Annotated in this window: 43 protein-coding genes (1 of these 43 running past the window's edge); 19 read left to right on the top strand and 24 right to left on the bottom strand. The window is 39.2% G+C overall.

The features are described from left to right. Window positions 1–126, top strand: the 3' end of a protein-coding gene (locus WAA15_RS04770) for an acetyl-CoA C-acetyltransferase (protein ID WP_337041380.1). The gene continues 1074 nt to the left of window position 1, outside the view; the window shows 126 of its 1200 coding nt (coding positions 1075–1200); its start codon lies beyond the left edge, outside the window; it ends in the stop codon at window positions 124–126. Window positions 127–367: 241 nt separating this feature from the next. On the opposite strand, the gene WAA15_RS04765 is transcribed toward WAA15_RS04770, so the two are convergent. From WAA15_RS04765 to WAA15_RS04745, 5 genes are all read right to left on the bottom strand, one after another. Further along, window positions 368–1015, bottom strand: a complete 648-nt coding sequence (locus WAA15_RS04765) for a LolA family protein (RefSeq protein ID WP_337041379.1) — start codon at window positions 1013–1015, stop codon at window positions 368–370. 64 nt (window positions 1016–1079) lie between these two features. Further along, a complete protein-coding gene (locus WAA15_RS04760) occupies window positions 1080–3623 on the bottom strand; it encodes an FtsK/SpoIIIE family DNA translocase (protein WP_337041377.1) in 2544 nt (847 codons plus the stop codon). Window positions 3624–3896: 273 nt separating this feature from the next. Next, window positions 3897–4985, bottom strand: a complete 1089-nt coding sequence (locus WAA15_RS04755) for a creatininase family protein (protein ID WP_337041376.1) — start codon at window positions 4983–4985, stop codon at window positions 3897–3899. A 45-nt stretch (window positions 4986–5030) separates the two neighbouring features. Beyond that, window positions 5031–6182 carry a threonine aldolase family protein gene (locus tag WAA15_RS04750; RefSeq protein ID WP_337041374.1) on the bottom strand — a complete coding sequence of 384 codons (1152 nt, stop codon included), beginning with the start codon at window positions 6180–6182 and terminating at the stop codon, window positions 5031–5033. A gap of 200 nt (window positions 6183–6382) precedes the next feature. Then, window positions 6383–8953, bottom strand: a complete 2571-nt coding sequence (locus WAA15_RS04745; protein ID WP_337041372.1) for a tail fiber domain-containing protein — start codon at window positions 8951–8953, stop codon at window positions 6383–6385. An 846-nt stretch (window positions 8954–9799) separates the two neighbouring features. On the opposite strand from WAA15_RS04745, the gene WAA15_RS04740 reads away from it, so the two are divergent. From WAA15_RS04740 to WAA15_RS04715, 6 genes are all read left to right on the top strand, one after another. Continuing rightward, on the top strand, window positions 9800–10870 hold the full coding sequence (locus WAA15_RS04740) for a hypothetical protein (RefSeq protein ID WP_337041371.1): 1071 nt from the start codon (window positions 9800–9802) through the stop codon (window positions 10868–10870). Further along, window positions 10867–11514, top strand: a complete 648-nt coding sequence (locus tag WAA15_RS04735; RefSeq protein ID WP_337041370.1) for a hypothetical protein — start codon at window positions 10867–10869, stop codon at window positions 11512–11514. Before WAA15_RS04740 ends, WAA15_RS04735 begins: the two co-directional genes overlap by 4 nt. Continuing rightward, on the top strand, window positions 11511–13151 hold the full coding sequence (locus tag WAA15_RS04730) for a hypothetical protein (RefSeq protein ID WP_337041368.1): 1641 nt from the start codon (window positions 11511–11513) through the stop codon (window positions 13149–13151). Before WAA15_RS04735 ends, WAA15_RS04730 begins: the two co-directional genes overlap by 4 nt. Before the next feature lie 24 nt (window positions 13152–13175). Further along, window positions 13176–14171: a matrixin family metalloprotease gene (locus WAA15_RS04725; RefSeq protein WP_337041367.1), complete on the top strand. Its 996-nt coding sequence runs from the start codon at window positions 13176–13178 to the stop codon at window positions 14169–14171. 65 nt (window positions 14172–14236) lie between these two features. Further along, a complete protein-coding gene (locus WAA15_RS04720; protein ID WP_337041365.1) occupies window positions 14237–14593 on the top strand; it encodes a LytTR family DNA-binding domain-containing protein in 357 nt (118 codons plus the stop codon). Window positions 14594–14880: 287 nt separating this feature from the next. Then, entirely contained in the window at window positions 14881–15588 is a 708-nt protein-coding gene (locus tag WAA15_RS04715; RefSeq protein ID WP_337041364.1) for an outer membrane beta-barrel protein, read from the top strand. 241 nt (window positions 15589–15829) lie between these two features. Here WAA15_RS04715 and WAA15_RS04710 read toward each other — a convergent pair whose 3' ends face one another. Continuing rightward, complete coding sequence (locus WAA15_RS04710; RefSeq protein ID WP_337041363.1) at window positions 15830–16024, bottom strand: hypothetical protein; 195 nt, start codon at window positions 16022–16024, stop codon at window positions 15830–15832. A 315-nt stretch (window positions 16025–16339) separates the two neighbouring features. Here WAA15_RS04710 and WAA15_RS04705 point away from each other — a divergent pair, with 315 nt between their 5' ends. Further along, window positions 16340–16903 (top strand): RNA polymerase sigma factor, encoded by a 564-nt coding sequence (locus WAA15_RS04705; protein ID WP_337041362.1) that lies wholly within the window; start codon window positions 16340–16342, stop codon window positions 16901–16903. A 2-nt stretch (window positions 16904–16905) separates the two neighbouring features. Then, window positions 16906–17625, top strand: a complete 720-nt coding sequence (locus WAA15_RS04700; RefSeq protein ID WP_337041360.1) for a tetratricopeptide repeat protein — start codon at window positions 16906–16908, stop codon at window positions 17623–17625. Window positions 17626–17805: 180 nt separating this feature from the next. Here WAA15_RS04700 and WAA15_RS04695 read toward each other — a convergent pair whose 3' ends face one another. From WAA15_RS04695 to WAA15_RS04680, 4 genes are all read right to left on the bottom strand, one after another. Then, window positions 17806–18864, bottom strand: a complete 1059-nt coding sequence (locus WAA15_RS04695) for a PorP/SprF family type IX secretion system membrane protein (RefSeq protein WP_337041358.1) — start codon at window positions 18862–18864, stop codon at window positions 17806–17808. Next, window positions 18861–22256, bottom strand: a complete 3396-nt coding sequence (locus tag WAA15_RS04690) for a PKD domain-containing protein (protein ID WP_337041357.1) — start codon at window positions 22254–22256, stop codon at window positions 18861–18863. The genes WAA15_RS04695 and WAA15_RS04690 overlap by 4 nt, the downstream gene beginning before the upstream one ends. A 40-nt stretch (window positions 22257–22296) precedes the next feature. Beyond that, window positions 22297–24942, bottom strand: a complete 2646-nt coding sequence (locus tag WAA15_RS04685; RefSeq protein WP_337041356.1) for a CHAT domain-containing protein — start codon at window positions 24940–24942, stop codon at window positions 22297–22299. A 331-nt stretch (window positions 24943–25273) separates the two neighbouring features. Then, window positions 25274–25513, bottom strand: a complete 240-nt coding sequence (locus tag WAA15_RS04680; protein WP_337041355.1) for a hypothetical protein — start codon at window positions 25511–25513, stop codon at window positions 25274–25276. A 642-nt stretch (window positions 25514–26155) separates the two neighbouring features. Here WAA15_RS04680 and WAA15_RS04675 point away from each other — a divergent pair. Genes WAA15_RS04675 through WAA15_RS04665 form a run of 3 tightly spaced genes read left to right on the top strand, consistent with a single transcriptional unit; the run spans window position 26156 to window position 31581 of the window. After that, window positions 26156–27940: a phospholipase D-like domain-containing protein gene (locus tag WAA15_RS04675; RefSeq protein ID WP_337041354.1), complete on the top strand. Its 1785-nt coding sequence runs from the start codon at window positions 26156–26158 to the stop codon at window positions 27938–27940. A 28-nt stretch (window positions 27941–27968) separates the two neighbouring features. Beyond that, window positions 27969–30026 carry a hypothetical protein gene (locus tag WAA15_RS04670; protein WP_337041353.1) on the top strand — a complete coding sequence of 686 codons (2058 nt, stop codon included), beginning with the start codon at window positions 27969–27971 and terminating at the stop codon, window positions 30024–30026. A 7-nt stretch (window positions 30027–30033) separates the two neighbouring features. After that, window positions 30034–31581 (top strand): MBL fold metallo-hydrolase, encoded by a 1548-nt coding sequence (locus WAA15_RS04665; RefSeq protein WP_337041351.1) that lies wholly within the window; start codon window positions 30034–30036, stop codon window positions 31579–31581. 235 nt (window positions 31582–31816) lie between these two features. Here WAA15_RS04665 and WAA15_RS04660 read toward each other — a convergent pair whose 3' ends face one another. The 4 genes from WAA15_RS04660 to WAA15_RS04645 all read right to left on the bottom strand — a co-directional run bounded on the left by WAA15_RS04660 (window position 31817) and on the right by WAA15_RS04645 (window position 36580). Continuing rightward, entirely contained in the window at window positions 31817–32428 is a 612-nt protein-coding gene (locus WAA15_RS04660) for a TetR/AcrR family transcriptional regulator (RefSeq protein WP_337041350.1), read from the bottom strand. A gap of 181 nt (window positions 32429–32609) precedes the next feature. After that, the gene (locus WAA15_RS04655) at window positions 32610–33770 is read right to left on the bottom strand and encodes a Gfo/Idh/MocA family protein (RefSeq protein WP_337041349.1); all 1161 of its coding nucleotides are present in this window, start codon (window positions 33768–33770) and stop codon (window positions 32610–32612) included. A 17-nt stretch (window positions 33771–33787) separates the two neighbouring features. After that, window positions 33788–35116, bottom strand: a complete 1329-nt coding sequence (locus WAA15_RS04650; RefSeq protein WP_337042164.1) for a putative oxidoreductase C-terminal domain-containing protein — start codon at window positions 35114–35116, stop codon at window positions 33788–33790. Between the two features lie 57 nt (window positions 35117–35173). Then, window positions 35174–36580 carry a Gfo/Idh/MocA family oxidoreductase gene (locus WAA15_RS04645; protein ID WP_337041347.1) on the bottom strand — a complete coding sequence of 469 codons (1407 nt, stop codon included), beginning with the start codon at window positions 36578–36580 and terminating at the stop codon, window positions 35174–35176. A 567-nt stretch (window positions 36581–37147) separates the two neighbouring features. Here WAA15_RS04645 and WAA15_RS04640 point away from each other — a divergent pair. Together WAA15_RS04640 and WAA15_RS04635 are read left to right on the top strand one after the other, a co-directional pair. Continuing rightward, a complete protein-coding gene (locus WAA15_RS04640) occupies window positions 37148–38443 on the top strand; it encodes an APC family permease (RefSeq protein WP_337041345.1) in 1296 nt (431 codons plus the stop codon). A gap of 98 nt (window positions 38444–38541) precedes the next feature. After that, window positions 38542–40455 carry a YgiQ family radical SAM protein gene (locus tag WAA15_RS04635; RefSeq protein WP_337041344.1) on the top strand — a complete coding sequence of 638 codons (1914 nt, stop codon included), beginning with the start codon at window positions 38542–38544 and terminating at the stop codon, window positions 40453–40455. 64 nt (window positions 40456–40519) lie between these two features. Here WAA15_RS04635 and kynU read toward each other — a convergent pair whose 3' ends face one another. The 4 genes from kynU to WAA15_RS04615 form a co-directional block, all read right to left on the bottom strand. After that, window positions 40520–41794, bottom strand: a complete 1275-nt coding sequence (gene kynU / locus WAA15_RS04630) for a kynureninase (protein WP_337041343.1) — start codon at window positions 41792–41794, stop codon at window positions 40520–40522. Between the two features lie 132 nt (window positions 41795–41926). Beyond that, the gene (locus tag WAA15_RS04625) at window positions 41927–42160 is read right to left on the bottom strand and encodes a hypothetical protein (RefSeq protein ID WP_337041341.1); all 234 of its coding nucleotides are present in this window, start codon (window positions 42158–42160) and stop codon (window positions 41927–41929) included. A 154-nt stretch (window positions 42161–42314) separates the two neighbouring features. Next, complete coding sequence (locus WAA15_RS04620; protein ID WP_337041339.1) at window positions 42315–42518, bottom strand: hypothetical protein; 204 nt, start codon at window positions 42516–42518, stop codon at window positions 42315–42317. A 378-nt stretch (window positions 42519–42896) separates the two neighbouring features. Then, on the bottom strand, window positions 42897–43094 hold the full coding sequence (locus WAA15_RS04615; protein ID WP_337041337.1) for a hypothetical protein: 198 nt from the start codon (window positions 43092–43094) through the stop codon (window positions 42897–42899). Window positions 43095–43264: 170 nt separating this feature from the next. Here WAA15_RS04615 and WAA15_RS04610 point away from each other — a divergent pair, with 170 nt between their 5' ends. The 3 genes from WAA15_RS04610 (at window position 43265) to WAA15_RS04600 (ending at window position 46336) form a co-directional block, all read left to right on the top strand. Continuing rightward, a complete protein-coding gene (locus tag WAA15_RS04610) occupies window positions 43265–45001 on the top strand; it encodes a hypothetical protein (protein WP_337041335.1) in 1737 nt (578 codons plus the stop codon). Between the two features lie 92 nt (window positions 45002–45093). Further along, on the top strand, window positions 45094–45681 hold the full coding sequence (locus tag WAA15_RS04605) for a hypothetical protein (RefSeq protein ID WP_337041334.1): 588 nt from the start codon (window positions 45094–45096) through the stop codon (window positions 45679–45681). After that, complete coding sequence (locus tag WAA15_RS04600; protein ID WP_337041333.1) at window positions 45668–46336, top strand: hypothetical protein; 669 nt, start codon at window positions 45668–45670, stop codon at window positions 46334–46336. Before WAA15_RS04605 ends, WAA15_RS04600 begins: the two co-directional genes overlap by 14 nt. Here WAA15_RS04600 and WAA15_RS04595 read toward each other — a convergent pair. Next, window positions 46323–49010 carry a CHAT domain-containing protein gene (locus WAA15_RS04595; protein ID WP_337041332.1) on the bottom strand — a complete coding sequence of 896 codons (2688 nt, stop codon included), beginning with the start codon at window positions 49008–49010 and terminating at the stop codon, window positions 46323–46325. The genes WAA15_RS04600 and WAA15_RS04595 overlap by 14 nt on opposite strands. Window positions 49011–49803: 793 nt before the next feature. Here WAA15_RS04595 and WAA15_RS04590 point away from each other — a divergent pair. Together WAA15_RS04590 and WAA15_RS04585 are read left to right on the top strand one after the other, a co-directional pair. Then, a complete protein-coding gene (locus WAA15_RS04590; protein ID WP_337041331.1) occupies window positions 49804–50151 on the top strand; it encodes a LytR/AlgR family response regulator transcription factor in 348 nt (115 codons plus the stop codon). A 209-nt stretch (window positions 50152–50360) separates the two neighbouring features. Next, window positions 50361–51008: an MBL fold metallo-hydrolase gene (locus WAA15_RS04585; protein ID WP_337041330.1), complete on the top strand. Its 648-nt coding sequence runs from the start codon at window positions 50361–50363 to the stop codon at window positions 51006–51008. A gap of 1 nt (window position 51009) precedes the next feature. Here WAA15_RS04585 and WAA15_RS04580 read toward each other — a convergent pair whose 3' ends face one another. The 5 genes from WAA15_RS04580 to WAA15_RS04560 all read right to left on the bottom strand — a co-directional run bounded on the left by WAA15_RS04580 (window position 51010) and on the right by WAA15_RS04560 (window position 57480). Beyond that, window positions 51010–52176, bottom strand: a complete 1167-nt coding sequence (locus WAA15_RS04580; RefSeq protein ID WP_337041328.1) for an efflux RND transporter periplasmic adaptor subunit — start codon at window positions 52174–52176, stop codon at window positions 51010–51012. 12 nt (window positions 52177–52188) lie between these two features. Continuing rightward, window positions 52189–53421, bottom strand: a complete 1233-nt coding sequence (locus WAA15_RS04575; RefSeq protein ID WP_337041327.1) for a TolC family protein — start codon at window positions 53419–53421, stop codon at window positions 52189–52191. Further along, a complete protein-coding gene (locus tag WAA15_RS04570; RefSeq protein WP_337041326.1) occupies window positions 53418–56546 on the bottom strand; it encodes an efflux RND transporter permease subunit in 3129 nt (1042 codons plus the stop codon). The genes WAA15_RS04575 and WAA15_RS04570 overlap by 4 nt, the downstream gene beginning before the upstream one ends. Window positions 56547–56654: 108 nt before the next feature. Beyond that, window positions 56655–56999 (bottom strand): hypothetical protein, encoded by a 345-nt coding sequence (locus tag WAA15_RS04565; RefSeq protein WP_337041324.1) that lies wholly within the window; start codon window positions 56997–56999, stop codon window positions 56655–56657. Between the two features lie 97 nt (window positions 57000–57096). Further along, window positions 57097–57480: an iron chaperone gene (locus WAA15_RS04560; RefSeq protein WP_337041323.1), complete on the bottom strand. Its 384-nt coding sequence runs from the start codon at window positions 57478–57480 to the stop codon at window positions 57097–57099. Window positions 57481–57671: the final 191 nt, after the last annotated feature.

Raw genomic sequence — 57671 nt, 5'->3', positions numbered from 1 at the left:
GCTACCGGAGCAATTTTATCAACTACTATACTCGACGAAATGGAAAGGTCAGGTAAAGGTACAGGGCTGGTAACACTCTGCATTGGTGGTGGTATGGGAATAGCTACTATTTTTGAAAGAGTTTAGCCAACAATACCTTGTGGCCTTAAGAGAAAGGTTTATCCGATTTTATAAAAAAAGGTAAGTAAGAGAGGTATTGTTAGTAGTAATATTTGTAGGCGTTAGTTCAGGTAGTTGCCTGTAAAATTATAGGTCTACTTAATGTCAGTTATTGGCTAAAGTCAACAAATACAGAAGATGCCATAAAATAATACCTCCTTGCAAGGAAAACTTACAAGGAGGTATTATATAAACTAATAACAGAGATTTATCGTAAGTCTACTACTTCAACACCCGGATAACGGCTTTTATCGAAAGTAAATAGTTTGTCATCGGCAGGGGCATTGGGCATAAATTTGTCTACACGGAAAACCGTACGTTTACCGTTTTTGTCCCAGATTTTCCACGATTTTACTGATTTATCTTTTTTATCGACTTTAATCTGCACTTTCGCAATTTTACTTGATTTATCTTCCGGCGAAAGCTCTACCACTTCGTAATACTGGCTTCCTTCTTTTACCTCTTCCAGAAAAATATATTTATAGCCTTTTTTGTAGATGCTATATATTCTGGTTGGTGACAACTCTTCTTGCGTAGCGGGGTCAAATTCAGTAATATTTACCTCATTGGTTTCTTTTACATACGTATAAAGGTCTTTTCCATTAGCAAAAAGCTCCTGCCCAGCCATTTTTAAATGAAATTTGCTTCCCTTTACAGTTACGTCACCTTTATAGCTTTCTGTTAATTTAGCATTGTTCCCTTCGGTACCGTAAGTAAAAGATGCGCTGAACGATTTCATACTTTGGTATTTTTTACTCATTTCGTCCAGAATAGCAGTCGCTTTCTTGTCTTTTTGCGCAAACACTAGGCTGCTAACAAGAAACAGATTAGTGAGTATTAAAAACAGTTTTTTCATTATTCTAAATTTAAATTGGGGATATTACCTCTTTTAGACTAAAAAAATAGACCAAAGATTAATTCTAGCGCAAATTTCGTAAAATTTCTTCTAAATGGGTAATATCTTTCACTAAAACCTCGCGTGCTTTGCTGCCTTCAAATGGTCCAACAATGCCTGCACCTTCCAGTTGGTCGATGATTCTTCCGGCACGGTTATAGCCCAGTTTCATTTTACGCTGAATCAACGATGTACTTCCCTGTTGGTGGGTAACCAACAGTCGGGCGGCTTCTTCAAACATAGGGTCAAGCTCCGAAGGGTCAAAATCCAATGTTTCTCCTTCTTCTTCGCCATAAAACTCAGGCAACATATACGCCGACTCATAGGCGCGTTGGCTACCAATAAATTCGCAGATTTCTTCTACTTCGGGCGTATCTACAAACGGGCATTGTAAACGAACCATGTCTGACCCCATCGAGAGCAGCATATCACCATTACCTACTAATTGTTCAGAGCCACCTGTATCAAGAATGGTTCGCGAGTCGATTTTAGACGTTACCTTAAACGACAAACGTGCAGGGAAGTTAGCTTTAATTAAACCTGTAATTACGTTGACCGATGGCCTTTGGGTGGCTACAATCAAATGAATACCAATGGCACGGGCTAACTGTGCAAGGCGTGCAATAGGTTGTTCAACCTCTTTGCCGGCGGTCATCATCAGGTCAGCTAACTCATCAATCACCAGTACAATATATGGCAGATATTTATGCCCTTTTTCAGGATTCAAACGGCGTTGAACAAATTTGGCATTGTATTCACGAATATTTCTTACGCCTGCATCTTTCAATAAGTTATAACGGTTGTCCATTTCGATACAAAGCGAATTCAGGGTATAAATTACTTTCTTGGTATCGGTAATAATGGCTTCTTCCGAATTCGGAAGCATGGCAAGGAAATGCCTTTCAATTTTGTTATAAAGTGTTAATTCTACTTTTTTGGGGTCAACCAATACAAATTTTATCTGGGCAGGGTGTTTCTTGTATAAAAGGGAGGTTAGAATCACGTTCAAACCTACCGACTTACCCTGACCCGTAGCCCCTGCCATAAGCAAGTGAGGCATCTTGGCTAAATCGCTGATAAATACTTCGTTTGAAATGGTTTTGCCCAAAATAATAGGTAACTCAAAGGAGCTTTTCTGAAATTTCTCATTTGAAATAACCGATTTCATGGTAACCATTTCGCGGTTTTTGTTTGGTACTTCAATCCCGACGGTTCCTTTTCCGGGCATAGGGGCAATAATACGAATGCCTAAAGCTGATAAACTCAGGGCAATATCATCTTCAAGGTTTTTAATTTTTGAAATTCTGATACCTGCATCCGGCACAATTTCATAAAGCGTAACAGTAGGCCCAATGGTTGCTTTAATGCTCGAAATCCCAATCTGGAAATTTCGCATAGTTTCTACAATCTTGTTTTTGTTGGCCTCTAGCTCTTCCTCTGTTACTTTACCGCCTGCATTATTATATTCGGTCAGTAGCGTAACTGGTGGATACTGGTAATTTTCAAGGTCGAGGGTTGGGTCATACAAACCAAAGTCTTTCAGTATTTTTTCATTTACATCATCGTCGTCCAACTCTGTGTCATACTCTTCGTTTTCAGGTTCTTTATCTCGGTTATCTTCAATAATAAACGTAGGCCCACCTTTAAATGGCTCGTTAGAAATGGTATTTTTAACAGGTTCAGGTCTATCTGCTTCGGGCTGAGCCGTAGTTGTTGATACTGGCTTGGCTACGGGTTTTTCATCGAAAGGTTTAGGAACTTCAACAGGTATTTCAGGTTCTTCGGGTTTCACAAAATCGTTTCTATCCTGCTCTTTTTTTCTGAAAGGTTCTGGTTCTACAATATCATCATCCAACTGTAAGGTCTGGCGGATACGTTCTGTTGATAGGTCTTCTTTTGGTGCGCGTTGAAAATATTTTGCCAGAAACCAGTCGTCGATATTACTGTATCCGTGGAAGAAAATAACCCATGCCGCTAATACGAGCAAGATTATTAAAATACCCCCCGAGCCAATAGCATGATGCAGAAACTGATTTACGGTATAGCCAATGCCACCACAAAAAATACCTGCGGGTAGCTCGGCGAGTAATGCAAAATAACCGATGAAGATACTGGTCCAGAAAATATAAAAAATGGTAGCGAGCGTAAACCGATTCAGGCTTTGGGGTAATAAATCTCTTTTGAACACAAGCCTGTAACCAGCCCAGAAAACCACAGGTAACCACCCGAAGGCAGCAATACCAAACCACTGAAAAATAAAGTAATGAGATACATAAGCACCCATGAGGCCCATCATGTTGCGTGGCTTGCGGTCGGTCTGTTCGAGTGCGGCAGAAAACGTGCGCTGAACAATATCCTGATCGGCATCGCCCGTAATCAGGTGTGAGATAAACGAAACAAGAAGAATTACTGAAAGAATCAGTAAGAAGATACCAAACGCTAACAAGTAGCTGTCGGTGCTGATATTGAACTCAATAGGTACCTGAGTTCCGCTGCTACTCGCACCTTTCGAAGTACTACGTGGCGTATTCTTCGGCGGCTGTTTTTTGCGAAATGTATTACCGGACATCTTATGAATTATCTTGGAAAGCAATGAATTTTAAAACAAATATAGGAATATTACAACAAAAACCCGTAAAATCTGAGAAAATAAACACTTCGGCACCATAACAAAATAAATAGTTGCCAATAAGTTTTTTAAATTTATTGGCGCAGTAATTCTGTATAGTAGCCATAATTTATGACGCAAAACAGGTGTTTCTCAACGAAAAACAGATTCGTGAGTAATAAGTATAATTGGTAAGATTAACCCCTATGGCAAGAAAACGTTTTTTGCCTGAAATTATTTCAAGGTTTTGGTTACCCAGAAACGCTCACCTCTGAATTGGCACCATGCTTTGCTTACAATTCCGGCATCATTCCTGACGAATAAGATATTCATGTTCATAGAAGAAAAATAATCGGGTGCATCTTTAAATAAATGGAAGAAATTGCGTGTATCGCGCCCGTTCCAGACAAAATACAAGATATTATTTTTCTGACTGATAACGAGTTGTTTTCCAGTGGCATCTTCGTAGGTTCCTTCATAGGCGGCATATTCGGCCTGCCTGTCTTTGGCAGAGGGTAAGCTACAAGTAGCTACACTATCTATTTCTTTCATAAGCTCATGCGCAAATGAAGTCATGTTTTTTTCTCCCTTCTCCTTTGTGCCTAGTGCAGCATAACCGTTAATACCACTTTTGTTGAGGTTTCCACCTTCAATCATGATGGGAGTCATATTACCGCTTTTGCCTTTCATGCTTGAGTCGTTTACGGCTTTAGTCATATTTACGAGGTCGGGCCTAAGGCTTAGTACGTTTGATGTCTCCAGTTCATCGGCATGGCCACTATAAGCTTTGGTTCTGAAGCGTGCTTCTGCTTTATCGAACGAAGGGCGGTCATAACGGCTATAATACAACAAAATACCCTCTTCGGCCAAAGTTTTAGCGGCTGTTTCGAGCGTTGGGGTAGTGCTTACACCTACATTGATAATATAAAATCTTTTTGGCCCATAAGCCGCCAGACTCCTGACAATTTCGACAACCATATTGGTAGCAGTAGCAAAAGTAGTACTGGTTGACCCAGCATATTTCAGAAAAGCCGGATAAAACCCATAACTCACGGTGGGGGTAATAACTACGTTTTTTTCAAGTGCTACTTTTTTAGCCAACCCTTCGGCCTGAATAAAATCAGTTGAAAGGGGTAAATGAGGGCCATGCTCCTTTGAGGCCGCTCCTAAAGGAATAACCACTACTGTTTCGCTGTTCAGGATTTGCTGTGCCGTTGTCCAGCTTATATCTTCCAAAAAAATTGCTTTGTTTTTGGGGTTTCTTTTTTGAGCAAAACCAGTCAAGCAAAAACATAAACAGAAAAATAAGGCCAGTTTTTTCATGAGTTACAGTTTAGTAAGTAGTGTAATAAAAAATATAATCGGGTTTTATTTAAGGCTGTCTATAAATGCCGATGCCAACGCCGAAGCATTGGTTTGTAGTAATGACTCGTTCACTAACAGATTCATGCCGCCTGTTTCGTTGGGGCGGGCTATAATGCCCTTTTTGCCGAGGTTTTCAGAAAAAGTCTTTACCGGAGTATCTTTCACCTTTAGCTGAAAAATATTGGTTCCATTCGGAATCCGCTGAATGTCAAAGCTGTCATGAGTACCTAGTTTTTTGATGAAGTCTTCCGAAATAGCAATGGCTTTAGTGTATCGTTCCTGAAAACCTTCCAGATAATGCGTGGCAACCGCTGCAAAAGGCCATACCTGATGTAAACCGCCGCCAAACATCCGGCGGGTATGATACATAGGGACTATGAGTTCTTTAGGGCCAGCCAGTATAGCACCCGAAGGAGCATTGAAATATTTATACAGAGATACATAAACGGTGTCGAACAAAGAAGTATAAGTAGCCGGACTGATACCTGTATAGCCAGAGGCCAGAAAAAGCCGTGCGCCATCGAGGTGCATACGGATACCCTCATTTCGGGCTAGTGCCGAAATCTTTTTCATTTCTTCAAAATCGAACATTTCGCCGGTTTTTCTGCGTACCGGCGATTCAATAGATATAACGCCTACTTTTCCGGCTACTCTGCCGCTGTCCGTGCGTTTAATTACTTCATTTACCTCTTCGGCCGTAAAAGTGGCTTTATTCATTCCTAGCGGAATCAGGTTAAGGTTACTCAAGGTCTGTACGCTATCGCCCGTATCGTTATAAACGTGGCTTTCGTACTGTACAATAGCCCTATGGTTGTTGCCTGCCAATGTTCTGATAGCCAGATGATTTGCCAGCGTACCCGTAGGCATAAAAACGGCTGCTTCTTTACCAAGTATCTTCGCCATTTTGGTTTCTAGTATTTCTACACAGCCATTTAATGAAAAATTATCAGCTTTCAATGCTTCGTTTTGGGTAAGCTCGCTTAAAAGCCGAGCAAAACCAGCAGGGGATAATATGAGTCCGTCAGATACAAAATTGATATTTGTAGCATTCTCAGGCATGGTATTATCTGATGGGAAAGCCTGTGTTGAGAGGGTAGGGGCAAGTGTAAAAGCAGAAGACATCTTCAGGAAATTTCTGCGATGTAAATGGCTCATAAGGGTAGGAAGTGCTATTGAAATAAATAAGAAATTACTGACTAAAGTTAGTCATAAAAATGAAGTTTTGCCCATAAAGAACGGATTTTTCTTTAAGGAAACACAAAAGCAGAAACAGTGAGCAGGAGAATAGGAGTAGTTTCTGGCTGGGCTATATCAGTAGACTGGATGGCTCAGCCAGAAATCAGGGAAATGCTTGGTTATCGGGTAGTTTTGGTACTTTCTGAAGCAAACTGATATTGCTTTTCTAATGCAATCAGCCTTGCTTCCATGCTCAGGATTTTCTCCTGTTGTTTTTCGAGTTGAGTAATTCTGTTTTCGGCCTCGTTGAGTTTTTTTAATAAAGCCTGTGTTGCCGAAATGTTAAGGGTCGTGAGGGCTTCATAATCGACAGAACGGAAGTCGGAAACCTCTCTGCCATAGATAAATACATGCTGATTATTTACCGGAATTTCAGTATTTAAGATAGTAAAGCCATTGGCCTCAATATTTCCTACTTCAAAAACTTCCTGTTTGTTATCAAAAATAATCTTTATTCTTTCACCAGTTTTTAAATTGTGGTTGGGTAATCTGATAAAATTGTTTTGTGCTTCTGCTAACTGGTAGATGTCAGGTATACAGTCGGTTATCTGTCTTACAGCCTGCGGATAAACGGTTTCTACCTGTTGGGCAATTACTTTTTTATTTTGCCCGTTGCCTTTGCCTATTTTGTCTTTAAAGGTATAGTCGGTTATTTGAATTTTAGCCAGTGTCAGCAGGTCATTTTCGTTATTGGTAATGCCTTGAATGTTCTTGATTCTGGCATCCGAGAAGGCATTAAATTCAGTAGCAGCAATACGGTCAGAGGCATAAATTGAATAATAGTTTGTGCCTGACGAGGTTCCGGTAGAGGCACTAGCATTAATATACCCGTACGACATCGTAGCTAACTGGCTACCTGTAATAACTAATCTTGCTTTCGTGGGGTTATCGGTTCCGATGCCAACAGCACCAGAGCTTTTAACAATCATTTTCACCCCCGAATTGTCTTTTAAAAGCAAGTTTCCGCTGCCTTCAGAGTTAGAGCTGCCCGTAGAAACAAACTTCCAGTTATTGCCACCCGTAGATGTGTTATTAATGGCAAACCACGTACCCGTAGCCGACGAGCTTGTTGCCCGTAGGGTTTCGTTACCTGAAGAAACTACCTCTAGCTGAGAGGCCGGAGTATTAGTGCCAAAACCGATAGACCCAGTCTGGTTTTTGATAATCATTCGTGAAGTAGACCCTTCTTTAATTAATAAATTTCCTGAGCCGTCTGAACTGTTTTTCCCTGTTGAAACTACACCCCAAGTTGTTCCTCCTGTTGATGAGTTTTTTAACGTGAATAAAGTGCCAGAAGTGGAAGAACTGGCAGCCTCGAGGGTTTCGGTGTTTTTACTAACAATTTCGAGTTGAGAAGCCGGAGCTTGTGTACCGATACCCACCTGCCCCTGACTTTTTACAACCATGAGCGGGCTATCTTTGCCTTCTATCACAAAAGAACCATTAGTATCCTGCCCGATGTCAATAAATCCGCCACTTTCGCCCGCACCCTCGAAACGCATCTGTGGTGCCATACCTGTTTTAGAATATAGCCTTGATACCAGCGTTATATTATTTACCGAAGGCCAGTTTTGCACCAGAAAACTTCCGTTGGCATTTGCTACTACTTCAAATTTGTTAAGGTTGTTCGATGGCGTATTGGCACCTACCACCAGCCTGTCGTTGATACCTACATAGCGGTTCATGAAATCGCCATAAATCAATGGTGTTGTTGAGTTGGAGTTATGAATATAGAGCTTATCATTTCCTGTTTCGTCAGCACCTGCGCTGTTCCCTAAAAAAACATTAAAACTGCCCGTAGCGTTAAAACCCGCATTTGCACCTATGGCCACATTGCTAGTGCCTGAAATATTGTTAATCATAGCCAGACGGCCAACAGCTACGTTAAAACTACCAGTAGTGTGGTTTTCGAGGCTGCCACTGCCTATGGCTAAGTTATTAGAGCCACTGGTAACCTCTTTGCCGGCATTAAAGCCTACAAAAGTGTTGTATTTTTGCGTTAAATCATCTTTTTTACCAGCACCTTCACCAATAAAAACACTAAGCCCTGTATTTTGAATATCAATATGGCCATTAATACGGGCATTACCATTTACTTCGAGCATCTCGGAAGGGTTCAGTACACCTATGCCCACGCGGCCTGTATTTCGTAAAATCATTTTAGTGCCTGTCTGGTCTTTAAAAAGTAACTGGCCGAAGCCGCCATTGTCGGCAGTAATGCCAGTACCCGAATGGTATATCTGCCACTCTGATGAAACCGCAGACCCATTAACTGTGCCTGATACCCCCGAGGATATTCGTATGCCTACGCCATTCTGATTATTTCCACTAAAATTGGCAATGGTATTAGCATTAGTGGCGCGCACATCCAGCTTATAACTTGGAGAAGTAGTGCCAATTCCTAAATTTACATCTGGTATCTGATACATATTTGCCATGCCATTCATTGACCAATAAATATCGGTAAGAAAAGTAGGGTCTATCCAGAAACCATTTCCTTGTGGGTCTGACATCATTACCCTAAACATACCAGCTCCGTTGGTCATTCTTAAAAACTTGGTCGATAAGGTGTCGGTATTATTTTGTGAAGCAGGCAATATGGTAGTGCTCTGTGCAAAAACCTCGCTCACAGCAATCAGGCAAAAGAAAAGACAGATAAGATGGCGGAGTTGTCTTTTAGAAGCATTCATGGGTAATTAAATTATTTTTTATTGATAGAATAGAGTTATTTATTGAGATAGCACTGGCTTTGCGCTAATATTATCCTTCATAAGGGTTTCTGTGTTGTTAGTCTTGTTACATAAGCATGGGAAAACATGAGTATATGGTTTTTACAAAAAAGTTCGACAAAATTGTTTAATATGGATTCAAAAAAATATGACTTGGCAGAGTCATACTTATGAAAAAAATATAAGAGAAAACGACGCTGATTTAAAGTAAAATTCAAATCAGCTTTTTATAATAATAATAGGAGTGTTTCACTCATTAGCAATTGTCAAAACGCTGATTAATAATAACTTTGATAGCTATGTTCAGGTTTTGGAAGTATGCTAAAATTTTATTCGACAAAATTGTTTAATAAAATTGTTTAAAACAAATTTTTTCAGATTTATTTCTTTCATTTACTTATTTTTCGGTTTCTGGTACTCTATTTTCAGGAGGGTTATCTGCCAAATTTTCTAACAAAAAAGGCTGATTTTGTAAAATAGTTACCCAAAACAGCCGGATAATAAATTTTCCTTGACCCCCACTCGTTTTTTGTCTTACTTTGTTTAGATACCTAATAAGCCTTATACTCTATAAAACACTATGACAAAAGAAACACCAGAAACCGCTTCGTATACGCCTTAAGCAAACTTATCTTGCCTGTTTATTAATTCCTGAAATACTTGTTGGAAAAAATAGACGTTCTGTTTGGCAGAAATACCATTTTGCCAGAAAATATGCTATTTCAGAAATATTTTTTATAAAAACACTTACTTTACATACCAGATAATGTAAAAATACTAGACCCTATGATGATGTTTTCACGACCTATGACCCAAATAAAAAAGCAGGAAATTAGTGCTTTAGCTGAAAACATACGTAAGCATTATGGTTTCCTGAATCAGCAACAGATAAACTATGCAGCCATTGAGTTTTTTTTAGAGCAAAACAGTTTATTGCAACAAAAAAATAAGGTGCCAGATACTGTTACCTGCGGCGATTTAGTAGCAATAATTATTGAGCTACTGATACTCAAAGCCGATACGGATATTGCCGAGGCTGTTAGAAACAAACAACAAAAACGCTTATGGCAGCAATACAACGACATACTGTGGCCGCAGTTATACCCTGAAAATTATTTTGTTCAGACCAACGAGCAACAAATTAAAGAAAATGTGTGGGAGTCGTTCGAAAAAAGACTACGTAAGAGCGAGTCGCTGAGAACACTATGTATCATTAACGATAAATTGTGTTTACGGAAACAGCTTTTTCAAGGATACCTCAGAAGCCAGATGATTGTTTACTCGCTGAAAGGAGTAAGCCAGAACGAAGACAAATTGAAACTTGCCAAATATCAGCAATATTTTGAGAAACTGTTAAAACAGGTATTTAGATGGAATCTGGGAAAAAACCTTGATAACGATAACCTGAAAGATATTGTATCTAATAAAATACTTGAGTTTCTGGAGGAAATTAACAAACCTGACTTTAAACTTACTTCAACTTTAAATACTTACTTCTATACTTTTCTGAAAACTGGTAAAAATAACTTTTTTACCAGACAAGAAAAAGACGTTGTATTTGTGCCACTAGATGAGCTGACCGAAAATGAGGAAAAATACCTTGTGGCTGACCCTGATTACGCTGATATTCCGCTGACAGAAAAAGAACGAAAATATGTTTATTCGTTAGATAACTACGATATGTATTTTGAAACAGTGGTAAAGGTGTGCAGAGACTCAAAAGAAGAAACGCAGAATATAATAGCTATGCACCAAATGGGAACTAATCATAAAGCGATTGGGCGCGTGGTGAAAAAAACAGATACTAATGTAGGTACCATTATACATAGATTTAATGGTAAACTGAAAAACATCATGAGTAACTTGCAGGCATCATGAAAAGAGAATATAAAAACCTGATAGAGAGGTATTTCAATGGTGAAGCAAATGGGCAGGACCTCGTCACGATTAATCACCTCTTACTTGAAGACGAAGAATTTCGGAAGAGGTTCGAACTAAAAAAAGCATTGAACGATGCAGCACAAATGCAGGACGAGTTTGTCTATAAAAACGAACTCGAAATGCTGCTGAAAACACAGCAGGAAAGCAAACGGAAAAGAACCCGTACCATCAGATTTATAAGTAGTATAGCGGCAGTATTGCTGCTTATAGCCGGATTATATCTTTTTGTATTTAAAAAAGATAAACCTGAGCAACTTGCCTTAAATGTTGGGTATTTTGAGATGAACTATGACGGTGGCTCGGGCTTTAGTGGGGCGCAAAACAAAGCCGAGCCTGTGTTTGTGAAAGACATAAATGTGCAGTTTTTTAGTAATATCAACCAGAAAGATACTACATACCAGACAGCCAGTAAGGATACTTTAAAAATTGTTCTTCCTGAAATTACCAGTAACCTGAAAGATTCTAAACTATCAGTAGTGTTTGATTACAAACTGAAAGCCTCTTTGTTTTTAATCGGTCAGGATACATTCCTGCTTAAAAAAGCCCCGCAGACACAGAAACTTATCAAGTATAAAAAATGAAAAGTCTTATAACTTATTGGTTGGTTTTTGTACTTCTGATTATAACATCACAGGGAGCTTTGGCGCAGTTTCCTGACGACCAGTGTTATTGTAAAGCTGCAAAAATAGCAACAGATGCCAGAAACCAGAACCCCGGATTTTATAAGGATAGTGACGCGCAAGTGTTTGTCAAGAACCTTATTGAGCTACTGAACAAATACCAGCCGAGGCCATTTACGGAAAGCATAAAAGTATTGCCCGGCACCTGTACCGAAAAAGAAATTGCATTGGCTACTATCTGCGATGGTACGGTAGCACCTAAAGGGCGTTATATTCTTTACAATAAAAAACGCATGACCGATATATCAAACCTACGCAACGATGCCGATTTGTTTGTATTGGCGCATGAGGTAGGGCATCATACACATAACCACCTCCACTTTGAAAAAGTATCCAAAGAAGCCGAAAGACAAATTGAGGAGGCCTATAAAGGAAAAAACTTTAGCATTGAAAAAATAAAACATATTCAGGAACTAGAGGCTGATATACTGGCTATCTGGTTTCTGAGATTGAATAATCCTCAGATAGATAGCGTGCAGATAAAGAAAATGATTGTCGGAATCAGCAAACTTGTAAGTTTAGGCTTTAAAGTAAGTACCTCTGATCACCCAAGTTTCGAAATCAGAACACGTATGGCTATGAAGGTTCTGAAAAACTGGAAAGTGGTTTTTAACAACCTAACTTTGCCTACCTATAAAACCCGAAAGTTTGTAATAGACGAAATTGATAGTGTTTTGGCCGAAGCTGAAGATGCAAACATTACTGAAATAGAAAGAAATCTAAAAAATCAGGTGTATCACCATCGGAGGTCAATCAGCCTGCTCGATTCTGCCAGGGTATTTCATGGTAAAGGCAAATACGGAGAAGCAATAGAATTCTATCAGAAGTCTTTAGCAGAATTAGAGTTGTCAAAGTTTTATACCGACGAAGAAAAAAAGAAAGTGTTGCTGCCCTTAGAGCAATGCAGAAGAATTGTCGAGGTAGAAAGTTTCTTTGCTATTTATCCGTCTGTTGGGGTGCAATATATTATACCTGCACTTAGTATAGACAGAAAGCCCATAGATGCAGCATTTAAACCTACTTTGCAGGTGGGTATGCGTATGGGAATATATAGCTGGACACGGAAGTCGTGGTATGAGTTAAGCCTTAACTACGCAAAGCAAGATTTTTATACGCTGCTTATAAACGGTAATAATATTAAAAACTCGGTAGAACACTTTGGCTTTAATACCCTTACGGCGGGTTTGCATTACACTTTTTCGACCATACCTGATGATATACTTCCTAGCCAGAGCTGGAAAACAGGTTTTGTTGCCACAATAGCTCCCACCTATAATTATTACTTTGGTAACGAATACACCAATTATGTTACGCAGGAAAACAAACGGGAAATTGACATACAACCATCGTTCGGAGGAACAATAGGCATAGGTATTGAAAAAATAAGCCGGAAGCGTAATAAAACGCTAGGGAATTTCAGAATAATGGCAAATTATAATTACCAAAGCCTGAAACTAGGTAATACTGAACCCGTACGTGGCAATTTTAAAGGAGTTCTCCACCAGTTCAGCTTAAGTATTTCTTACCGCCAGTGGTAATTTTTAGCGCAAAACATAGATACTATGCGAAACTTATACATTGCCTTAATTTTATTAATAATAGCCGTTGGTTGTGAAGAGTATACACCTGCCGAGAAAGTAAACTTAATAGCCAATAACCTCAAGAAGGTTCCAGCCCGCACATTCAGCGGGTGTCTGGTACGATATAGCCTTGTAAGTTATTATAGTCGCTTGAGCGAATCCATTCAGCGCAGAGCCGTTGAAAACGCCTTTGCAATCTGGCAGAAGTCAAATCCTAATATGTTGTATGTGGCAACGCTTGACACGAGTAGGGTCGAGATTTCTATCAAATTTGTTAGCCGTAAGCAAATGAATGTCGACGGCGAGCAGGCCGATATTGGAATTCTGAAAACATCGTTACTGCCTTTATCTCAGCTAAAGCAGGTAAAAGGGGCACATTATGAAATTTTACTCGATGAGTCTTTCAATTGGGACGAAACTACCATGCTTAAAACCGTTGGCTATCAGATTGGCAATTATCTGGGTTTTCCGTCTTCGTCTGACTCTAACTCTATAATGTATTCCATCACCTCATCGTCTCCCAATGGTTTATCCCGAGATGATTCTCTGGTTTATAACCAGTTATACCCACTCCCTTGTAAGGATATGGGTATTAATTTTTTGCCTTTGTCGTTAAAATTATCGGCCCCTGTAACGCAGGATATAAAACTTGATAAAGCCGGTACGGTCGCCATCAGGTCTACGGGTATAATTACCGTTGGGTCATTCATTGGAGACTGTACACCAGAAGGTAAATTTCAGTTTACTTATCTGGGTATTACTTTCGATATTGATACGTATACCTATAACATTGAGCCAACGTATCCACATGGTGCTGTAATGTATAAAATCAATAATGAAGCTAAATGGCGTTTGTGTAAAGGCAATTGCGAATTTACTACCAATGGTAATGAATACATTACACTTACGCTTCAGGTTAATGATAAAGACGTAACCGATAACATAGGAGTGTATGATGTTCAAATAAATTACAAATAATTTTTAGTTTTGATGTTACCTTCTGTTTGTGAAAGGAATCTACGGCAAACTTACCTGTAAATTCTATGCAAGCATTAGACCCCCAATCGTATAATCTGCATGAAGTTATCTATATTTCTAACAAGAATCGATACGAACGACTTCATAAGAAAGATATTCTCTACATCGAAGCCCAAGGGGCTTATGTAGATATTTATGCCATTAACGGAAAGAAAAACCTTTCGACACACCTTAAAAGTTTTCTTAGCCAGATTGATGACACTTCATTCATTCAGGTATCCAGAAAACACGCGGTTAATCTTATCCATATTCAGGAAGTACTAAGCGATTCGGTCATTGTGGGTAAGCAAAGTATTTCTACCAGTAAAATGTATAGAAACAATCTGTTAGAAAAACTGCCTATTATTAAATCAAAAATGTAGTATGACTATCAGAGCAAAACGCTATTCTGTTAGAAATACCAGCACGTACATTAGAAACATACTAGTCAAACGCACATTTATCAATAATTTGGAAGTATTTCATTAGTAGTATTAGGTTTTATACCATGATGTGTATACGTTTTTGAATTTAAAGAAAAAGAGTATCAATAAAAAGTAAAGTTGCCATAACAAAGACCATAAACCGTTTGCCACAGGCAATTCCCTGAGTACCCAAAAACATTTTTGTGACTATAAATAATTTTTTAACAAATTTAAACACTACAATTATGAGAGTTTTTATTACAATTGCTGCACTATTTACATCATTGCTTACGTTCGGACAAGAAATTAAAATTGCCCCTGTAATAGGTGTGCAAATGACTACTGTTAATAATTCAAAAGCATTAAAAGATGCCTATGATATAGTATTTTTGGTTGATAATAAAATAAAATATCAACCTGTTATAAGGGCTACTGTGGGGGCTTGGGCAGAATATTCTGTAAATGAACGACTTGGTGTAAGGTCTGGCTTGTTAATGAGTTTCAGAGGAGGTAGTATGAAATTAAAAGACGAAGATTATAATCTGAGTATTAAACAGAAATTTACTTATCTTGAATTCCCCTTTTTAGTAACTTTTCAGGTTGGAACAAACCCGATTAAACTAATGGCAGGCCCCGTTATAGGCTTTGCTTTGGCAGCAAAAACGAAAGGAACAGTAATTGAAACATCTTTCGGTGATGAGTCAAAAACTACAATAGAAGAAAAAATGTCAATCGGTAATAACTCTCAAACAGATGAAGTAAAACCTATTGATTTTGGTATAAATTTAGGCGTCGCTAAAGAGATAAATATAAATGATAAACCGTTGGAGTTTTCTTTATCTGTTATACCTTCTTTATCTAAATTTACAACAAAAACAGCTTATTCATCCGATTATTATGCCAGACACTTTGCTTTAAGTTTGAAAGTCGCTTATTTTTTCTCGGTAAAATAAAACTTATTCAAGTAAATTTAACTTAGCAGGAAATACAGCTTAAATGTTTGTATTTCCTGTGAACTTTTAACTTACAGATGTTTACTCTGTTTAACGTTATTTTATTAGCCTAACGACAATTCTTCTAAAGTGGTCAAAATAATATATTTTAAGACCTGTATTAGCATTCAATGAGTATATTATTAAACAAATCAAGGCTATGAACTACTACATAGCCTTGATTGTATAGAGGAGTATAGTATCATCCGCCGCCACCGCCGGTGCCACCACCACCGCCACCTGGCGACGGTTCGCGCGGGGGTTTCAACGAGGTAGAGTCATCTTCAAGTAAGAAGAAATGCTCCTTGTCCTGAGCTTTGCTGGAATTGATTTTTTGAGGTGTTACCGATTCGCTTTGGCAAGAAGCTAAACCAAAAGCAATCATAAGTGTAAGCACAATGAGCGCCTTAATTTCACGAGCCGTTCTGGCCATGAAATTCAAAAAGAATTTGTTCATTTCTGGAAATTGTTTGGTTAAAACTGAGAAATGAGCAAGACGTTCACCGGTTACTTGAATGCTCTTCTACTGATGTATGGAAGTAAATGCTGTGGCATCACACTTTTTTTTGATATTTTTTTTAAATTTTTTTTCTGAGTACAGAAAACCTCAGCAATGAGCGAGATGTAACGAAATATATTTATTAAGAAATCGGATAATTTTTGTTACCTTATTCAACAGAATAGAATTAAAAGTAAAATCTTTCCCACTATTATGAGCAAACTGTTTACGGATAAAGAAATTATTGAAGGAATATTGAGCCGTGATGAAAGGATATGTAACCAGATAGCCCGGCAATTGCACGAAGAAAATAAAAGAATCATAATGAATCTTGTATTGAAAAATAGTGGGAAAAAAGAAGATGCCGAAGACCTTGAACAAGAAGTACTCATTGCTTTTTTTAATTACGTTTGGGCAGGGAGGTTCATATTACAGGATAACACCCAGATAAAAACATTTTTATATGCTATTGCCTATAAAAAATGGATGAAACAATTAAAAAAAGAGGGTCGTAAAATGTCACACGAGGTAGAACTCGAGAATGAAATAATAGATGACCAACGCTCACCCATTCATGCTTTGATTGAGCAGGAGGAGCTAAATATTGCGCAAAAGATTTTTAATAAGCTAGGCAAAATTTGTCAGGAAATACTAAAGGCATATTATATGGAAGAGAAATCAATGGAAGAAATTGCCCTTCAGTTTAATTTTACCAATGCCGATACAGCCAAAGTGCGCAAATTCAGATGTATGAAACAACTAAGCAACTTGATATAAACATGAAACCAACTAACGAACAGGAAGAGTTTGAACTCATTGAAGATTATCTGCTAGGCAAACTCAATCAGCAAAACAAAGCGTTGTTTGAAGAAGATTTAAAAAATGATATAGAACTGAACAAAAAAGTGGAAAAGATTCAGCAAACCATGAATCTCCTGAAAGAATCGGCCATTCAGGATAGTATTTTAAAAACAATCAGAGACTTACAAAAAGAAGATAGACCAACAGTACCAGAGCCAGAAATAATACCTCAGCATGATATAATTATACATAAACCTTTTAAAAAAATTATATATTGGGTTGGGGCATCGGCTGCTGCTTCAGTAATGTTTATACTGTATTTATCGTTGGCTTCGATATACTTGCCTGATACCGAATATGATTTCAACATAACCAGAGGTATTGATAGCACTAAATTCACTCCTGAGCAACGAGTAGCTTTCAGTAGTTTCTTTGATGGGCAGGCACATCTGGCAGAAGGTAGATACTGGCTGGCTGTAAAAGATTTTCAGAAATCGCTCGAAGTTAAAAGCATCAGACCTTATTTTAAAGAAGCCGCAGAATGGCATCTGGCATTAGCTTATGTAAAAAGTAATCAGCCACGCAAAGCAGAAGAAATCTATAAAAAATTTGCCTCATGTACTAACTGTGAATATCCGGTCGATACCATGAACCGCTGGAAATTATGGTGGCGTATTTTCTGGGCAAAACTTGTGTGAGTTACAAAGGTTTGCAGCTAAAGACCTCATTAAACATTATAATAAACCATAAATTAACCTAAGGCCAGTAATCACATTCAGGAGTAAAATTATTGGGTAATGTTAGGTATTTATACTGGCTTCTAATGGCTATAAACCATAAGGAATGCTTATGGTTTATGTATTATTCTTCAACAACATTCAGAAATTTGTACACTTTAATTTACGTCTTCTGTCAAGCCCATTGAGAGAAAGGTCAAGGTCAAAATCAAGCCCATACCATAGTGTAATTTCGTTGGCTCCGGCTGTTGTTCTGTTCAATGACGAAACAGTTAGGTCGTAGCTGTATTCGAACATGAATTTACCAAATTTAACTCCGGTAATAAAAGTAATGGCATCTTGTCCGGGGAAATCAGCACGTTTAAAAGGCATATTTCGGTACCAGACCCCTAAATTGATAGGCGAATACTGGAAATTAACACCCATGTCAAGCTGGCTGAAACGCCCCTGTTTCCTGAAATAGGTAGTAAAAGCAATGTTGCGTTCGCGCTCCATATCTTTTACACGGCCATGCCCGATGAAATCCAGATGATGAGGAATTTTAAAACCAGCCTGAAGACCTATTCTGCCTTTGGGTTGAAAATCCTTTTCGCTGAATTTGAGATTATGCCATGTGCCACCAGCCCAGACCAAACGGTCATTATCCATATACGGAGAGTTTTTCCACAAAAAACCTCCACTAAAATTTAGGTAATTCCAACTTAGCCCGCCTTTATTAGCCAGTGGGTCAATAGAAGGATTAATTACAACGCTATTCGATGTAGTAGAAAAACGGTCTACAAATTTCAGGTTACTTAAATCATTAATCTGGTTAAACACCCATGACCCCTGTAAGCCAAATACAACAACGTTATTATCGTTAATAACAATATTATATGAAGCAAGGCCAGATAACGATGTGGTGCTGAAATTTTTGAACTGCTCGTCCCGAAATGCCAGAAAGCCTAAGCCTAAACCACGGCTGGCATAACCATCAATTCCGGCAATGTAACTTTTATAGCCGCCGTCGCCTAAGCCTGCCCATTGGCTACGAAAAGTAGCCATGAGGCGCGTAGCGCCAGCCTCGCCTGTAAATGCCGGATTATGGTATAACGGATTAGCAAAAAACTGAGAGAACTGAGCGTCTGGCCCAAGCCCGAACTTCTGCCCGACTACAATTTTACAGAAAAAAAATAATGCAATAGTAAACAGTTTCTTCATCGGACAAGGGAAAAGTTGTTTTTGTATTTTTTTTGTAATTTACCTACAAACTCGGCTTCGAGTTCATATACATATTCGCCTTCGGGGGCTTCTTTATCATTAATTTTCCCATTCCAGCCTTCTGCCAGTATATTCGGGTCAAAATCCCTTTTTTCATAAATAACTTCTCCCCAGCGGTTCCATATTCTGAGTAAAAGAATCTTTTTTAGCCCTTTAGAACCAAATGCAGTGAAAAAATCGCCTATGTTATCGTTATTAGGCGTAAAAATCTCGGGTATTTCTATCTGGCAGGCATCTATTTCTACAAAGCCACTCCGATAGACCGAATCTTTACAGGTTTTATTATAATACGCTACCAGCCCAATATCATGAAAGCCTGCCGGAAGGCTTAATTCTGGCTCAACGGCACTAACAGTATCGGCTTTATCAATATACCATTTATACCTGACAGCATCTTTCGACAAGTTTTCAAGCCTGATTAACTGATTCGAGCATAGCACTTCTCCGTCGGCAGGGGCCTTAAAATCGGCAGTAGGTTTTTTTCTGACCGATATTTTTTCAGTTGCTTCATTTTTACAGGTCTTGGCCTCGTTTCCATATCCAACAAGTTTAATTATTTTATCGCCTGCGGTTTTGTAGGTATGGTCAGGCGAGAAGTTGAGCGAATCGAGTGAGTTATCGCCAAAATCCCAAAGAATCGAATACAGTGTGCCTGAACTATTGTTGACAAGGCTTATTTTTTCATCTTCACACGCCGATTTTGTGGTAACACTAAAACGTATATCAGGCGGAGGGGTAGTGGTAATATTACGTTGGAGCGAATCATACCCGCAGGCTGTATATGCTACCATAGTAATGGTGTAGGTCTTGTTTGCCTCTTTAAAACTATATACAGGGTTTGCGCCAATGGCTTTACCTTCATTGCCGAATTTCCAAGCCCAACGATTGGGTTTAGGCACAGTAGCATCTTTGAAAGAAACAGGTTCTCCGGCACACGCTTTTTCATGGCTCATGGTAAATAAGGGCTTTATATGCTCAGGAAATACAGTAATAGCTACCTGATTGGTATCATTGCCACAACTATTAGAAACAACCAGCCTGACCTGATAAATTCTGGCCGAATCTTTGGCCGAGAAAATATGCGAGAGGGTATCGGCCGCTGAACTTAAGGTGCTGCCATCGCCAAATAGCCATGTTGAGCCTCCCTGATTCCCCGCCGACCTGTTTGAGAATTTAACGCTTGCAGGGCTACACCTGAAAATGGTAGAATCGACACCTATTTCTGCTTTGGCTAGTGGCTTTACATTTATTTTCTGGGTTTGTGTTTGTTGTCCACAAGTATTTTTAGCTACCAGCTTTATAGTAAACTCCACATCTTTAGGAGTCTGGTTATTAAATGTATGCCCATTGGGTTGGTAAATATTGCTATTGTTGCCATCGCCAAAGTCCCATTCATAGCTTACATCACTTCTTTCAGGCGTATTAATTGAGAATTTGACTGGTAGCGGCGAGCAACCACTGTTTTGGTCAGGGTTAAAACTTAATGGCTCGGGTGGTGTCGAGACAACAATCTGTTTTGTAATATCATGGTTACACCCACCGGCCAATGCTACGAGTTTAACCGAAACATTGCCTGACGGCAAGGTAAGTGAAGGTAAAAATGAAGTTGATGCAGGTGTATTTGAGCCATTTAAAAACCATTGGTAACTACTAGCCCCCGTTGATTTGTTGCTTATTTTGGCTATGGTGCCGCTGCATCCACCACTAATATCAAAATCGGCGTTGGGGCGGCCAACCTTTACGCTTATTTCTTTTTGTGCGCTACAACTTTTACCGCCACCTACTGCGGCAGTAACAGCGTAAGTCAGTTTAATATCTGTTGCTGTCAGGCCATTAACATTGAGGGTATCATTTGCAATACAGCCAGTACAGACGGAGGTTGTCCAGATGCCTCCGGCTGGGGTAGCTTTGAGAGGTACTTTTGTTTGTCCCTGGCATATAGATGCATCGCTGGCTGTAATGTTTACCCCCTCAACCCTGACTTTTATGCTGTCATGCGTGGCACAACCACCCGTTCCGAGTACATATTTTATTTCGTAAGAACCCACCGTTGACGGGTTAAATACCTTCTGTTTTTCTATGTAACTGCCAAACCATGTTCCGCCGGCGGGTGTTGCCTGAAGATTTACCGCACTAGTGCCTACACAAATAGTAGTATCTCTGAAAGAAGTAATTTTAACGGCTTGCTTGGGGGTAATAAAAAAAGTGTCGGGCTTGGCTTCTTTTACCCCACAGGCGTGTTTAAGCGAGGCCCTGATTATATAAGGCGTAGTTGAATACCCCGCTTCTTTTTCTTCGTTCAGACCTAATGGGCTACCGTTGAAGGTATAGGTGGCCTCTGGATTAGGGCTGACAAGCTTATATTTTATAGGGTTACAGTCATCGGCTTGGGGTTTAATGGTAAGGCTAGGTTCGGTTACGGCTCTATGTTTACATACTAGGGGTTTTGAGTTTCCACAAGAGTTTTTGGCTACTAGTGTAATAGTATATTCTTTAGAATCCTGCAATTGTATCTGTATTTTATTTGAGTTAGGGTCACCACTTGCATACTTATAGCTACCCCCGCTGATTGTCCAGCTATATCCTGTTTCTTCCAATGAAATACTCCCATCAAGTGTTAGAAGCCCCCCATTGGCCAGACACACAACGGTATCGGTGTTAGAAACTGTATAGCCACTTTTGGTAAAATTGGCTGTTGGTAGTTTTTCGAGCCTGAAAGGAATTTGTTTACTGCTAACACCACAATTGCGCGATGTAGCCGTCAGTTTAACCAGATACGTCTGGTCAGGGTCAGTAAAACTGATATTAGGAATATATTCTGTACTTTTTCGGCCATCGCTAAACTCCCACAAGTAAGTGATACCCATACGTGGGCAACTGGCATTATTAAAACTGATTGCTTTACCCTCGCAAGCAGCATTTACTATTGGGTTTGCATCAGGTTTTTTATTGAAAGTAAGAATAAAACCTTTGTTGTCATTGGCGAAGTCAGGATTAACATTCTTGATGCTTATGTTTTGTTCTAACTCGTTGTCACCGCAGTTTTTTATAAAACTTCTTAAGTCATAGCTATGCTTGGTAGTCGTTTCAGCGTTAATGGTCATTTCGTTAGAATTGCCATCGCCCCAGTTGATTTTATATATTTTGGTAGGGCTTGGCCCGGGTTTCAGTTTTACACAAACTTCATAAAGGGAGTCTGTTGCTGACACACAAATTACCCCTGAATTAGAAGCATCACAGGTGGTAATATCCACTTTTTCCTGACCTAAACTTCGATTCTGAATTAAAAAAAAAGTAAAAATAGCACTCAAAAGTCGTATACAATATTTCATAATTTGTTAGATGGTTACATTAGCTTAATTCCATTTATAGTTAAAAGGTTACGACTCTTTTTCTTTTTCTTAAGAAAAAAAACAGCCCTGTCAATAAACTTAAAAATAGGCTAGCTATAAAAAAACCATAATACGGGGAAGGTTGAAAAATGATTTCTTCGTTGCCGATAAGCACCAGATTAGCCCAGAAGTGTGGATGGTTATATTTGTTAGCATAAACCAGATTAATAAAATCGAGCTTGGCTCTTTGTAGGGCAATATCTTTAGGCAACCCTTTTTTAAGGTATTCGTGCATACGTTCGGCCAGTAGGGTTGCGCTTTCGTCGTTGGTAGTCCAGTAGGTTGAAACCGTAGCAGGGCAACCTGCAAAACTGAATGCGCGTGCAATAGAAAGCATTCCTTCGGATTGGTGCAGCTTACCTACGCCCGCATCGCAAGAGCTTAGTACAACCATTCGGGTATTGTTTAATTTAAGGTTGTATATTTCTTCAACTGTTAGTTTTGAGTCTCCTTCAGGATAAAAGAAGATAGAAGATTTATTAGGCGCCTGATAGTTAATAACCGAGTGGGTAGCAAAATAGATAATGTCAAAATCCTGATAGTATTTCAGGAAGTTACTTTTACTGGCTTCTTTGCCAAGCAAGGCTTCGTTGGCAATAGTGCTTACCTGCCTGCCCGATTCTGGTAAATAGCCTAAGGCCGACTGAAGAGTGTTGTCATCAAAAGGGGCCACACCGAAAGTTCTGACCGATGTTGGTTTTTCAGGAATATGAGTAATCTGTTTGGCCGAATATACATATCTGACACTGTAATTCTTAATCAGAAAATCATTAGCTGTCTTTTTTGTTTCCAAGACTTCAAAAGGCAAAAAGTTGAGCAGCCAGTCTTTTCCTATAATTAGCCTTCTTTTAGGCTGTATATAAGTATTTATGGGTGTAATTAAATACTTATAAAGCCTTGCGGCTAATTCGGCCCCCTCGTAAGCCCCCATCCCCGGATTCTGGTAAAGTAAGTTTTTGTAGGCCGTCAGGTCTTGAATAAGTGTTTTGGTAATGCTAACGGGTTTAATTTCAAATAACTCTTTGGTAACAGCAATAATGAATAGCTCTTTATCTGTACTGAAATAAGAAAGAAAGGCTTCATCGGCGGCTAGCCTGAGTTGTATGTCTTCGATTTTTACCTGCTCAATGCCGAATTTTAATTTGTAATAAGCCGGAAATTTTTTTTCGATAAGCCGGAGTAAGTTAATTCTTTCAATTTCCAGATTACTTAGGTCGTTATTTTTGTCGAAAACTACTTGCCTTCTTATATTCAGAATCAGTTTGTTGAGGCTATCTTCTTTTTTAAGAAAACTTTTAGGTATGAAATTAGGCTTGATAGTCGAAATATGCAGAGCTTCGTTTAGTTCGGTGGCTTTGCTGTTTTCGATTAGGGTAAAAACATACTTTTTGTCTTTTTCAGAGCCAGACAACTTGTATTTTTCGTAGGCAATACTTGCCGCTAGTTGCGAAGAAACATGAATATTGTTATTAAAAATCAGTTTTGATTCAGAATAATCGTAGTTGTTGCGGGTATTGGCAATAAGCTCCTGACAACTTTGTATAACTTTTAACGAAAGGTCGAGGTATTCTTTCTTATGGGTTTGTTTATAAAAATCAAAAAGTAACGAGCTTTTTTGGGTAAGGATTTCTATTCCTGCCGACTGGTTAAGTAAGCCTTGTCCACTAGGGTTCTGAAAAATATCCTGACTATTAAAGTCTGTAAAAATAGCTATTAAAGACTGTTGTATATAGCCGAGGCTGGCCTTTAAATCTTCTTCGTGCAATTTACTTAGCCTCATCAACGATTTGGCTAGCGTTACACTTTTATCTATTTTTTTACTTCTGAATAAAGCAATAATATATTGAAACTGCTTGCTGGCCTCTTGTTTCTGTCCTGAACGCTGATACGCTACTCCGAGGTTATAGGGTATAGAGGTATGTAGCTCGAAGTTATACTCCATTTTATGTTTGGCTTCGAGCAAAGAGGTTAATTGTAAGGCTTTTTTTAAGTTAGTTATTCCGGCCTGATACTGGTCGTTCAGAATCTGGCACCATCCTAAGTTTGATAAGATAAAACATTTAAGCTGGTTTTCTTCGGTTTGTTCTTCATTGGCTCTCAGAATGGCTTTCAGGGCTTTTTCGTTTTCGCCCATAATTTCATAAATATTGGCCAGATTCGTCAGAATAACGAGCTCATCTCGCCGTAATTTATTTTTTTGTGCTACAAGTAAGGCTTTTTCTACAAAAATAATACCGTCGGAGTAATCTCTATAACTATTCAGCAGGCGGCCATAATTGTTATAATGATGCACAACATATTCGGCAATTTTGGCCTCTATGGCTGGTTTTATGACTAATAAATTATTGGCTAGTTCAAAATAATGTTGAGCAGAGTCACGTATACCTAAGCCTTTAAACATTGTTCCGGCACTAGAATAGAGCTTAAACAGAACAGTATCGGCCTTTACAGGGCTTTTGGCCTGATAGCTTAGCCCTTCCCGACATTTTTCGAGTGCTTTCTGAAACTGAGAATCATAATGATATACCGAACTTACATCTACACAAAGGCTACTCATTCGGGTGAAATCCTTATCTTTTTTAGCTATTTCAAAGGCTTTGTCATAATACAAGATTGCCTTATCCATTATATCTTTATCAAAATAATCCTCAGCCATGGCTCTGAATTTATCTGATAAGTTCTGGGAATATAAATGGAAGGTAACTAGATAAGCTAAAAGGGTCAGTCTCAGTCTCACAATTGTTAATTATAACTAATAATTATAGGTATCAGGATTATAAAGATAAGATTTTTAAAAATAAGTAAAAAAAATATCCTTATTTAATTTAGTCTGGTCCTGATTTAAACCCCTTAAAAAAGTAGTTATACCACCCTCTGACTATGTAGCAATATGGCAATAAAAAAGCAGTTATAAATAACTGCTTTAATAGAATGAATATAGTTGAACCAGCAAAAAGCTATGCTATATTGATAGTATTGTTTTGCTTGGCTAATTCTTTCAATTCTTTTCTTTTTTGCCGACGCATAGCCTCATAAGCTTCAACTTTAGCTTTGTTTATAACGCGGTATTGTTTGCAATATTCACGTAGCTGTTCCCGATGTTGTTCGGCGTACTCACGAGACCGTTGATTGAGTTTTTCTTTATGCAGTTCTCTGTACCTTTTCTGATACTCTTTTTGATATTCGGTTGTTTTCATAATTATATTGTTTTAGCAAAAGTGATTTAATTATTCAAAAATAGTAATTTCCTCAAGAATATTACCCTTTATAATCACTCAATTTAAAATTTCAGGAATTTTATTAGAAATTAACATTTAATTTATCAGTTAAAAACGCTGCTGTTTACCCGAAACGTATATTTTTTAAAATATTGCTCGTCATAAATGTAAATCGGATAGTAAAAAATACTTGCTTTTGTTAAACCTCTTTTGCCCATAACTGACAAAAATATACGTAAACTATATTTGTGTTTTTTTGCATTAATGCCATTATTTACGCACTTTTTTATGTTTTTAGCTTGGGTGTTAGATGCCGTAAAATAAAAATAATACATAAAATTCATTATTGAAAAAAATACTTGTTATTTTTATTAAACATAAGAATAAAGCATTGCCTTCGACCCTGAAATCCTCACTCTATTTGAATAGACATATCCTTATATAATCACCAATAAAATTTATAACAGGCACTTCATTTTAACTTACTGTAAAGGCTTTATAAAAGTTACTATTGCGGTATATGTAATACGTTGGGCAACAAGTATATACCCAAAATGATAAAGCTGTGTACGGTAGATTTCCCCTGATAATTTTTCAGATAAACCATTTATTTTAATTAACATGAGAACTCAGATTGTTAAAAATACAGTAATGGCCGCAAGGGCGTATCAGGGCGATGCCATGACAATGCTCGTTTTCGACCTCTTAACCGATGCTGCCAAACAAGACTTTGTAGGCTTTACCATTGAATTTAAAAACCCGACCATGCGAGCCTTTAAGGCACTCAATAATCGTATAGGGTTTACATCTGAAAAAAAAACACACCCTTCAACGGAAGCACCTTTTCAGAAATTCAGATGGTTGCACGTGCTACGGAACTTCAGTAATTCTAAAGACCAGCCTTTTTTTGGTGAGTATGAGTACCGCATTACGCCGCGTTATTTTACTGGTGGAAAACTGGATAATTTCGACACCGTAAATCCTGCTAATAGTGTTACGCTTAAAATTAACGTTGGGCCTTTCAAGAAAGAGGGTATTGCCGTGGCTTTTACGAGAGGCTTTCTGGTATCGCAGGCGTATACCGACAGATTCGGACCTAACGGAAACATACGTCCGTTAACTTCTGACGTAATCTTCGACCCTACAACTACCCAAAACGATATATTCAGTAAGCTACCTAAAGACTTTCCGACTACTATTAAGCCTTATACCTACGAAGACCAATATGCCTGGATGGGCTTTAATGCCCGAAAAACCATCATGGATTTTATTAATGAAGTTGTAAATGATACTTCCAAGAGTTTAGATGTGTTGGCCTATGATTTTAGTGAACCCGTTATAGCTGCAAAGTTTCTGCAATTATCGAAGGAAGGAAGAATCAGAATGTTTCTGGACGACCACGACACACCAGATAAAATTAAGGAAGCTGGCAGAAAAAGCGACCCTGAATTTAAAAAGCAATTTGCCGATAAGTTTGATACCAGTAAGTCTAAATTAGTTAGGCATCATTTCACGCGTCTGGCTCACTGTAAAATTCTGATACAGAAAGACGCTAATGGTAAAGCTACCAAAGTCTTAACGGGGTCTACCAATTTTACAGCCAATGGGCTTTATATCAATGCCAATCATATACTAGTTTTAACACAACCCGCTGCCCTTGATTTTTATGCACAGTTGTTTGAAGAATCGATTAAAGTTGGTGCCGATAAAAGTTTCAGGAATGTTGAGCTATCTAATGGGCTGAAAAAAATTACTGATAGTATTTCGGTTGGGTTTTCGCCACATACGCGTGAGGTAGCAACAAAGATTCTGGACGACATCAACAACAAAATCAACAAGGCAAAGAAATCGGTATTTTTTGCTGTAATGGAGCTTAACAGTACGGGAAGTGTTACGCAAACCCTCAAAAAAATACATGAGCGTGAAGACATACTCACACTTGGTATAACCGATTTACAGAGCGAAAAGGGAGATATAAAGGTGCGCCTTTTTGAACCTAAAAGTAAAAAAGGAGTGCTGATTAACGGTAAAAAATCTCCCTCATCTATGCCCGCACCTTTTTCCAATGAATTGTCGATAGGGCTGGGGCATGAGGTTCATCATAAATTTGTTGTGGTTGATTTTAACACGCCTGATGCCGCTGTTTATTGCGGCTCATCTAATCTGGCACAGGGTGGCGAAGAAAGCAATGGCGATAACCTGTTGGTAATTACAGATACCGACATAGCTACCGTTTTTGCCATTGAAGCTATTCGTTTAATTGACCATTATCAGTTCAGAAACGCACTGGCTGCCACTAACGACCAAACACCCCTCGTATTAAAGACCGATAACGAATGGTATCAGAAATATTTTGATAAAGATAATCTGTATTTTGTCGATAAAGTAGTGTTTATGGGCGAGTAAAATCATATTTAACAAACAACTTAAACTGATGGCCTCTACAAACAACCTTCAAGAAAAACCACCTTTCCGTAAACTCAGAGGCTATGCTTTTGACCCCGCCGTAGCTTTGCAAATGGATACAGCACCTATCAGCACAATTACTTATAAAGTACCGTGGGAAGACGACGTTAAAAAAATAATAAAAGGGAAGAAAAAAAACCAAAATACTGTACTTAATGAAGGTTTAAGGCCCGGGCCTATTGGCGAATACCTTGAGGTGATTGACTATGACCCCACGGTTAAGAAGTTTTATAAACCCGTTGACCTCAACGACCCATACCTGCTGGCGCAGGATGGCCTCGAGCCAAGCGAGGGGAATCCGCAGTTTCATCAACAAATGGTGTATGCGGTTGCTATGACTACCATCAAAAACTTTGAACGTGCTTTGGGGCGGCAGATTTTATGGGCCGACCGCTGGAATAATGGCGTGAAAGAGAATGTGCCGCGTTTACGAATTTATCCGCATGCCTTGCGTGAGGCCAATGCGTATTATAGCCCACATAAAAAAGCATTATTATTTGGGTACTTTTCGTCATCGCCAGCTAATGAAAGCATTCAGATGCCTGCCTCATTGGTGTTTACCTGCCTAAGCCACGACATCATAGCCCATGAAACCACGCATGCAATTTTAGATGGAATGCACCAGAATTTTAATGAGCCTACCAACCCCGATGTACTGGCTTTTCATGAAGCCTTTTCTGATATAGTTGCGCTTTTTCAGCATTTTACTTTTCCTGACGTGTTGAAAAGCCAGATTAGGAAAACCCGCGGCGACCTCGCGGCTCAGAATTTACTAGGGCAACTGGCTCAGCAATTCGGAGCGGCCATAGGAAGATACGGCAGCTTGCGCGAAGCCATTGGTGAAATAGATGAAACAGGGCAATGGCAACCTAAAAAGCCTAATCCTGAAGATTACAGAACAGTAATGGAGCCGCATGGTAGGGGGAGTATTCTGGTAGCGGCCGTGTTTGAGGCATTTATTAATATTTATAAAAGCAGGGTGGCAGATCTGATTCGGATTGCTTCGAATGGAACAGGTATACTGAGGCAAGGGGAAATTCCTGCCGATTTGATTAACCGACTAGCCGACGAAGCCGCTAAAGCTGCCGACCATGTTTTGCAGATGTGTATCAGGGCTTTAGACTATTGCCCGCCGGTTGACATTAATTTTGGCGATTACCTGAGGGCAATCATTACTGCCGACATGGATTTAGTAGCCGACGATTCTCGCAATTACAGGCTGGCGTTTATCGATGCTTTCCGCCGAAGAGGTATTTACCCTAAAGACCTTAAAACCTTAAGTATTGAGAGCCTGCGCCTAGCGGTCTTTCCACACCAGAATTCAGGAGTATCTGAGCTTTTCAGACTTTTAAGCGCATTCTTACGGCAATACCGCAATCAAGTGATGGACACCAAAAGCCGACACGAAATATATGCCATAACCAGAAACTTCATAACTGGTGATAAAGGCAAAGACAAGCGTAATTCAGACAATGGCCTTCATAGCAAGATTCTTAAGAAATTAGGTGCAGATAAACAGTTAGATTTTGAAAAACTGACTGGTCTGGTTTTGGGTAAAGGCTGGCAGGATGTGGGCGTTAATGGCTCAGGAACCTATAAGGATTTTCCGGCAGTTGAGATACAAAACTTGCGTTTAGTGTCCAGAGTAGGCCCGCAGGGTATGCAAGTAAACCAGATAATTTTTTCGCTCATACAGCAAGCATCAGTACCCATGAAAGAAGGTGTATTTAGTGGTTTCTCGCGCGAAGCCAGAAAAGGCCATGATGAAGACTTTACTTTCAGAGCAGGCTGCACATTGATTTTTGACCTGAACACCCTGCAATTGCAATATGCCGTTACAAAGCCATTACTGAATATGGAAACACTCAGCAGCGATAAAAAAGAGATTGATAAACGGCGTCTGGAACAACAATACCGCTATTGGCATAATGAAGAAATGATGTGTATGACCGACTATAACCATTATTTTGGTGGTAGCCTAAGAGAAGAAGCCCTCGAACCTTTTGCTTTTTTACATAACCATTAATGAGACCATGACAGATACAAATAAAAAAATAACTCATGCCGATGTGCGTATGTATCGTATGGGTACTGGCGATTGTTTTGTTGTTAAGTTTTTTGCAGAAAAAGTAAATACTTTTACTATCATGATTGATTGTGGTACATGGCAAGGGAAAAAACAACATCTGGAAAAGTATATTGCACACCTGAAAGACTATCTGAAAGAAGACAGAAGGAAAACAAAACCAACTATTGATTTACTGATTGTAACACACGAACACAAAGACCACGTATATGGTTTTGATGTGTGCAAAGAATTGTTTTTGCAGGATTTGGAAATTAAAAAAATATGGATGGGCTGGACAGAAAAAGATGAGCCAACCGCCATTAATGATCCACTTGATGAAAAACTGAAAGAATGGAAAACCGAACACGGGCAAAGAAAAAAAGCATTAAATGTGGCCAATAATGAGTTTCAGAAAATGCTTGTTTCGTTAGAGGGGAATAAAACAAAGGGCGCAAAGGCAAAAAGAAGCTTCGCTATGGCATTAAATCAGTTTGCGAATTTACAGTTTTCGGCTACCGGGCAGTATGCAGGCGATTTGGAAGGAATGAGAGTCGTAAAAAAAGAAATTGCAAAAAACAATATTTCTTTCTTACGACCAGGCGAGATTAAAGATGATTTGGCAGGTGCCGAAGGCTTGCGGTTTTATATATTAGGGCCGCCAACATCTATCGAAGCTATAAAAAAAGAAGGTGGCCCGGTAGGGGAAACATTTAATCATAGCCAGAATAATAAAAGTACTGATAATAACAGCTTTGCCGCAGCCCTGCTGAATCTGGCTGAACCACAACCGTTAAGCAGTATTTTGCCTTTTGATGAAAGTTTTTTGCTTGACAACGCAGCGGCTGGCGCGTTGCCTGATGAAACCGTAAAAAGATATGATGATAATCAACAAACATGGCGTCGAATTGATAACGACTGGTTGGATAGTGCTGGCACATTGGCGCTACGTATGAATAGTGCCACCAATAATTTAAGCCTTGCTTTGGCTATTGAATTTACAGATAGCGAAAGAGTAATGTTATTTCCGGGTGATGCCGAATTTGGTAGCTGGGAAAGCTGGCACACGATTCAGTGGAACAAAAAAAGCAAAGACGAAAAAAAGCATTTAACCGAAGAGTTACTCAACAGAACGGTATTTTACAAAGTGGCACATCATTTAAGCCATAACGGAACAGCTAAGCGGCTAGGTGTAGAAATGATGAAACATAAAGATTTGGCTTGCATGGCTACACTAGACTATCATGTGATTAGTTCGGGCTGGACAAATACTATGCCTAATCGGGATTTAATAGCCGACTTGCTTACACGCACCAAAGGTCGGGTCATTATTATGAATGAAGAAGGGCTTTATGTTAATCAGGCTACAAAGAAAGAACCCCTTAAAGACAGAATTTTGCAAACACGCCAGCAACTCATGAACGATGCCGAAGAAGAAGAATTTAAAAAAGCGTTTTCGTCAGATGAAGAGGGGCTTTACCTGCAATACAGGGTCAGGGCTACGGAATTATTATAATAATGGCTATTGTTTCTAAACAGGCATGGGTTTGGGTTTATGCCTGTTTGTGTGGTTGGGCTTCTTACAAAAAAACAGCTACTAAAAGTAACTGTCTTTGCCTAGTTCAATCGTTTTGTCGTATGAGATACCCTCATAGTTTTTTTTGGTTTGTAAAACCAGTTTCTTTACAGGTTGTCGGTAATACGTTTTCTTAAAATCTTGTTTTCCTTACAAATTTTTAAAATGCGTTAAATCAGGGAGCAATGCCTTTCATCACAAACGACGTAATCATACTTCTTCTTTCTCTGATAAAAGCCTTCATGGCTTCTTCATCTCTGTTTTCTTTTGCCTTTATATAGGCCATGGTTAAATAGGGCATAGCACATAAGCCGTAAATATTCATTATTAAATCTTCGCCAGTGAGCTTTAAATTAACAGTGCCTTTTTCTTTTTCCTGTCGAAGAATAGTATCTAACTGAAGCGGGACGGTATCGCCCTGTGTATGTGCCAGAAAATAGGCCAATTCTTCAGATTCATTAAAAAGGTTTACAATAAAACTAGGTAAACCGGGTTTGGCTTCAAACAAATCGCTAACAACATCTATAATGCCCGCAACCAGATTTTCCAGTTCTGTTTCCTGTCCAATCAGGCGTTTCATGTGAGTAAAGACCATGTTCAGCGTACTTTCCAGAATCTCCTGAAAAAGCGATTCCTTTGTTCGGAAATAATAATGTAACATCGTTCTACTAATACCCGCTTCTTCTGCAATCTGATTCGTACGTGTACCTTTAAACCCATTCCGATGGAAAACCTTTTCAGCAGCTTGTAATATCTTCTGTTTGGTGTCGTGGTCTATTTTTGGCATAAACTTAAATGTTTGACAAAATTGTTTATAATAATTTTATAAAACAAACTTTTACTGAATTTTATTGAAAAAAATATCTCTGGAAGTAATAACAAAGAAAAAACCATTGCCACAGTATAATTTATGCTGTTAACAATGGTTTTGATGAGAAAGTTAAAGAAAACTTTTGTAAGAAAAAATCTTAACTCGCAGGTTCTATTTTTTTAGCAAACTTCTGAGCCTTTAACGATAATTCTGTGGCCAGAAAACAATGGTCTTGTGTCATGGCTGTTTCAGTACGGTTCAGCACATCGCTTACCAGTTGGCTGCCGAATGGCAGCGGTTCATTGCTACAATCGAAATACTTGGTTTCTTTGTTATTTACCAGATAAAGATTATTACCACTATCTTTAATGGCGATGTCAATATTTTTACGAATCTCAATAAAGCCCTCTGTTCCCAGAATAGTAAGGCGGCCGTCGCCCCATGTTTTGAGGCCATCGGGTGTAAACCAGTCAACCCTGATATACCCCGTTCCTTTGTTTCCTTTGACCATTACATCGCCAAAATCTTCAAAAAGCGGAAATTCAGGGTGGTTCAGGTTACCAACCTGCGAACTCACAATCTCACCTTTAGTTGAGCCAGTAAAGAACAAAAACTGGTCGAACTGATGAGAGGCAATATCCGTAATAATACCGCCAAATTTACTTCGGTCGAAAAACCATTCAGGGCGGCTTTTGGTGTTCATCCGATGTGGTCCTAACCCTATGGTTTGTAGCACTCTGCCAATGGCGCCAGCCTTTACTAGTTCGCCCGCTTTTACAGTAGCCCTGTTTTCAAAGCGTTCGCTATACATGATTGAATATATACGCTTGGTTTCTTTCTGCACTTTTCTGGCTTGTGCCAGTTGTTCGAGTGTAGTAATACCGGGTTTATCCGACATAAAATCTTTCCCATGCTGCATAGCCCTGATGCCAATAGGGGCGCGCTCGCTAGCAATAGCTGCACTTAATATCAGCTGAATGGAGTTATCTTCCAGTATTTCTTTTTCGCTGGTGGCTTGTTTTACATTCGGGTAACGTTTGGCATATCCTGCCAGTAGGTCTGGTTCTTTGGCATAAACAGCAACAAGCTGCCCGCCACCACGGATGATAGCCTCGGTCATGCCATAAATATGGCTATGGTTAAGGCCAATAACAGAAAAACGTATACTTGGCTCAAGATTCTTATGAACATAAGGGGCTTGTATTGGGCTTGCTTTGGCAGCAAGCTCATTTACAAGGGCCGACGACAATACCATTCCGGCTGTACTGGCGAGGCTATTCTTCAAAAACTTTCGGCGGTTATTGGGGTTGTTTTCCATAGGTAAGTCAGGTTATTTTAAGGGTTTTTGGTTGCCATTTTCAAGGCTTGCGTAGTGGTATAATACTTGGCTATCATATTGGGTACTTCCCATGCGGGTAGCTTGCCTTGTTTCAGAAATTGCAGGTATTTTTCGGTTACTCTGCCGAAATGTGCTTCGTGTCCTTCTTTATATTTTTCAGGTATTTCTACTTCCCAGCCCTTACTGTTTTGCTTAAGGCTAATGCCCGGATACTGTTTCTGCATTACAGTTAAGGCCTTGTTTAATTCGGCCTCATAGTTATTTGTTGGGTTTACAGGTTCTATGTAAAGCGTAGGTTTATAGTTTTGTTCGGCTCCTTGTCTGATAATCAGGTTTGCTTTAGTGCCACGCATAATTGAGTAGTGGGTGTCTCCGCCACCTTCTGGTGCCTGATACGCCCATATTACAGAGGCTTTGGCATGTACGCCTTTTATCTGATAATTGATTTCACCATTTGAAAACACTTTCAGCAGTGTATCATTCACTACATCTTTTTTCAGGTAATCAGGAAACCCAGTTGTTTTTGTAATGGTTTTGAACTGGCTTAAAGTCATGTTGGTTGGCCAGTGGCGTGCCTGATTGATTTTTATGTCTTGCTGATAATTAATGATTTGCTCAGGAAAACACTCCCACTGAATAAGGTCTACCAAATGCGTTGTTACGTCTACAATACCTTCACCTTGTTGCGAAACATCCATAAACCACGAGGGGCGCGTGAGCACACTACCCGAAACATACTTATAAAAATGGTGTACGCTTTCTTTCGTTACTGCCGGATTCTCGGGTGTGCCTTTTTCCAACTTCCCGAATGCAGCCGGTAGCCTTGAAAACTCTCTTTGAAGCATAGTGGTTATTTCGTACCGCTCTGTCATAATATCATAGAGCAAAACATTTTTTTGTGCTGCTGTGGCAAATGTTCTTTTTAGTTTATCGAAATCCTTTTCGTTGATAATCATAGGTTTATCGGCCAACACATGAAAACCAGCCTTGATTGATTTCTCAAGGTAATCGGCCTTTATTCGGTTATTGCCTGCAATTACTACTACATTCCCTGCTTTATCGGCCAGCATTTTTTCAAAATAATCATTTCCTGTATATACTTTTTCCTGCCAGTGAGTGGCATTATCGGTACGGGTGTTATAGCCCTGAATACGTTGTAAATGAAAATCGAGGTCGTTGCCTGCCGGCGCATATACGTGTACGTCAGAGCTTACTTCAGGATACATGTTTTTCTGCACCAGTGCTGCATGAAAGTGGCCAGGGGCGAGCGTAATCAGTTTAATTTCTTTTTGATTCTGGGCAATTGCGTCTTTATTCAAAAACATACCAAGTGCTAAAGCAACCCCTGTTGCTAACTGTTTTTTTCTCATCAGATATAAATATTATTTACTGGTTTTTATAGCATAGGCACTTCTTTGCTTGCGGCTTAGTAGTGTGTTGGCTTCGTTATCATTTTTAAAACGCTCGGTTTTGGGGTCCCAGTACAACTTCCTTTTCAACTTCATGGCTGCATGGTGTAACAAGCACGCCGTACAAGAGCGATGCCCGATTTCGGCTGGAGCAATAGGCTCTTTTCGAGCAATAATACTGTCAATCCAGTTTCCGTGGTGGTCGGTGCTTACTGGTAAGTGAATTTCGTTCGGAGCTATTTCCGAAGTAATAATTTTAGGGTCACTGGCATCGAGCTTTTTAGCTGCGTTCTGTTTGGCTATCGGGTCACTGGCTGTAACCGAACTATCCCCGCGTGACACGAAAATCCAGCCGTCGGTTCCTTCAAATTTAATTCCATTCGGAATCTCATTGCTAATGGTCATTTCAACGCCATTCTCATAAAGCGCATGGGTAGTAAAAATACCATGCACATCCCACAAGCCTTTTGTCGGAAACTGCGCTTCGCCCCATATTTCAATTGGGCCTGTGTGTTCGGTGTTCATGCCCCAATGAGCTATGTCAATATGATGTGACCCCCAGCCTGTTATCATTCCGGCACCGAACTGTTCGCAGCGTAACCAGCCCGGCCGGTCGAAACCGGATTGAGGATGCACCCTTTTTTCAGTGTAATAAACCTCTGGCGTAGTTCCTAGCCACATATCGTAGTTCAGGTTTTTCGGAACAGGCATTTCTGGCTCATCGTCGCCAGAGGGGTCGCCGGGTAGCCCGACGTACACTTTTCGTAGTTTGCCTATACGCCCGTTACGTACTAATTCGGCTGCATACCTGAATTGTGAAGTAGAGCGTTGCTGGCTACCAATCTGAACAATTTGGCCTGAGCGTCTGACGGCATCGGCCATTATGCGTCCTTCCGAGATAGTCAAGGAGGCAGGTTTCTGCACATACACGTCTTTACGTGCCTCTACGGCGTGTACTACAATAGGCGCATGCCAGTGGTCGGGTGTACTTACAATGACGGCATCAATATCTTTATTGGCCAGAAGCTCACGGTAGTCGCCATAACCTTTTGTGCCGGTATAATCTTTTCCTGTTTTTTTTGTGTAATAGCCGTTTACCAGTTGCTGGGCCGAGGCTACACGATTACTGTCTAAATCGCAAACGGCTATAATCTGAGCGTTTTCATGTTTCCATACGCCCGGCATATCATGCCCGCGCGAAATCCTGCCAACACCGATAGCCCCTATATTTATTCTATTGCTCGGAGCTGTTTTTCCGAAAACCGATGCCGGCACTATGGTAGGGAGGCCAGCAGCCAGCGCGCCTCCGGCTAACAGTCCTTTTCCGCTCAGGTCGAGGAACCTTCTTCTCGAAATATTATTGTTTTTTTCGGTAGTCATATTCGTTTATGGAAGTTACATTGGTTAAATAGAAGTATCAATAGGGTAGGGGATTTGTGTGGCTGTATTATCGGTTTTACTCGACTGCAACAGCCACAAGTACGAGTACGCCCCGCGTTATATGTAGAATTGTTTCATGATAGCAAACTCAGCGTTATAAGTGGAATAACTGATGTATGGTTAAGATTTAGGTAATTCCCGAAAAAATACAATTGATATAGTTTCAGGATATTTTGTTGCCTATATGCAAATACTTGTTTTGACGCTTAAATCAGAAGAATATTAAGGTATTTTTTGTATTAAACAAAGAGTTTTATGACTAATTTTAATAATATATATCGGTTGCGTTTTCGGGAACGTTCCCGATAGTTTGCCAGAATAGATTAATTTTACAGATTTTTCGGAGGTCGTTATACAAGCTATAAATTAACCAGTTGTGATGAAAAAAGCCTGCTTATAAACCATATATTGGAAAAGTATAATTCTGTTTGTACGAACATTGTATGGGTATGTGTGGTTGTATCATAAAATTTCGTACTTTACCGTAAAAACTCGATACCCTTACTGATGAAACCCGATACCCTGAAAAGAGAAATAGACATACTGGGCCTTGCTGCCAATACCGTTAACCTGATAATAGGCGCAGGAATTTTTGTGTTACCAGCTTTAGTAGCCGCCTATCTGGCCGAAGCCAGTATTCTGGCTTATGTTGTTTGCGGGGTGCTGATGTTTGCCATTGTACTATGTTTTGCCGAAATAGGAAGCCAGATAACGGTTACTGGTGGAGCTTATGCCTACATTCAAGAGGCTTTTGGCGACTATGCAGGTTTTTTATCGAACTCTCTTTTCTGGTTTGGTACAGGTGTATTAATGAATGCCGCCGTAATGAATGCCATGGCCGACATGATAGCCATTTTTATACCCGAACTACAAAAACCTATATTCAGAAGCCTGTTTTTTATATTACTTATTGGCGGTTTTGCATGGGTTAATATCAGGGGTGTAAAGTATGGCAACAGAATGGTGAAAGTAAATACCTTTCTAAAACTGATACCGTTATTGTTGCTGATTGTTGCCGGAGTTACCTGTATTGCTCCCGACAATCTGAAATGGCATAGTTTTCCGTCAGTTTCAAGCATTGGCGGAGCCTCATTATTATTGTTCTTTGCTTTTGGCGGTGGAGAAGCCGCATTGAGTGTAAGTGGTGAAATAAAAAATCCTAAAAGGGTAATTCCTGTGGGTATTCTGTTGGGTATTGGTACAGTTATTTTGCTATACATGGTTATTCAGACTATTGCACAAGGTGTACTAGGCAACGATTTGGTGCATTATAAAGATGCGCCGCTGGCAGCCGTAGCTCAACGGGTATTCGGGAAATGGGGAGCTACTTTAATGACTATCGGAGGCATCGTTTCTATCTTTGGGTCATTGAGTGGCTCTATTTTATCATATCCGCGTGTATTATTCGGTGGCGCGCAGAGCGGGTGGTTTCCTGCATTTCTGGCTAAAATACATACACGGTTTGCTACTCCTTACTGGGCTATTATAATTTATGGCCTACTCGACTTTATATTTGCTGTTACAGGCGGTTTCAAGCAATTAGCCATTATTGCCAGTGCTTCTTTGCTTATTATTTATCTGGGAGTTGTGCTGGCAGTTATAAAATTCAGACTGACGCGTCAGGTATCTGCCAAAAATACGTTCCGACTTCCATTTGGGTTGCTTATCCCTTTTATTGCAGTTGTTGCCATTTTATGGTTTTTGTCGAACCTGCAAAAAGATGAATGGATGGGAATAGGAGTTGCTTTGTTGCTGCTATCGGGTATTTACGCGCTCGTGAAAATGTCGGGCCGCAGAAAATAAGGCTGATAGCTGCCACTTTTTCGCCGATTTTTTTGTTCAATCTTGGCGGATATATAACGAAATTGCCATTTTCTCGTAAAAAGCCGTAATTTTGTACTATGATTATAAGACCAGAAAGACCCATAACAGATTGGTTACCGCTGACACTCAAAGAAGTGGAAAAGAGAGGCTGGGACGAGATAGACGTAATTCTCGTTTCGGGAGATGCCTATGTTGACCATCCGGCCTTCGGAACGGCTGTTATTGGGCGTATTATTGAAAGTGAAGGTTTCAGAACCGCTATCATTGCTCAGCCTAACTGGAAAGATGACCTGCGGGACTTTAAAAAATATGGAAAACCCAAGTATTTTTTTGGGGTTACAGCGGGGTGTATGGATTCGATGGTGAATCATTACACCGCTAACAAACGTCTACGCTCGAACGACTCTTACACCCCAGGTGGTGAAGCAGGTTACAGGCCCGACTACGCCACAACGGTATATACCAGAATCCTGAAACAGTTGTATCCTGATGTACCTGTACTGATTGGTGGCATAGAGGCTTCTTTAAGACGTGTAACTCATTATGATTACTGGAAAGATGAATTAATGCCTTCGATTCTGGCCGATTCAGGGGCCGACTTGCTGGTATATGGCATGGGTGAGCAGCCCCTACGCGAAATCCTGAAACTGGTAAAAGAGGGTGTTCCTTTAAATACTATCCGAAATATAAATCAGGTAGCTTATTTGCAGGATAACTCTGAAGCATTATCGGCCGACAGAAACTGGAACACCGTTGAGTTGGCAAGCCATGAAGTTTGTTTGAAAGATAAATTGAAATATGCCGCCAATTTCAAGATAGTAGAGGTAGAATCGAACAAATGGCAGGCCAATCGGATAATCCAGCAAATAGGCGAAAAAACGTTGGTGATTAACCCGCCGTTTAAAGTAATGGATGAGAAAGAAATCGATAAGTCCTTCGACCTACCTTACACTCGTTTGCCACATCCGAAATACAAAAAACGTGGGCCAATTCCAGCCTATGAAATGATTAAGTTCTCGGTAAATATGCATCGTGGGTGCTTTGGTGGGTGTAGTTTCTGTACTATTTCGGCACATCAGGGTAAGTTTATTGCTTCCAGAAGTGAAGAGTCTATCATGAAAGAGGTCGACGAAATTGCGAAGCATCCTGAGTTTAAAGGGTATATTTCAGACCTCGGAGGGCCATCAGCCAATATGTACCGCATGAAAGGTAAAGACGAATCTATCTGCGCCCGTTGTCAGGCTCCAAGCTGTATTCATCCGGTTATCTGTTCAAATCTTGATACTTCTCATAAACCGCTTACAAAAATCTACCAGAAGGTAGACCAACATCCTGACATTAAAAAGGCTTTTGTGGGTTCGGGTATTCGGTATGATTTACTAGTCGATGATTTTAATAAAAACAATCAGGACGGAAACCATGACGAGTACATGGAGCAACTTGTAACAAGGCACGTATCGGGCCGTTTGAAAGTAGCCCCTGAACATACCTCTGACGATACCCTGCGTGTCATGCGTAAACCGTCGTTTAAATATTTCAGGAAGTTTAAGCAAAAATACGATAAAATACAGGATAAACATGGCTTGAAACAACCGCTGATTCCTTATTTTATTTCGTCTCATCCGGGTTGCGAAGAGGCCGACATGGCTAATCTGGCTGCCGAAACCAAAGACCTCGGTTTCCAGCTAGAACAAGTACAGGATTTTACGCCAACCCCTATGACAGTGGCCGAGGTTATTTATTATTCAGGGGTGCATCCTTATACCTTGCAACCTGTAAAAACAGCCAAAACACGTGAAGAAAAACTGGCACAAAACCGCTTTTTCTTCTGGTATAAACCCGAGTTCAGAGACTGGATTCGTAGCCGCTTGCACAAACTGAATCGCCCTGACTTGGCCGAACGTTTGTTGGCTAAATCTAAAAAAACACCTGCTAAGGAAACGACAACCGCAGCAGCATCTGTGAAAAACAAAAAGAAGAAATTCAGATAAATAAAAGTCCTCTTTTCAAGATTACCTGAAAAGAGGACTTTTATTTTAGACGTATTTGTACTTTTTAAGTAACATCGGGGCGTTCTTCACTATAATGGCTGAACTGTTCTTCTGCCACAATCTTTCTGATTCTTTCAATACTTTCTACTAGTTCTGTATAAGTGTTGTATAATGGAGCTATTCCCAAACGGATGTTATCTGGTGGCCTGAAGTCAGGAATAATAATTTTAGAACCATCCTGCGGTTTAATCATTGCCTGACTTATTCGGTAACCCTCAGGGTGCCTGATAGAAATATGCGACCCCCTTCGGCTTACATCCAGAGGAGAAGCAATAGAAAAACCGTACGGAACTAACAAATTCTGAATAAGTTCTATCATAAACTCGCTTTGCTGCACACTTTTTTCCCGAAGCGCCTCCATGCCTGCTTCGAGGGTAATATCAACGCCCCCTCCGATAGCTGATAGAGACAGAACAGAAGGCGTGCCTGTGGCAAAACGTTGAATACCTTGCTTGGGTTGATAATGAAGGCTGAAATCGAATGGAGCCTGATGGCCGAACCATGCCCAGATAGGGCTTGTAAGCTGGGCTTGTAGGTCTTTACGCACATACAAAAAGGCCGGAGCTCCCGGGCCACCGTTCAGGTATTTGTAGGTACAACCCACGGCCATGTCGGCATTTGTATCATTCAGATGAACAGGTACAGAACCAACCGAATGGCTTAGGTCCCAAAGTACAAGTGCTTGGTGCTGATGAGCTATGGCATTAATACGCGCCATGTTATACATAAACGCACTTTTAAAAACCACATGGCTTAATAATACCAACGAGGTGTCGTTATCAATTACCTCCGCAAAGCCAGCTTCTTCAATCGTCAGATTATCCTGACTTTCGACAAGTGCCAGCGAATGTCCCTGAAATTGTTGCTCAATGAGGCCCTGTAATATATATAAATCGGTAGGAAAATTGAGGTTGTCAGAAACAATTTTCTTTTTCGGCTCATTCAGTTTTAACGCAGCAAAAGCCAGTTTGTATAAGTTGAGTGATGTGGAGTCACCTACAAAAATTTCATCTTCTTGCGCCCCTACTATTTTAGCAATTTTGGCAGCTGTTTGCTGTGGTAAGTCTATCCAGTGATTATTCCAGCTTCTGATTAAGCCTTGTCCCCATTGGTGGGTAACCAAGTGCTGGGTTTGCTGAATAGTTTTTTGAGGGAGTTTGCCTAGCGAATTGCCGTCCAGATAAATAGTGTCGGCTTCATGCACAAAATAATCCTTAAAATGCGCTAGTTTGTCGTTCTGGTCAAGTAATTGGGCTTTCTTGTAAAAGGTATCGGTCATTTGGCTGTTGAGAATATTTTATCAGGTGCAAATTTTAGAATAAATCTGATAAATACCAGTTTTCATGCAACCTCAATTAACAAAAAAAGCCAGTAGATTACTACTAGCTATCTGTGTTTTTACTCTTTAGCCTTAAGCATCTTTTGCCGTTTTCAGAATTAACCCGAAAATAATTCGCCAGAGCATAGGTACAAAAACCAACATTACTACACCTGCTATAATTAAAAATAAACCGAAGGGGTCTGCAATACCATCCAGAATGAGCAAAACAGAGGCAGCTATGGTAAGTAGTTGTAAAAGATAATATACCAACATTATTACTCGTGCGCTGGGTGGCCCAGGTTTAAGTATAAGGAAATTCTTCATAATAAATAGTTATGTATTTGATTTTAATACTTAATACTAGTCCCTAATAAAAAAGTTATATTTTTTACTAACTTTTTTTTAACACAACTACATCAAACAATAAAGACTCCCTGAAGCAGAGAGTCTTTAATTAAACTAATTAAATAGATATAAATCAGCCTCCCGAACTACCTCCACCACCACCCGGAGGGCGAATTGGGCCGGTATCCTTGGGCGGGTCATCGTCCGCGAAGGTATTAGGCTGTTGCTGAGGAGTAACCGATTCTGTTTCGCAAGAGCTTAGTGCGAAACCTGCTAGCACCAATACTAAGAAAAATCCCTTTCTTAGTACTGATAGGGGTTGATTCATTTTTTTCATTTTGTCTCCGTTTTTTGGTTTGACGAATCGAAATTACAGCATGAAACAACCCCTAAAGGGCTAGCCGGATTGGGTAAAAATGAGTTACTAAGAGATAGAAATAAGTGTCTGATTATTAGTAAATTATGTGAATTTTTAAGGGTGATTATTTTTGAAAAATATTGGCTGTTTGTGTAGCAGATTTGTAATGAAGAAGAAACTTTGGCAGGATACAGGATAAAAGAAAATAAACCAGAAGAATAAAAAAATTATTAGGGAGCTATATAGAAAAAGTACAAATAATGAATATGTGGTTAATGAAAGAAACAGTGTAGTTTAATCAAGACTCTCTAGTAATTAGAGAGTCTTTGATTCTGAACTGTCTGAAACGAATCAGGCTTAACTGCCTGAACCACCACCACTAGGAGGGCGAATAGGCCCATTGTCTTTCGGAGGGTCATCATCGGCATAAGTCGGTAATGGTTTTTTAGGGTCAACTAACTCGCTCTCACACGAGCTAAGGCCGAAGCCAGTTATAAGTAAGGTCATGAAAAGGGCCTTTCTGAAGGCCGCTGAAGTTTGAGTTGCTTTTGTCATTTTATTGTTAATTTTGATTTGTTGAATCGAAATTAGGGATTGACAAAGCGCGGTTTTTAGGAGGGGTTATAGGTGTAGGTGAGTAGCTTCCAGATTCGATTAATTGGCTTATTTTCAGTTGTTTATGGCTATTGTTTAGATAAATAAACTTTCAAAAATTTTCATCGAAAATGATTAATAACCCTAGAAGTAATTCTGTTCTATTGAACGACGATGAGATAGACTGGCTTTGGAAAAGAATGTTGTTAAAGTTCCAGAAAAATGAAAAAAGAGACCTCAGTACCCAGAAGATTTCGTCGGCCCTTGAGTTTTGGCAAAACAGAAACCTGAAAAGTAGGTTTATGATTAATTTCGGTCGTGATACCGACTACAAGCAATGTAGGATTCCGATTGATGCAGATTTAGAAAAAGGAAAAAAAGCAATAACAGATACATATTTAAGAAACCACCTGATTGTCAGACATGAAAAATCATTTCAATATGGTTACCTGAATCGGATGGTGTTTTATATAACGCAGGATACACAACAGGCTGACTGGAGTGATTATTTCAGAAAAAATGGCTTTCCGATTTATCTGGACGGGGAGGTTCCGGCAGATGTTTCAGATAAGCTAACCCCGGGTATTAAATACCTGAAAGGTACTTGGCTTAGTTTTAACAGAAACCTCGAGCAAAATAAATATGCCCGTTGTTTGTACAGATTCTCGATTTTAGGCAGCCAGATGCTGGTAGACCGCGAAGGCTATAATGCCGAAATTTCGTATCACGGAAAAGTTACGGTGCAGGATGACTCAAGCTATATGTTCGACCTGACAGGTAAAAAGAAACAAAAACGTAAGTTTGTTATTGCCGATACGAAAGAAATTAGTCCTAATATGCTAGCCTGTATCAGTTCGGCCTTTAGTATTGATGGCAATAAGCCTGTATTGGTTAAAGAAATGCTTATAAAATTGCCGGATAATCAACAGCCTGAACTGACAGGAGGAATAGTGTTTGATGCCAAAGAATTAGGCGCAAAAGTAAAGGAGTTTTTTGATGAACCCGAAGCCAGTGTGGTTCTGGAAGAAATTGAGGCTTTTCTCGGAGCAGACGAAGTGCCATATTTTAGTCTTGACGATTTGGTAAATATAAAAAAACAACATCTCAGTGCCATTGAAAAAGAGAAATTAAGCGAGCCTAAAGTTTATCGGAAACAATCGGTGTATGTGCATTTTAACCGTCTCGGAAAAAAACCTGTAAGCTATGAAAGAGAGATTGTTAAATATTACAGAGACCACAAATACACCGAAATGCAAAATGTAAGGCAGCGGATTGTGGTAGAAGACGAATATATGCTAATGAAAATATGCCAATATACCAAGCATGAAGTTCAGAAACATAAAGTAAGTTTTGAAGCCGAAGACGAAACCGGTATTGTAGATGTTCAGGCTTTGTTTCCGATAGCGAACAATGATTTGGATAACGATTTCAGGAAACCTCATCCTAAATATAGTAATCTGGTAGTCGATGAAAAAGATGATACCTTTGTTTCAAAGGCCACTTTCATCAACGATTTTATTAATACTAAACGTATTGCTATCAGTTTTGAAGAAATAACACAGGTTTCTGAAATAGTAATTGATTTTGGGTCTATTGAAGATTTTGAAGCCATGAAAATAAATATCAGCCAGATTACCTATTGTTTTAATGTACCAGACCGCAATAGCATGAAAATGATAACGCTCCCAACCGCTACGCTGCCCTACAAAAACTTTGTAATAAACAAAATAGACAGAAATAAACTCCAGATGGATTTTGACCATAGCCTTGATATTGACCCCGCTAATCCTAAAATTTTCACAATTAAAGTAAATTGTGAGCTTTTTAAAGATGATTACTTATATATTTATTTTAATCTTGAAATCTAGCTTTCACTGAGGGTTATAAAGGCAATAAGGCCAGCTTTTAGAGGTAAGTATCTTTCAGGTTTATTCAGCCATTTTTAAATGAAACTTTTACATTGAAAGAGAATATCGAAGAAAAAATAGTGAAATTATTAAGGTCACACTCAAGCCGTGACAGAGAAGAAGGGTGTCATCTTCTTGAAAAGGCTTTCAAGACCAGAGTTACTTCATGGGTTAGAAAACAACAGGGCCGGATTCCGCCGGAAGATATATGGCAGTCGGCAGCCTTAAATATGATACTGGCTATTCAGACACAAAAGTATCAGATTATTCCTGGCGTGCAGATGTATACCTTCTTTCATCATTTAGTAAAAGCCGCCTGGATTAAAGAAGCTAAACATATTTTGCCACAAGAGGATATTCAGTCCAGAGAAAATGACTTTGAGCAAACACATGAAGAGTTTAATCCTGAAATTGCCTTTGATGTGAATCAGAAAAGGCGTTTTATAAGCGAGTGTCTGGAAAAACTAGACCAGAAAAGTAAAGATATACTGAAGGCTATTCTCTATGAAGGCAAAAGGGTGGTTGATATTCATGAAGAGTTTGATTTGAAAAATCATAATAATGCTAAACAAAGGTTCTTCAATGCTAAAAATAAACTTATTGCTTGTCTGAAAAAACATTTCGGTTATGGAAACGAATAAAGAAAACTTTGAAAAATTTATCAATTTCCACAGAGGCGAAGCCTCAGAGATTGAAAAACAGGAAATTCTTGCCTTAATTGGTCGTGATGAAGCGGCCAGAGAAGAATTTGAAGAAATGAAATTTCTGGAAGAAAATATCAGGCTTTATCATTGGCAGAAAGAAGCTGAAATGGTTTTAAAGAAGTCGGTGCGCCCAAGTATTTTTACCATTACGTTCGGTAAAATAGCGTTAGCAGCATCGGTTATTTTATTAACTACTTTTACCTATTTGTTACTGAATCGTAATTATCTACCTGATATTATTATCGAACAAGGTACCTTAATGGGTGAGCCACAGTCTAAAAGTTCTACTACGCAATCGGCGCAAGAGGTTTCGTATAATCTTTTTTTGATGGGGAAAGCCAGTTACTATGCAGATAATTTCTCCGAAGCAATTAAATATTATCATCAGGCACTTGCTACGCCCAATCTTCGTAACCAGTTTTATGAAGCACTCAAATGGCATCTTTGTATTGCTTATTTACGAAATGGAGAGCCCGAAAAAGCCCAGAAACTGATTGATGAACTTGAAAAAATAGAAAATCCTAAATATAAAATAAGCGCACTAAACAAGCTGAAAATAAAAACCCAACTAATGGCAGCTAAGATTTTCTGAACCAGTAAATGGCAAAGCCACCCAGTAACATTAAAACAGAAAAAATCATGACTCTTAACCAGAAGTTATCATAAACAATAGGTTGGTTGTTGCCCATAAGTTGGAAATGCGCCCAATAAAAAGGAATATCGTTCTGCAAGCCCGTATCGGTTGACAGGTATTCAATTTTGGCTTTTTGTAAGGCAATGTCTTTATCCATTCCTTTCATAAGATTCCGATAAAATAAACTAACCAGTACAGAAAGGCTGTTGTCTTCTGCTTGCCAGAAACTCCCTACAACGGCAGGGCAACCCGATAACTCAAGTGATTTACTGAAAGATTGCACCCCTAAACCACCAAAAGTTTTACCGCTATTGGTTTGGCAGGCACTCAGAATTACCAGTGGAACTTTGGTATCTATATACTTAAGTTCACTGGCGTATAAGCGAGCGGCGTTGGTACTGCTATTATTAAAAATCAGGAAAGGGTCGCCGTTGCCAGCTTCTGCGTGTGTGGCAATCATTACCACGCGGGTAGAGTCTTTTTGTAGTTTTGACATAAAAGTTTTCTTTCCTGTGTTAGGGTCAGTATAAAAATCGCTGATTACACCTTTTATTTCCTGCCAACTGAATTTCAAAGGTTTTAAACCACTAGCCAGCGTTTTCAGCGAGTCGTTCAAGGGTAAGAAAATATTCCATTTTTTTGAAATCTCTACCTTTCTGGCAGGTGTAACAACCTTTTCCAGATTATTGGTGTAGGTAATGGCATGGGTTTCTATAAGATACTTTTGTGTACGGCTATTTTGTAGAATATCAAAGCTTACGTTATAAAAATCATTGTCAGGGTTTACAATAATTCTTTCGTATTTGCCAATTTCAGGAAAAACGCTTTTAACAAGCAGGTTATAAAAAAATTCACAAGAAGCCGTTCCGGTAAATCCGGCGTGTTTAGAGGGTTCCTGACTAAGTGCCTGCGTTAAGCTATGTAACTGGCTCTGATAAGCTGTTTTATTGAGCGCAATACTACGGAAAAACAGTTGTCGGGTATCACAGGCAATTAAAAATAACTGATTTTCCAGAATAAAGTAGTTCAGGTAGATGGTTTTTTGTGGTATTTTGCTTTTAAGATGTTGATAACTAGCCAGCGACTCAGGTTGAAAAATACTTGATAACGCCTGATTCGAAAACCTGATTTTTTCTATAAGTTTTCGGAGGCTGATTTCAAAATTATTGATGTCTTGCAGGTTTTTTTCTTTCTGATTTTTCAGATAACTCAGATACTCCTGCGTGTCGTTTACCTGTATGAGTAAACTATCTTCTCTTAAATTACGAAACGTGTTATTGATAAACTGTTTGTCAGATAAGCTCACAGATTTTGCCTCTTCTGCCAATTGGAATGTTTGTTCTAGTAATGGGGTGTCTTTTTTTCTGCTGATTAGCAGAAAGCTAATTTTAATGGCATCTTTATAAAGGTTATAGTATTTGTCTGTGAAAAATACTTTGGAATCAATATCAAAAAAATTTTGCCGGATTCTCTTTGCTATGGCTATGCAACTGAGTTTTTGGTTTAAACTGTTTTGTAAAAACACATCTTTATTGTTTTTACTGAAAAGTTTGTAGTTGATATTACTCAGGTAATTATAAATCTCAAATGATTTGATGTCGTCGTTATTGGTTTTTGTAATGTTGAGGGCCTTAGAGAAACATTCGAGTGCTTTTTCGTTTTGTTGCTTGGCTTCAAATAGTTCTCCGTAAACTTTCCAATATTCGTACAAGGAGTTTGTATTAGTGGCAGCTAATGAAATATGTTTGATGAGGTTTTCGGCCGACTGGAAGTTTTTTTGATGAATATCTATTTCAACAATACTTAACAAAGCAAAATCGGCATAGAATTTACTGTCGGCATTTTTGAGGTCGCTTGAGCAAAGTTTTAAACTTAACTCATACGCATTTCGGGCTTCAGCAAACTGGTTTTTCCTGAGATAAAAATCACCCAGCATTAAATACATTTTGCCTAATTCCGGCTTATTATAGTCTGCTAACTTCCGGTAAGCTGTAATAGCATTTTTGGTGGCCTCGATACCCTTGTCAAAGTCTTCATTAAATAAATAAAACTTAGCTAGGTTGCTAAGTATAAGAGCAAACTCACTTTTTTCAGGAATTTTCTTTGCTATCTGCAAGGCTTTTTCATAAAACATTCGTGATTGTTGTAAATCATACAGTTTCAGCCACAAAGCCCCCTGATTGGAATAATGATAGGCCGCATAGAGCGGAATCTGTTCGGCCAGTTGCGGATTCGCATCAATGATATTATTAGCAAGGGCATAGTATTTTTGTGAATCGGCTATCCGATACCTCACCTTATAATTGGCAGCCAGAGCCGATAATAATTTGAAGCGGATAGAATCAATGCTAATCTTGTGTATCTCCAGTATCCTGATTCCTTGCAGGCAAGCATCAGTTCCATCAGCGTATTGGCCTAAGCCGAAATAGGCACCACTAATATCGGTCAGAATATTGGCTTGCCAGATATAATTATTTTCTTTTTTGGCTAGTTCAAAGGCTTGTTGGTGCAGCACTAACGCTTCTTTGGCCGAATGTTTTGCTGCTTTGTTGCCTTGATTCCAAAGCGAAATAATTGATTTCTGAGCCACAGCATTAATCTGAAAACAGATCAGAAATAGTAAAGTTCTCAAAACTTGTAGGGTTGGTCGGGTTGTAGGTTGTTCAAATTTATAAATTTAGACTAAAACCTCCAAGAAACCCACACCTCTATTTATCTCCGTAAGTTTTAATATTTATCCGTAAGTAAAGTTTAAAAGGGCTACAAATCTTTATTGTCTGTAAATAAGTAGCAGAGTGGTTTTTAGATTAATTGTGTTGCTATATTTCTATTTTTTGGCTTAATAGCCATCTAATATTCTGTGAAAATGGGTGAATGAAAAATTTTGTAAAAAAATCAAATTTTCTTCTAACCTTTTTCCAGTGTTCTACCATTAAACAATAAAAGCCCAACTCTATGAAAAGACATCAGCATTTTTTCTTTATCCGTCATACAAACTACACTGGTAACAGATAGGCCAGCCCTATACCGATTTGCTTTTGTAGTTATGCCGTTTGTTTATCAAACGAAAAATATTTTCAGTAGCATAAGCAGGTGACAATGTATTGTTTTATCAGGTAAATATCAGGTATAAACAAGCCAATCTCCTGCAAAAAACAGCAAACAAAGCCTTGCCATAACAAGGTACGTTACAACAGTAGCCCGAAGAATTCCCTGCTGCTTTTGCCTCTAAGTAAAGATTATATGTGCCTTATGGTACGTATGCTTACAAAAAAAGACTAAAAAATTAAACTCAAAAATCTGCTACAATTACGGATAAAGAAATAACTGCTGTATACGGCCTGCTTTCAATGTAAAAACTGAAAGCAGGTTTTGTAAACCCAAACAGGTAAATAAAAATTAATGATTTTATAAATTAGATATTTATGATACAGGTTACTGCCAGATGCCAGATAAACCCCGATGAGATAGTTTTCTTTGAGGCTTATGTAAATTACACTATTGCTCATTATTCAAATGGGCGTAGGCAGGTTATTGTTAAACCACTGAAGCATATTCAAATGTATGTCGAGTTTATGGGATTTTATCGTATCCATAAATCTTATTTAATTAATCTGGACTACGTTAAAGAAAAACCTGATGCCATGAAGCTAATTGAGCTAAAAGACAACGCCACTCTGACGGTATCACGCCGTAAAATAGCAGGTTTGCGAAAAAAACTCAAGCAGGTACAGTTACAACAAAGGCAAGAGAATCGTAAGTTTGAGATTTGATGTTTCATGGAGGTACTGTTTATTGCCAGCTAGCTCCCAACATAGAAAGCTATTGAGATTTGAAACTCTGACATTTATACTTCAAAAAAGACGAAGACTGGAACGGTTTTCTTGTTGATACCGATTTTCAGGATTTATTGCAGAAGTACGGCAATTAGTGCTATTACACCCAAAATCTTCATACCTTTGGATATTGAATGAAATAGCACATGATAAATATCCATTATTTTACATTTTCACCTTTTGCCGAGAATACCTATATTCTGTGGGACGAAACACGGGAAGCTGTTATTATCGACCCGGGCTGTCTGGCACAATATGAAAAAGAAGAACTAGCCGACTTTATTGCAGATAACCAGCTAACAGTTAAGCACCTGCTTCAGACGCATACTCATCTCGACCACGTATTTGGTAGTGCTTTTGTAAAACGCAAGTTTGGCGTAAAGATGCTCATGCACAAAAACGAACTTCCGGTTTTAAGCAATGTAGAGCATCGTTGTATGATGTGGGGCATAAAAGGCTATGAACCAGTAGAAGCTGATGGCTTTATTGATGAAGGAGACGTTATCAGATTTGGTAACACTGAACTGGAAATATTATTTGTACCCGGCCATGCACCCGGCCATCTGGCTTTTGTTAATCACGCACAAAAATTCATTATTGGTGGCGACGTACTTTTCAGAGGCAGTGTAGGGCGGACTGACTTCCCGCTTTGTAGCTACACCGACCTCATGAATAGTATTAAAACAAAATTCCTTACCTTAGCCGACGATTATCAGGTATATGCGGGGCATAATGACCCAACTACCATCGGGCAGGAGCGACGTTCCAATCCGTTTATTAACCAATTGGGCTAAATTATTCTTCTGTGCCCATACTGGCCAGAAAATGCCCGTTTTTAATTACAATAGACGAAGCCGTTGTATAATTTTCGGGTAATTCAACGGCAATATTTCCTTGCTGGGAAATTCCTGTTCTGACAGGTACTTTCTTGAAGCTCACTTCCTTGTTATCCTGTTTGTCCAGTATCAACACAAATGTGCCTTCGGCCTCACGCAAAAGGGCACTTTCGGGTAGGGTACTGGTTGTGCGTGTACCGGTCATGATTTTGGCATTGATGAACATCCCCGGAATTAATTTCTGTTCCTGTTGTTCGTTGTCGATATGTACGTGTACATTAATTGACTTTGCTTCTCCCTCAAAGGCTTTTCCAACCAGAAATACTGTTCCAACCAGTTTATTGCCCAGACTTGCTTCTTCAACCAGTACTTTTTGCCCTTTTTCAATCTTGAATGCGTCTTTTTCGAGTACTTTTAGTTCAATATGGAGGTGCTCTTTGCTTACAATTTCAAACAATACATCGTTAGGTGCTACCGATTTGCCAATACTGGCACTCGAGCTTTTAATAAAACCACTGATAGGCGCATAGATGTTAAGAACCGGAGAAATATCCTGTTTTTTTAGATTAACCGGATTAATACCCAGCATCTTCAATTTGGCTTCTAATGACTTTACCAATGCCTGATTGCTGTTAAATTCTGACTCTGCCTGTTGTAATTTTTTCTTGGCACCAATATCTTCGGCATTTAAGGTTTGCTGGCGTTCCAGTTCTTTTGCAAGAAAGCCGTTCTGTGCCAGTGCCTGTAAATAATCTTGCTGCATCTGAATAAACTCAATGCCTTCAACTGTTGCTAGCACAGTACCTTTTGAAACAAACTGGCCGGGTAAAGAATGATTATGAGAAATACTTTTAATAAACCCCGGAATAAATACACTTACCGAAGCCACGTTTTCGGGTGGTACGTCAACCATTCCGGTAGATTTTACCTCATCATTAATAGGGGTTTGTTGTAAATTGCCTAATTCTAGATGCAGATTTTTAAATTGCTCAGCCGAAATTTTGATGGTTTCAGCCTTCGCTTCTTTTTGCGGAGTTTCGGTAGTAGTAGAGGCCGCTTCCTGTTTTTTTGAACAAGAAAGACTTAAAGCGGCAATAAATATAGCTATAAAAACAGATGATTTCATGATACAATAATTTTACTGGATTCCTAAAATAGTTTCTATCTGAATAACAGTTTGGTTAAAATTCAGAGTGGTTAAAAGGTAAGCGTCTTTAATTTGCCAGGCTTGTTGACTATTCTGGATGAATTCCATGTAGTCTATTTCGCCACTCTTGTAACTTTTCGTTGCATTTCTGATAATTAAATCGGCTTGTGGCAGGGCAAAGTTTTCATAATAAGCCAGAGATTGCTGATGTTTCTCGTAGTCTTTTTTCAGAATATTAAGTTGCCCTGTTAACTGTGTTTCAACGTATTGAATGTGTGTTTCCTTGATTTTTTCGTTCACTTTGGCGGCTTCAATACGTGCTTTCTGTGCCTTTGTAAAAATCGGGATACCTATGCCCCCCATCAGGGCTATCTGGTTATTAATATGCTCAATACTCTGGTTAGTTAACCCAACTCTGAAATCAGGTTTTAATTTTTGCCGTTCCAGATTTGTCAATTGTTTGTTTATGGTTAGTTGCTGTTCGGCAATAGACAGCAAAGGATTGCCCGATAAAGCCGCTGGCCGCAGAATCTGAGTAGTATCACGTTTAAGGGGTAATAACAAATCTACTTGAAAAGGCTGGTCGAGGTGCAATAAAGTTTGTAATTGCTGTTGGGTAATGGCTTCGTCTCTTTTTAATATTTCCAGTTTGTTTGCAATTTCTCTGGCTCTTACCTCCACGTTTACTTTTTCGAGTAGGTTACTTTCTCCTGTTTTATATTTTGTTTCAGCAGCCTTTAGAGAGCTACGATACAGGCTGTCCTGTTGTATCAGGCTAGTACGCAGTTGCTGGTAATACAGCATCTGATAGTATAGTTGTTTAACAGCCGCTGCAAGCTCATTTTTAGTAAGCTGATTATTCCTACGGCTAGCTTCCACGTAGCTTTCCTGTAAGGTTTTATTGGCCTGATAGAGTTTCGGATGGGCAAACTGCTGTACCAGATTCACGATATAGTCGTTGGTGCGTGGGGCCTGTGTGCGGCCATACTGTACATCAAGAGTCGTTTTTGGTAAATCTCTTGCTGTTTTTATCAGTACCTGCTGTGCTTCTGTTTCTAATTCATTCATTAGCAAAAGCTGATTATTCTTATAGGCAAGTTCTATACTTTGGGGCAAAGATAGCCTTTGTGCAAAACTACCGGCTGGTAGTAGCAGTGCCAGAAGCAGGCAATAATAGCCTGTTGCTTTTATGATATTTTTTATGTTTATGGTGTTCTTTCTCATTGCGTTTCTCCCTTTTTAGTAAATAATCCGTAGATAACGGGTAGCACTACCAACGTAAGCAAAGTGGCCGATATTAAACCCCCGATAACAACCGTAGCCAGTGGTTTTTGTACTTCTGCGCCAGCCGAATGCGAAATAGCCATCGGTAAAAAGCCTAATGAGGCAACCGCGGCGGTCATCATAACTGGTCGGAAACGGTTCTTAACCCCGTGTATAATACGCTCATGAATGTTGTTATAGCCTTCTTCGGCCAGTTGATTCATATAGCTGATAAGTACAATTCCATTTAGCACTGCTACTCCAAACAAGGCAATAAAACCAACCCCTGCCGAAATACTGAAAGGCATATCGCGCACCCATAAGGCCATTATGCCACCAATAGCCGAAAGCGGAATAGCCGTAAAAATCATAAGTGCCTGTCTGAACGAATGGAAAGTGAAATATAGCAACATGAAAATGAGCAAAAGCGCAATAGGTACGGCTATGCTTAATCGGCTTTTGGCTTTTTGAAGATTTTCAAAAGCACCACCATAGGCAAAGTAATAGCCTGAAGGTAGTTTAATATTTGCCTCCATCTTACTCTGAATTTCTTTCACAAGGCTTTCAACGTCGCGGTTTTGCACACCAATACCTAGCGTAATTCTTCGGCGGGTATTTTCGTGTGAAACCTGGGCCGGAGCTAATACATAACGAATATCGGCCACATCATCAAAGTTTATATAAGACCCATTAGGAAGTTTCACATAGAGGGCTCTAATATTGTTAATATCGCCCCTGTAAGTAGAGTCTAGCCTGAGTACCATATCGAAACGCTTTTCTTCTTCAAAAACAACACCTGAGGTTTCTCCGGCAAAGGCTGTTTTTAGTATCAGATTCAGGTCTTCTATGTTTAAACCATATTGTGCTATTTTGGCTCGCTTATAAGTAACCGATATTTGAGGTAAGCCTACTACGCGTTCTACTTTAATACTGGCTACTCCTTCAATTTTTGAAATAACTTTGGCGGCGGCATTGGCTCTTTCAGCCAGTTTTTCAAGGTCATTTCCGAAAATCTTGACTACTATCTCAGACCTTGCTCCTGCAATCATTTCATTAAAACGCATCTGAATAGGCTGAGTAAACTCAACGCTTGTGCCCGGCACTTCGGTTTCGATTACCTTAGCCATTTTTTCAAACATTTCATCTTTTGATTCGGCCGATACCCATTCCGATTTGTCTTTCATATTAATCATGAGGTCCGACATCTCAACTGGCATGGGGTCGGTGGGTACTTCAGAAGAACCTATACGGCCCACTATCTGCTGAATTTCAGGAAAATGTTTCTTTAAAGCTTTTTGGGCTTTCAAGGTAGCATCGACAGTGGTTGACAGGGAGGTTCCCGGAGGTGTCTGGAAATCGATGGCAATATCACCCTCATCTAATGTCGGAATAAACTCGCCACCTAAAAAAGAGAAAACCACCAAACTACCTGCAAAAAATGCTATGGCAATACCAATCACCAGTTTTTTCTTATGCAAAGCCCATTTAACTACTGGTTCGTATATGCCGTACAGTGTATTGACTATTTTGTCGGATAACTTGAAGTGCTTTTGCCCTTCGTTTTTAAGGAACAGTGCCGAAGCCATTGGTACATAAGTTAATGAAAGCACCAACGCCGAAATAATGGCCAGACTGACCGTCATGGCCATAGGTTTAAACATTTTGCCTTCAACACCTGACAGTGACAGTAGTGGCAAATAAACCGTAAGAATAATAATTACCCCAAAAATAGCCGAATTCAGAATTTTAGAAGTAGCCTTAAACACTACTCCATCCATTTCTGTCTGCGATAGTTTTGCCTGTTGGCCCGGAATAAGTTTCTGATGTTGTAAATAATGTAAGATACCCTCTACTACAATAATAGAGCCGTCAATAATTAACCCGAAATCGATAGCTCCCAAACTCATCAGGTTAGCCGAAATGCCAAATACATTCATCAGGCTTAGGGTAGCTAACATTGATAACGGAATAACCGATGCAACCAGTAAACCTGCCCGAATACTCCCCATCAGCAACACTAATACGAAAATCACAATCAGCCCCCCCTCAATCAGGTTTTTTTCAACTGTGTTTATCGATTTATCAATGAGTTTGGTACGGTCAATAAAAGCCCGTATTTCTAACCCTTCGGGTAGGCTTTTCTGAATACGTGCAATGCGTTCTTTTACTCCTTTAATAGTTTTTTCTGAGTCGGCACCTTTCAACATCAGTACTACTGCACCTACGGCTTCGCCGTGGCCGTCTTGTGTCATGGCTCCGAAACGATTGGCATGCCCAAATTGTACAGTAGCTACATCTGACACCAACAGCGGAATACCGTTAACATTCTTGATAACAATATTGTTAATGTCGTTCAGGCTTTTAACTGTTCCTTCACCCCTGATGAAGTACGCCTGACTGTTTTTCTCAATATAACTACTACCTGTATTGGCGTTGTTGCGTTTCAAGGCATCGAACAGTTCGGTCAGGCTAGTGTTATTGGCGCGTAAGCGTTCGGGGTTTGCACTTATTTCATACTGTTTTACGTACCCTCCAAAACTACTGATTTCAATTACACCCTTTACCCCTGCCAACTGGCGTTTCACAATCCAGTCCTGAATAGTTCTTAAGTCTGTAAGCGAATAGCGGTTTTCATAGCCATTCAACGGAACAATCGTATACTGATAAATCTCACCTAATCCGGTAGTAATAGGTGCAAGTTCAGGTTTGCCGAACTGTGTCGGAATTTTATCCTGAATTGCAGTAAGTTGTTCTGCTACTAATTGCCGTGCGCGGAGTATCTCTATTGATTCGTCGAAAACAATAGTAATAACAGCTAACCCGAGCCGAGAAGTAGACCTGATTTCTTCTACTCCTTGCAGATTGGCCATTTGTTGTTCAATCGGAAAAGTAATGTATTGCTCTACTTCCTGAGCGGCCAATGTAGGTGTCTGGGCAAGTATAACCACCTGATTGTTGGTAACATCGGGTATGGCATCAATTGGTAACTGTGTAAGCGAGTAGCCCCCCCAACCAGCTAGTGCAAATACCATTAGCCCAATAATAATTTTATTATGAATGCTAAACTTTATTATGGCATCAAACATATAGATTCTTGGTAATTAAAATGAATAAACCCCTGAACAGAAAACTTACAAGCAGCAACTTATAAGCATACGCTATTCAAGAAAAATAATAAAACGAGAGTTTTTATTTCAGAATCGGGGTGGGTTCAGAAGAGTTTTGTCTACCGAGAAGAAGTAGTGATTCAGCCAGTTAAAATGGTCTTCTTTTGTAATAGAAGAAGCTATTTTAAGACAGGAAAAAATGAGTAAAGCAGGTATCAGATATAGATAACTGATGCCGTTAATATCGAATGAGGGTAATTGCGGATGCTTGGTAGTATTGGCGTGTTTCGAGTTAGCCGAATAATGCATTACCAGAAAATCCCAGAGGTTAAAATCTTTTGGTGCGTCCTTTTTATGCTGATAATAATGCGTAACTAGTTCTGAGAGCTTAATGGATTGGCTCCAGTTAGCTTTCGGAACTAAACTACCCAAAAAGATAGTAACAAACAGTATTAAAGCAATAAAACGCTTCAGATTTATAGATGTTTTTTTGCAAATATAAAAAGTTTTAGCAAAAAAACATGATTCACTATTTATTTTTAATCTGTGTAGTTTGCGCTTTTTTAAGGTTTTCTGCTACCCTGAATTGCACTATTTTTGTAATAAGCGCATAAGGAATAGGTTTGTCTAAAGGAAACTGTACTGAGCCCTTTCCGGTTTTGTAAGCCAATAATTCTTCTTTGAAGGTTTCGGTACCCGTAGGGGCAGGGTAAAATCCTATATGGTTTTTAAAAGCTGCAAAATGCACAAGGTTACCGTTCAGCACAAACGTAGGCATGGCATATTTAATATCTTCTTTGGCATCATTGGCTGCTGCCTTGATAGTTTCACGTACTTTCTGCAGAATCTCCTGTACCTCAGCAGGAAACCAACTGATATATTCGTCAATGTTTTTAGCTAATTTTTCGTTCATAGTGTTTTTTATTCTTTGCTTAAATATAAGCATTATTTAATAAAGAAGTATGCCCAGAAGAAACGCGCATAAAGTTTTTATTGTGCCAATAAAATGATACTTGTTTAGTGGCACACTTTTTTAATATTAGAGCATGTCTAAAAATTAAATTTGTTGTTTTTTATAATCTATTGAGGATTATTTGGCAATTA

The organism is Emticicia sp. 17c (genome assembly GCF_037153985.1).
In the GTDB taxonomy this organism is placed as follows: Bacteria; Bacteroidota; Bacteroidia; order Cytophagales; family Spirosomataceae; genus Emticicia.
The sequence above is the reverse complement of the archived record's forward strand: the minus strand, read 5'-3'. Positions and strand labels throughout refer to the sequence as shown.

What these genes read in the sequence shown, in the direction of transcription:
- WAA15_RS04690 (WP_337041357.1), bottom strand. Translation starts at nt 22,256, where the DNA reads ATGAAATATTGTATACGACTTTTGAGTGCTATTTTTACTTTTTTTTTA.
- WAA15_RS04655 (WP_337041349.1), bottom strand. Translation starts at nt 33,770, where the DNA reads ATGGAAAACAACCCCAATAACCGCCGAAAGTTTTTGAAGAATAGCCTC.
- WAA15_RS04670 (WP_337041353.1), top strand. Translation starts at nt 27,969, where the DNA reads ATGGCCTCTACAAACAACCTTCAAGAAAAACCACCTTTCCGTAAACTC.
- WAA15_RS04590 (WP_337041331.1), top strand. Translation starts at nt 49,804, where the DNA reads ATGATACAGGTTACTGCCAGATGCCAGATAAACCCCGATGAGATAGTT.
- WAA15_RS04740 (WP_337041371.1), top strand. Translation starts at nt 9,800, where the DNA reads ATGACCCAAATAAAAAAGCAGGAAATTAGTGCTTTAGCTGAAAACATA.
- WAA15_RS04765 (WP_337041379.1), bottom strand. Translation starts at nt 1,015, where the DNA reads ATGAAAAAACTGTTTTTAATACTCACTAATCTGTTTCTTGTTAGCAGC.
- WAA15_RS04685 (WP_337041356.1), bottom strand. Translation starts at nt 24,942, where the DNA reads ATGGATAAGGCAATCTTGTATTATGACAAAGCCTTTGAAATAGCTAAA.
- WAA15_RS04675 (WP_337041354.1), top strand. Translation starts at nt 26,156, where the DNA reads ATGAGAACTCAGATTGTTAAAAATACAGTAATGGCCGCAAGGGCGTAT.
- WAA15_RS04635 (WP_337041344.1), top strand. Translation starts at nt 38,542, where the DNA reads ATGATTATAAGACCAGAAAGACCCATAACAGATTGGTTACCGCTGACA.
- kynU (WP_337041343.1), bottom strand. Translation starts at nt 41,794, where the DNA reads ATGACCGATACCTTTTACAAGAAAGCCCAATTACTTGACCAGAACGAC.
- WAA15_RS04560 (WP_337041323.1), bottom strand. Translation starts at nt 57,480, where the DNA reads ATGAACGAAAAATTAGCTAAAAACATTGACGAATATATCAGTTGGTTT.
- WAA15_RS04695 (WP_337041358.1), bottom strand. Translation starts at nt 18,864, where the DNA reads ATGAAGAAACTGTTTACTATTGCATTATTTTTTTTCTGTAAAATTGTA.
- WAA15_RS04725 (WP_337041367.1), top strand. Translation starts at nt 13,176, where the DNA reads ATGCGAAACTTATACATTGCCTTAATTTTATTAATAATAGCCGTTGGT.
- WAA15_RS04660 (WP_337041350.1), bottom strand. Translation starts at nt 32,428, where the DNA reads ATGCCAAAAATAGACCACGACACCAAACAGAAGATATTACAAGCTGCT.
- WAA15_RS04575 (WP_337041327.1), bottom strand. Translation starts at nt 53,421, where the DNA reads ATGAGAAAGAACACCATAAACATAAAAAATATCATAAAAGCAACAGGC.
- WAA15_RS04570 (WP_337041326.1), bottom strand. Translation starts at nt 56,546, where the DNA reads ATGTTTGATGCCATAATAAAGTTTAGCATTCATAATAAAATTATTATT.
- WAA15_RS04610 (WP_337041335.1), top strand. Translation starts at nt 43,265, where the DNA reads ATGATTAATAACCCTAGAAGTAATTCTGTTCTATTGAACGACGATGAG.
- WAA15_RS04645 (WP_337041347.1), bottom strand. Translation starts at nt 36,580, where the DNA reads ATGACTACCGAAAAAAACAATAATATTTCGAGAAGAAGGTTCCTCGAC.
- WAA15_RS04600 (WP_337041333.1), top strand. Translation starts at nt 45,668, where the DNA reads ATGGAAACGAATAAAGAAAACTTTGAAAAATTTATCAATTTCCACAGA.
- WAA15_RS04750 (WP_337041374.1), bottom strand. Translation starts at nt 6,182, where the DNA reads ATGAGCCATTTACATCGCAGAAATTTCCTGAAGATGTCTTCTGCTTTT.
- WAA15_RS04720 (WP_337041365.1), top strand. Translation starts at nt 14,237, where the DNA reads ATGCAAGCATTAGACCCCCAATCGTATAATCTGCATGAAGTTATCTAT.
- WAA15_RS04680 (WP_337041355.1), bottom strand. Translation starts at nt 25,513, where the DNA reads ATGAAAACAACCGAATATCAAAAAGAGTATCAGAAAAGGTACAGAGAA.
- WAA15_RS04755 (WP_337041376.1), bottom strand. Translation starts at nt 4,985, where the DNA reads ATGAAAAAACTGGCCTTATTTTTCTGTTTATGTTTTTGCTTGACTGGT.
- WAA15_RS04620 (WP_337041339.1), bottom strand. Translation starts at nt 42,518, where the DNA reads ATGAAAAAAATGAATCAACCCCTATCAGTACTAAGAAAGGGATTTTTC.
- WAA15_RS04580 (WP_337041328.1), bottom strand. Translation starts at nt 52,176, where the DNA reads ATGAAATCATCTGTTTTTATAGCTATATTTATTGCCGCTTTAAGTCTT.
- WAA15_RS04650 (WP_337042164.1), bottom strand. Translation starts at nt 35,116, where the DNA reads ATGTTTTTGAATAAAGACGCAATTGCCCAGAATCAAAAAGAAATTAAA.
- WAA15_RS04705 (WP_337041362.1), top strand. Translation starts at nt 16,340, where the DNA reads ATGAGCAAACTGTTTACGGATAAAGAAATTATTGAAGGAATATTGAGC.
- WAA15_RS04640 (WP_337041345.1), top strand. Translation starts at nt 37,148, where the DNA reads ATGAAACCCGATACCCTGAAAAGAGAAATAGACATACTGGGCCTTGCT.
- WAA15_RS04735 (WP_337041370.1), top strand. Translation starts at nt 10,867, where the DNA reads ATGAAAAGAGAATATAAAAACCTGATAGAGAGGTATTTCAATGGTGAA.
- WAA15_RS04625 (WP_337041341.1), bottom strand. Translation starts at nt 42,160, where the DNA reads ATGAAGAATTTCCTTATACTTAAACCTGGGCCACCCAGCGCACGAGTA.
- WAA15_RS04665 (WP_337041351.1), top strand. Translation starts at nt 30,034, where the DNA reads ATGACAGATACAAATAAAAAAATAACTCATGCCGATGTGCGTATGTAT.
- WAA15_RS04585 (WP_337041330.1), top strand. Translation starts at nt 50,361, where the DNA reads ATGATAAATATCCATTATTTTACATTTTCACCTTTTGCCGAGAATACC.
- WAA15_RS04745 (WP_337041372.1), bottom strand. Translation starts at nt 8,953, where the DNA reads ATGAATGCTTCTAAAAGACAACTCCGCCATCTTATCTGTCTTTTCTTT.
- WAA15_RS04715 (WP_337041364.1), top strand. Translation starts at nt 14,881, where the DNA reads ATGAGAGTTTTTATTACAATTGCTGCACTATTTACATCATTGCTTACG.
- WAA15_RS04700 (WP_337041360.1), top strand. Translation starts at nt 16,906, where the DNA reads ATGAAACCAACTAACGAACAGGAAGAGTTTGAACTCATTGAAGATTAT.
- WAA15_RS04615 (WP_337041337.1), bottom strand. Translation starts at nt 43,094, where the DNA reads ATGACAAAAGCAACTCAAACTTCAGCGGCCTTCAGAAAGGCCCTTTTC.
- WAA15_RS04760 (WP_337041377.1), bottom strand. Translation starts at nt 3,623, where the DNA reads ATGTCCGGTAATACATTTCGCAAAAAACAGCCGCCGAAGAATACGCCA.
- WAA15_RS04730 (WP_337041368.1), top strand. Translation starts at nt 11,511, where the DNA reads ATGAAAAGTCTTATAACTTATTGGTTGGTTTTTGTACTTCTGATTATA.